This is a genomic window from Kribbella sp. NPDC051586, assembly GCF_044453965.1.
GTDB lineage: Bacteria > Actinomycetota > Actinomycetes > Propionibacteriales > Kribbellaceae > Kribbella.
In genome coordinates, this window is record NZ_JBITDF010000006.1 from 292,117 (window position 1) to 349,255 (window position 57,139).

Consider the following 57,139-nt stretch of genomic DNA (forward strand, 5'->3'; position numbering starts at 1 on the left):
GTGGTGGGTCCAGTTGATGACGGCGGCGGCTCGGCTGCTGTCGAACAGGGACGTGGTGCCTGCCAGCTCGGTGTGAATCCTGGTCTGGGGTGAGTAGCGGGCCAAGAGGGCTGCGGTGGGCTCGTGGCGGCCGGTGTCTTCGGCGGCGATGACCAACGTGGCGAAGCGGTCGTGGGTGCGCGGCTCGAGCGAGAGCACGCAGGCGCGGGCCGCCTCGGCCAGGTCGACGTACCCCCAGAGGTTGCGGCGGTTGTCCTTGGGCGGGGCGTCGGCGATGTACCGACGTACTTCGTCGGGCGTCAGGATCCAGTGGAAGCGAAGGGCGGTGACCTGTACGCCGCGACGCGCGTAGAGCTGGCCCATGCGTTCAAGGACGTCCTTGGTCAGCGCGTACGGATCGACGTACCGCAGGTCGGTGTCCTCGTCGACCGGGACGTCCGGCGTACCGATCTCCTCCGGGGACCATGCCGTGCCGTAGATCGATCCGCTGGAAGCGAGCACGGCGGTGCGGATGCCGAGCTTCCACGCTTCTTCCAGCGCGTTGAACGTCGTCAGCGCGTTGAGCTCGAACAATCGCACCGGCTCGATGTTCTCCGGGCTGGCGATCCCGGCACAGTGCACGATCGCCTCGGCCCCGCGCATCGAACGCGCGACCGCGTCCCGATCCATCAGATCGACCGGACCCGGTCCGCTGAGATCCGCCTCGATCACCTCGTGGCCGCCGGCAACCAACTGCCGGCACACCTCCGCACCCAGCTTGCCCCGAGCCCCACTCACCCAGATCCGCATGTTCGGCATGCTAGCCAGCCGGAAGGCGGAAGCCCGGCTCGGGAGGGGAACCGAGCCCGGCTTCCGTCCGGAGGTCAGCGTGCAGACCTCGCGAGTGTTACGACTTGCGCTTGGTGACTTCCTCGGTGGCGGTCGGGAGGACCTTGTGGAGGTCGCCGACGACGCCGAAGTCGACCAGCTCGAAGATCGGGGCCTCGGGGTCCTTGTTGACCGCGACGATCGTCTTCGAGGTCTGCATGCCGGCGCGGTGCTGGATCGCGCCCGAGATGCCGGCCGCGACGTACAGCTGCGGGGACACGGTCTTGCCGGTCTGGCCGACCTGGTAGGCGTGCGGATACCAACCCGAGTCCACCGCGGCACGCGACGCACCGACGGCCGCACCCAGCGAATCCGCGAACGCCTCGATCGGACCGAAGTCACCACCGGTCCCGCGGCCACCGGACACGATGATCGCGGCCTCGGTCAGCTCCGGACGACCGGTCGCCTCCCGCGGCTTGGACTCCGTGATCCGCGCCGCCTTCGCCGCGTCGGAGATCGACACGTCGAACTCCTCCACCTCCGGCGAGGTCTCAGCGGCTTCCGGGGTTGCGGCGTTCGGCTTGACCGTGATGATCGGCGTCCCGTGGGTGACCTTCGACTTGACCGTGTAGTTGCCCGCAAACACCGACTGCGTGGTGACGGGACCCTCCTGCACGTCGACGGCGTCCGTGATCAGACCCGAGTCGAGCTTGACCGCCAGCCGGGCCGCGATCTCCTTGCCCTCGGCGCTCGACGAGATCAGGATCGCCGACGGCTCGACCTTCGCCGCGACCTGCTGCAACGCCTCGGCCTTCGGCGCCACCAGGAACTGCGACAGCTCGGCGTTGGTCAGCGCGATCACCTTGGTCGCGCCGTACTGCCCCAGGGCGGGCAGGGCGTCGGAAACACCGTCGCCGATGAACACTGCGACCGGCTCACCGAGACGGCGGGCGATCGTGAGGAGCTCGGCGGTCGTCTTGCGGACCTTGCCCGCGGCGTGGTCAACCAGCACCAGAACGTTCGACATAACTGGACCGCCCCTCAGAGGAACTTGTTCGTGGACAGGAACTCGACCAACTCGGCCGCGCCGCTACCGTCTTCGTCGGTGACGATCGTGCCGGCGCTGCGCGGCGGACGAGCGGTCACCTCGACCACCTCGGTCCACGCGCTCGACCCGCCCACCTGCTCGGCCGTGAGCTCCAGATCGGCCAGCGACCAGGTCTCGACCGGCTTCTTCTTCGCGGCCATGATCCCCTTGAACGACGGGTAGCGCGGCTCGTTCGCCTGGTCGGACACGCTCAGCACCAGCGGCAACGTGCCCTCGATGGTCTCGCTCGCGGTGTCGCCGTCGCGGCGGATCCGAACGGTCTGCCCGTCGACGGTCACCTCCGAACCCAGCGTCACGGCCGGGAGCCCGAGCCGCTCCGACACCATCGCCGGCACCACACCCATGCCGCCGTCGGTCGAGCCCATGCCGAACACGACCAGGTCGGCCTCGAGCTTGGCCAGCGCCTTGGACAGGATCAGCGACGTGGCGACCGCGTCCGAACCGTGGATCGCGTCGTCGACCACGTGCACACCCGCGTCGGCGCCCATCTGCAGGCCCTTCTTCACCGCGTCCGCAGCCTGCTCCGGACCGACGGTGAGAATCGTCACCTCACCGTCGCCGGCCTCCTTCACCGTGAGCGCGGTCTCGACGGCGTACTCGTCCAACTCGGACAGCAACCCGTCGACACCGGCACGATCCACCGTGTTGTCCTCGGAGCGGAACCGGCGATCCGCCGTGGCATCCGGCACGAACTTCGCGCAGACGACGATCTTCATAGCGTGTGGGACCCCTTCTGGTTAACGGTCTCTCCCAAGCCTGCCACGGATGTTACCCGCGAGAAACATACGTCGCGTGCGAGTCCCATCACAGTCCCGGCGCGACTAGTCTGACTCAGGTGACCGAGACGTTACCGCTCACCGGCGAGAGGACCGCACCCGGGATCTGGCACGAGAACTACTGGTTCGCGCGCCACGACGCGGCCTATCGCTGGATCACGGCTCGACTGCCGATCGAACGGACCGGCCGGATCCTCGACGCCGGCTGCGGCGAGGGCTACGGCGCGGAGCTGCTCCGCCTGGCGGGCGCGGACTCCGTGACCGGTCTCGACTATGAACATACGACGTTGCGCCACGTCCGCCGGGTTTATCCACAGACCAATGTGGTTCGGGGCAATCTGGTGCAGACGCCGTTCGCGAACGGCACTTTCGGGTTCGTCACCTCGCTGCAGACGATCGAGCACCTCTGGGAGCAGCCGCGCTTCGTCGCCGAGTGCGCGCGCGTCCTGGCGCCGGGCGGGACCGTCGTGCTCAGTACGCCGAACCGCCTGACCTTCCCGAGCGGCAACTGGTACCACACCCGCGAACTGACGGCCGCCGAGTTCATCGAACTGCTCGAGCCGCACTTCGAGGTCACCCAGGCGCTCGGACTCCACCACGGCGAGCGGCTGACGTCCTGGGAGGCGCAGTACGGATCGTGTGTCGACGCCCAGCTCGCCGCCGACCACGACCGGTGGGACGACGGTCTGGCCGCGCTCGTGCGGAGTACGACGTACGAGGACTTCGAGATTCGCCCAGGTCAACTGGACGAATCTCTCGATCTCATCCTGGTGGCTACGGCCGGATGATGCGCTCGACGATCTTGCCGGCGATCAGGTAGACCAGCGCCGCGATCCCCCAGTTGACCAGGAGGGTGTTCTTCGCGGTCTCCAGCCGGAACAGGTCCTTGAACGGGCCGACCAGGTCGTGCCCGCGCTCGAGGATCCAGCGCACGATCTCGTTGCTCTGGTTGGTCTGGTCCAGCGCGGTGAACAGCGCGCCGAGCGCCAGTACGGCGGCCGCGAGCACCGCGATCAGCCAGATCAGCGAGGCGATCAGGTTGCGCAGCTTCCGGACACCGGAGCCGACCGAGGACAGCGCCTGCTTGCCCTTGCCGGACCCCGAGGATCCCGACGCGCCACCCCGGGCCGTCGGCGGTTTGTTGCCAGAGGCACCAGTCGGGCCGGACGTCTTGCCCGCGGCAGCCGCCGAGCCGGTCGCCGCACCTGCTGCGGTGGTCGGGGCCGCGGCCGGTTCCTTCGCGCCCGCGTCCTTGCCGGCGGCAGGCTGATCGGGTGCGGCAACCTCCGAGTCGGCCGCATCCGACGACGCCTCGGCCGCCGCCTTCTCCCGCGCACGCTGCTCCGCGACGATCTCCGCCGCGGTCTTCGGCCGCGCCGTCTTCGTCGCGGTCGCCGTACCCGCAGTACCCGCAGCCGTACCCGAGCCGCGCGACGTGCCCGCGGCCGCGTCGGCACCCGCGTCTGTCGCCGTACCGGCGTCCTTGTCCGGCGTCACGTCCGCCTTCGCGGCCGTCGCCTTGTCGTCCTGCGTACCCACGTCGTCCATCTCCTCAGCCGGGGTCCGTTCCTCGTCCGTGGCCACCGAGCCCACGCTGTCCGCCTTGCCGACCCTGTCGATCTGGTCGACCTTGCCGGCCTCCGCCTCGGTCGCTGCCGCCGGCGGTCTCCTACGCCGACTGACCGGGACCGGGCGCGGCGACAGCCGGCGGCGGGCACCCGCTACCGGGGCCGGCGCCGCCGTGCTGCCGTCTGTTGCCTGTGCTTCAGGGTTCATACGTCCGTTCACGCCCATGTCTGGTTCGTTTGTTTCAAGCACTGGTTCCAACGTAGCGCTACCCACCGCTGCCGGCTCGGCGACGATCGGCACCGGGTCGACGGCGCGTGTGCGCGCCTGGGTGATCGAGTCGTCGGCCGCAGCCTGGTCGAGCATCGACCGGGCAACCTGATCGGACGGACCGATCGCAGCCTGGTCAGCCACGCTACTTCTCCTCTCCGACGCTCAACCGGTCGTGGGCGTCCGACCGGACGTGGGGGCCATAGTGCCCGACTGGTGAGTAACTTGAGAACCCCTCGGGAGTCTCTTTTTCACCATCTGCTTCTACCTCATCACCACCCGCATCCCCCGCCCCGACGCTCCGAGAAGCCGCAGGCGACTTCTCGGGCCCGGCAGGAACAGCTTCCTCAGCCGTCCGCAGGGGCTCGGGCAGCGGCGCCGCGGTGGGAACGGCGCCGGCATGCAGCCGGGCGGTGGTCTTGTCGTTGGCTTCGCTCAGACCGGCCAGGTATTTGCGGCGGTCGGCGTTGCCGGTGTAGCGGGCGGTCCGGTCGGCGAGGACGACCGCGGGCAGGCCGGCGGCCACGGAGTACGCCGGGATGTTGCCTCGGGCAACGCTGTTCGCGCCGATGACCACGCCACGGCCGATGTCGGCGCCGCGGGTGACGGTCACCTTCGTGGCCAGCCAGCAGTCCGGGCCGATCCGGACCGGCGACTTCACCAGGCCCTGATCCTTGATCGGCAGGCCGAGGTCCTCGGTCTTGTGGTCGAAGTCGCAGATGTAGGTCCAGTCCGCGATCAGCGTCGAAGCGCCGATCTCCACGTCCAGGTAGCAGTTCACCGTCACGTCGCGCGCGAAAACGACCTTGTCGCCGATCCGCAGCGTGCCCTCGTGCGCGCGCAACCGGGTCTCGTCACCGAGATGCACCCACTTGCCGAGGATGATCCGGCCGTGCCCGCGCCGCGCCACGATCTCCAGATGCTTGCCCAGGAAAACGAAACCCTCGGTGATCACCTGCGGGTGGCGCAGCTTGAACCAGGCGAACCGCCAGTAGCGCTTCAGGTAGTACGGCGTCCACGCCCGGTGGCGCACCACCCAGCGCAGATTCGCCACGGACAGCAACCGCATCAACACACCCTACTGCTCCTACTGGACGGACGGCGCCAGACCAGTGATCGAGACGTTGTAGTAGAGCTCGTCCGGTACGACGCTCGACAGCACCTTGTCCACCTTCGACAGCTGCAGCCACGACTTGTACGCGAACATCCGCCATCCGAACCCGAGCTTCTGCTCCGGTACGGCGGCCTCGAACGTGCGGATCGGCCATCCGACCCATGCCGCCAGCAACTCCTCGGTGACGGTGCGGACCTGCGACGCACCCGCCCGCGACGCCATCCGCGCCAGCGTGTCCGGGTCGAACGTGTGCAGGTCGACGACAGCCTCCAGCGCAGCGGCCCGAGAGGACTCGTCCAGTTCGGACTGCGGACGCCGCCAGTGCGCCAGCGCCGGCAGCTTGGTGACGTTCGTCGTGGCCCACCAGGTGAACCTGGACAGGCGCCGCGCGACGAAGTCGCCGTACCGCGTGGGCTCGCCGCAGATCACGAACCGCCCGCCCGGCTTGAGCACCCGCAGCATCTCGCGGAACGCCAGCTCGACGTCCGGGATGTGGTGGATGACCGCGTGCCCGATGACGAGGTCGAACGTGTCGTCGTCGTACGGCAGCTTCTCCGCGTCCGCGACCTGGCCCTCGATCGCGAACCCGAGCGTCTGCGCGTTCTTCTTCGCCGCGTCGACCATGCCCGGCGAGAGGTCGGTGACGTGAGCCTCGTCGAGAACGCCGGCCAGCTTCAGGTTCAGCGTGAAGAAGCCCGTACCGGCGCCGATCTCGAGCGACTTCCCGTACGGCCAGCCGCGCGCGCCGGCCACCGCGGTGAAACGGTCCCGGGCGTAGTCGACGCAGCGTTCGTCGTACGAGATCGACCACTTCTCGTCGTAGGTCGACGCTTCCCAGTCGTGGTAGAGCACCTGGGCGAGCTTGTTGTCGTTCCAGGCCGCCTCGACATCTTCAGCAGACGCGGCGGGCTTCGAAGTAGCAGACATCACTTTCCCTTGAATTCAGCTTTGCCCGGACCGTTCTCGACGAACGACGTCATGCCGATCGTGCGGTCCTCGGTGGCGAACAGCGCGGCGAACTGCTGCCGCTCGATCTCCAGCCCGGTGGCCAGGTCGACGCCCAGCCCGGAGTCGATCGATTCCTTCGCGGCCCGTAGCGCCATCGCCGCGCCGCGGGAGAACTGCGAAGCCCACGCGACCGCTTCCTCGTAGACGGAGGCGGCCGGCACGACCTTGTCGACCAGACCGATCGCGAGCGACTCGGCGGCGTCGACGAAACGGCCGGAGTAGATCAGGTCCTTGGCCTTCGACGGGCCGACCAGACGGGACAGCCGCTGCGTGCCGCCGGCGCCCGGGATGATGCCGAGCAAAATCTCCGGCTGGCCGAGCTTGGCGTCCTCGGCGGCGATGCGGTAGTCGGCGCAGAGCGCCAGCTCGCAGCCGCCGCCGAGCGCGTACCCGGTGATCGCGGCAACGGTCGGCTTCGGGATCGCGGCGACCGCGGACAGCGACGACTGCAACGGACCGGAGCGCCTGGCCATGTCGGCGTACGACATGTCGGCCATCTCCTTGATGTCCGCACCGGCCGCGAACACCCGCTCGCCGCCGTAGATCACCACCGCGCGGACGGAGTCGTCCTCGGCGGCCGCCGTGGCGGCGGCCCGGATCTCCTCCTGGACCTGGACGTTCAGTGCGTTCATCTTCGGCCGATCCAGCCGGATCGTCCCGACCCCGTCACTCACGGTCAGATTGACGAACTCGCCCATACTCCAAGCTCCTTCGCTCCGGCACTACCCATGGGTCACATCCCCGGGAACCGTACCGGACACGAGCAAGTCGCAGGTACCCCGGGCGTCAGGAGTAGGTGACGCCCAAGCGTTCCAGGAGCGGCCGCAGGTTGCTGACGTCCAGGCTGAGCTCACCGGCCTGGAACCGGGCCCGGTTGGCGGCTTCCCGCTCCTCCCGCAGCCGAGCGGCCTCGACCACGGCAGCGACCTCAGCCGCCGGGATCACGGTCACACCGTCGTCGTCGGCAACCACCAGGTCGCCCGGGTTCACCAGAGCGCTCCCACAGGTGACCGGGACGTTCACCCAGCCGGGCGTCGCCTTGACCGTCCCAGCCGCACTGATCGCCCGGGACCACACCGGAAACGACATGTCCTGCAGCTCACGCCGATCGCGTACGCCGGCGTCGAGAACGACTCCTGCGATCTCCTGCGCACGGCACTGCGTCGCGAGCAATTCACCGAACATGCCGTGCGTCGACGGACTCAGCGTGGCGACGACCAGCACGTCACCCGGCTCGCACACCTCCACCGCCGCGTGCAGCATCAGGTTGTCGCCTGCGTGGTTCAGCGACGTCACCGCGGGACCGCACACCCGAGTCCCAGCCACGACTGGATGGATGTCGACCATCAGCCCACGACGCCGAGCCGCCTCGTGCAGCGTGGCAACGCCGTACTGCGAAGCCGCCTTGACGAGCTCGGGGTCCGGCCGGTCGATCCGGCGTACGACAGTGGGACTACTGGGCATGTGCCACTCCAAGGTGTGCTGCCGCGCGGGGGAACAGCCGCAGCGCGTTGCCGGACAGGATCTTCGTCAACTCGTCGTCACCCAGGCCGAGGCCCCGGACGTCGTCCAGGATGTCGTCGAAGAACCGGCCGGTCTCCGCGTCCCGCGTCTTCGCCGTGCCGAACATCTCGGAGCCGAACAGCACGTTGTCCGCGCCGATCTTGCGCACCAGCATCGCCAGCGAGTCGGCGTCGTACACGGCCGTGTCGAAGTACAGGTTGCGTACCGCGTCCTCGAACGGCGGCAGGGACTCGGCCACATGCAGCGCCCGGGTCCGGTTGAAGTGGAACGGCACTCCACCGCCCCCGTGCGGGACGATCAGCCGCAGTCCGGGAAAGTCAATGAAGACCGACGACGAGCACAGCTCCACCACCGCGGCGTAGTGTTGTGCGATGTAGTGCGATCCGTTCAGGTGCATGGCTGGGTTCCGGGTCGAGCTGGCGTGGACCATGCCCGGTACGTCGAGCTCGACCATCACCTCCCACAGCGGATACCACCACCGGTCCCCCAGCGACGGCGTGAACGGCTGCAACCCGCCGGCAATGTCCGGGTTGATCAAACAGCCGACGAACCCCAGATCGACAGTACGGCGGAGCTCGGCGATCACACCGTCCAGCGCAGCACCCGGGCTCTGCGGCAACTGCGCCACCGGGACGAACTGCCCCGGGTACAAATCGGCGACGCGAGCGATGAGGTCGTTGTTGATCTCGGTCCAGTGCCGGCTGATCGTCTCGTCGCCGACGTCGTGCCCCATCGCCGACGCCCGCGGCGAGAAGAACACCGCGTCGATGCCGCGCGCCTCCATCTGCTCCAGATGGCCGGCCAGCGAGGACCGGATCTGGTCGTCGGTGACGGTCAGCGAGCCCTTGACCGGCTTGTTCTGCAGCGCCATCTGACGGCCGCGGTAGGCATTCAGCGACGCCGGCGCGGTCGTGTAGTGGCCGTGGACATCGATGATCACCGCTCGGTCTCCTTCCACGGCGCGATCCGGGCCTCTGCCTGGCGGAGCCCTGCGGTCAGCGCCACGCCGAGCACCATCAGCACCAGTACCGGGACGAGCATCGAGGCGGTGTCGAACTGGTTGCCGTACTTCACGACCAGCGCACCCAGACCGGTGATCGCAGTGAAGAACTCCGCGACCACCATGCCGATGATCGCGCGTCCGACTCCGAGCCGCAGACCGGTCATCGTGTACGGCAGCGACGCGGGCAGGATCACCTTGGTGAACACCTGCCACTCGCTCGCCGCGAAGCCGGTGCCGACGTCGATCAGCGCAGCGGGTACGTTGCGCACCCCACTGGCGGTGTTGATCAGGACCGGGAAGATCGCGAGCAGCACGACCACGAACAGCTTCGCGCTGAAGCCCAGTCCGAACCACAGGATCACCAGCGGTACGACGGCCACCAGGGGCGTCGCGTAGAGCGCGTTGACGAGCCAGTCGGTCGCAACCTCGACGGTCTTGTACCGGCCGATCACCAGACCCAGGACAACCCCGAGTACGGCGGCAATCGCGAAGCCCAGGGCCAGCGTGCTCAGACTGCTCAGCAAGGCCTTCGGCAACTCACCGGTCTTGGTCATCTGCACCGCTGCCCGCACCACAGCAGTCGGGTACGACATGAACAGGGGGTTGATCTGCCGCCCGACCAGCTCCCACGCGCCCAGCACCACCAGGATGGAGACAAGCCGGATCAGCCGGTACTTGCGACGTGCCTTGCCCGCCTGGTCGACGGTCGGCTCCTCAGCGGTCACTGCCGCCGCGGCCGCCCGCGGATGTACTTCAGTCCTGGACACGGTCGCTCCCTGCGTTCGTAGAGGGATTCGTCGAGCGGATCAGCTGCCAGACCTGGCTGCGCAGCTCCTGGAACTCCGGCAGTCCGCGGAGCTCTGTCAGCTCGCCACGCGGCCGCTCGAACGGGACATCGATGATCTGTTTCACGCGGCCCGGGTTCGCCGCGAGCACGACCACCCGGTCGCTCAGGTAGAGCGCCTCGTCCAGGTCGTGCGTCACGAACAGCACGGTCTTGCGTGTCTCGGAGTGGACCCGCAGGAGCTCCTTCTGCAGCACCTCACGGGTCTGCGCGTCCAGCGCACTGAACGGCTCGTCCATCAGCAGTACGGCGGGGTCGATCGCCAGCGCACGGGCCAGACCGATGCGCTGCTGCATACCGCCCGACATCTGGTGCGGGTAGTGGTCGGCGAAGCCGCCCAGCCCGACCAGGTCGAGCAGTTCGCCTGCCCGTTCGCCGCGCTGCGCGCGCGTCAGCCCCTGCAGCTCGAGTCCGAACTCCACGTTGCGGCGTGCCGTCCGCCACGGCAGCAGATTGGCCTGCTGGAACACCAGCCCGCGGTCCCGGCCAGGTCCGGACACGGCGTTGCCATCGACAACGACCTGACCGGCGTCGGACTCCAGCAGGCCCTGGATGATCCGCAGTACGGTCGTCTTGCCGCAGCCGCTCTCACCGATCAGGCTGACGAACTCGCCCTCGGCGACTCCGAACGACAGGCCGCGCAGCACGGTGTGCGCCTTGCGGTTGGTCTGGAAGGTCTTGCTCAGTCCTTCGACGCGCAGCTTCTCCGGAGCGTCGATCATGATCCGGCTCCTCTCGGCGAGAACAGGTCGTCCACTGACAGGCGGGTGGGCACCAGCCCTTGTTCGTGGGCGTAGCGGGTGATGAGCTCGAGCGCCGGCCGGTTCGCCTCCAGGCCGATGGGCGTCATGTCGATCCCTTCGGCCGGTTCCTTGGCCTCGACGAACAGCTGGGTCAGGTCCTCCCGCTGCCCGGCGAGCTCCGCACGGATCACCACCATGTGGTTGATCGGGACGGCGCGCGTGCGGTCGTACCAGGCGCGCGCGGCCGCCTTCGCGTCCGGGATCAGCGGCCGCAGCCGCGGGTCGTCGGGCAGGTCGTTGCCCATGATCACGGCATCCAGATCGCCGGCGTGCAGCATCTCGACCAGCTTCGATCCGGCCGGAGCGCGCTCCACCCGCGGCGGGTCGACGTACTCGGCGAGATGCCCGTCCTCGATGCTGACCCACCGCACCTCGTCGAGCGGTACGCCGTACTCGTCGCCGAGGATGCCGCGCAGCCAGACGCCCGTGGTCTGGGCGTAGGTGCGGACGCCGACGCGTTTGCCCGCGAGGTCGTGGACGTCGAGCGGGTCGTCGGCCCGGCAGACGATGTGGTCGTGCTGGAACCGCGAACGCAGTACGACGGGCAGCAGGAGCAGCGGCTTGCCCTCCGCGCGGGCCTGCAGGTACGTGACGATCGCCATCTCGCAGACGTCGTACGCCTGGTCGCGGACCATCGCCGCGAACGCCTTGTGCACCGGGTTCACCTCGACGAAGTCGAAGACAGACCCCTCCTTCAGCGCGCGGACCTGCGGGTAGTCCGCCAGCACGGCTCTCACGAGATCACCGGGTAGAGAGTCGCCGCGGTGCCGTGGAAGATCTGCTCCTGCGCGGCGTCGGGCAGGAACGACAGGATGTCCCGGCTCCGCTTGTGCAGCGTCGGCAGGTCGTCCTCGGCCGCCGGGAAGTTCGAGCCCCACATCAGCCGCTCGGCGCCGAACTCGGTCAGCAGCTTGCGGAGGAACGTAGCCGGGTCGGCCGGCGCCTTGGTCGACGACACCAGCGTGCGCTCGGTCAGCTTGAGGTACACACCGTCGTACTGCGCCAGCTCGAACAGCGAACGAGCTGCGTCGTACGGCACTCCCCCACTGAGGTCGGGCCGCGCAGCGTGGTCCAGCAGCACCTTCACACCTGGGAAACGGTCCAGCAGCTCACGCAGCGCGGGGATGCCTTCGGACCGCATCTGCAGACACAACGAGAGGTTGTTCTCCTCGGCCCACGCCCAGGAGGCGTGCAGGCGTGGGTCGGACAGCCAGGAGGCCTGGCCGGGCATCGTGCTGCCGGTTGTGAACAGCCGGGCGCCCTGCAGACCCCGAGACATCCAGTGCGCCAGCTGGACGGGCGCATCGGAGGCCAGCATGTCCACGGAGAACACTCCGGCGAAGCGGTCCGGGTACTGCTCGACCGAGTCGGCCACGTAGCTGTTGTCGTGTCCGTAGGCGGTGGAGGCCTGCACCACGACGGCTCGGTCGATCCCGGCCTGGTCCATGGCGGCGAGCAGTTCCTTCGCGCCGACAGGTCGCTGCTGCGACCAGGCCGACTCCACGCCACCCAGCGGGTTGCGCGGGTAGCGGTCACGGTCGATCGCGATCACATGGCAGTGCGCGTCGATTGTCATCAGGATTCCTTCAACTCGGGGAAGAACCGGTCCAGGGGAACGTCCGGCGGGACGAGGCCCTGGCGGCGGGAGTAGTCGACAAGTGCGCCGATCGAGGCCCGGTTGGCGTCGAGCCCGTACGGGAGCGGGTCGCCGACGATCTCAGCCAGGCGTTGGTAGCGAAGATCCTCACGCGTGCTTGCGGCCGGACTGCCCAGCCTGTTCAGGTACCTCGATCGGCTGTCCCCGAACGCCTGCACGAGCGCACCGGCAAGCCACGGGTGGTCGGCCAGAAGCTGCTCACGGACCACGACGACGCCGTGGACCGGGTAGATGCCGGTCCGCCGGTACCAGTCCGCGCTGAGACTCTCCGCCTCGTCCAGCAGCTCGCGGTAGCCGGACACCAGCGTCACCTTGGGGTCGCCGATGCCCGCGCCGCGGGTGAACGCCGCGTCCAGCTCGCCCTGCTTGAACAGGTCGAGCAGCTTCGGCCCTGGCCGGTGCACGTTCGGCGGCAGCGTCAACGACTCCACATGCTCGTCGTCGTCGACGATCCACTCGATCTTCGCCGGGTCCACGCCGTACTCGTCCTCGAGCACGCCGCGGGTCCAGACCGCGCTCGTGACGGAGTACGCGCGCACTCCGACGCGCCGGCCCTGCAGATCGGCCGGCTGCGTGATCCCTGAGCCGTTGCGGATCACCAGCCCCTCGTGGTGGAAGCGCCGGCTCAGGAAGACCGGCAGGGCGACGTACGGCGCTCCGAGTGCCCGCGCGATCAGGTACGTCGTCGGCGCCAGCTCGCACACGTCGAACTCGACCGACCGGACCATCCGCCGGTACGCCGTGATCATCGACGCGAACTCGACCGGCCGGAGGCGGCAGCCGTTCACCAGGACGCGGCCGTCCAACAGGTCCTCGGTGTGTCCGTAGCGGCCGAGGGCAACCCGCAGTTCGAGCTCGCTCACAGCATCTTCACCGCGTCCGCTGCCAGCGACATGTCGGCGACCTGGTCGAACGGCAGCACCTTCTTCTGCACACCCTGGGACACGTTCAGCTCCTGCATGTACTGCAGCCGCGCCTCGTCGAGCGTCAGGTCGACCGCGTACGCACCGGGCTGCTGCGCGAAGTTCCACAGCGATCCGGCCTCCTTGGCGTCGCTGCTCGGCACCGCCTTCTGGTAAGCCTTCAGGTACGCGTCCTTGGACTCCGGCGAGGAGATGTAGCGGAACAGCTTCGCGTACGCCGCCAGCGTCTTCACCAGCACGTCACGGCGCTTCGAGATCGCCGTGTCCGACGTGTAGGCGCCCTGGTAGGTGTACTCCGGGAGCTCCTTCCACAGCTCGGCGACCGCGTGTACGCCGTACTTGTCCTGCTCGTCGTACACGTCGACCAGGGACGGACCGGCGTCGACCTTGCCGGCCGAGATCGCCTTGAACACGTCGGCGCTGGACCCGATGTTGACGAACTTCACCTGCTCGGGCTTGATGCCGTTCTTGCCGAGGTACGCGACCATGATCTGGTGCAGCAGCGCACCGACCGGACCGGTGCCGATCGTCTTGCCGACCAGGTCCTGCGCGGACTTGATGCTGTCGGACTTCGCGTAGACGGCGTGTGCCAGCAGGAGGCCGGAGCCGGACACCACCTTGAGCTTGGCGCCCTTCTCGATGGCCGGCAGCACCTGCCCGAAGCCGGAGAGCAGGGTGATGTCGTTGCTGCCGTTCAGCAGGCTGGCGATCAGTTTGGAGCCGTCGGAGACATTCTGGGTCTTGGCGGACAGGTCGACTGCGCCGAAGTAGTTCTGGGACTGCATCAGCTGTTGCAGCACGAGCGTGCTGTTCGAGCCGGTGTTGACGACCGTGACGGACTTGCCGTCACCGGCTGCGGCTGTGCCGCCGTTGGGGCCGCAACCGGTCAGACCGGCCACGGAGGCCAGCGCGCCCAGTTTCAGCACGGTCCGGCGGGAGGGAAGGGCGAGGAGCTCGGACATGGTCGTTCTCTCCGATGGTCTGGAAGAGCCGGGTGAGCCCGGGGCGAAGGGCTGTTGATCCGGGAGCCTAGAATTCTGTTGACAAAAATGTCAACATTTTCGTCTACACTTTCTTCCGGTGGTCGGAATCGATCACACTGGGTGCGGCGAACAGACGGGAGGGATCACCATCAGCGAGGAAAAGACCGGAGCCAGCACGGCAAGCATGGTCCGCAGCGGCATGGCCGGTCAGGAGTACGTGCGGGACGCGGTCCGCGAGGACATCGCGTCCGGCCGGCTGGCTCCCGGCCAGCGGCTGGTCGAGGCGGACCTGGCGGAGCAGTACGGCGTGGTGCGCAGCGGAGTACGCGCGGCCCTGCTGGACCTGTCGGCGGAGGGACTGGTCGAGCGGATCCCGCAGCGGGGTTCCCGGGTGCGGATGCTCTCACTGGAGGAGGCGATCGAGGTCACCGAGGCTCGGATGGTGCTGGAGTCGCTGTGCGCGGCGAAGGCCGCCGAGCGGATCTCCGACCAGAGCATCGTCGACCTGAGGGCGCTGGGCGACCAGATGGCGCGCGCGGTCGCCGAAGCGGACGACCTGGAGTACGCCGAGCTCGACGACGCACTGCACCGGCTGATCCGGGAGCTGAGCGGTCAGCGGACCGCGACGACGATCATCGAGCGGCTGCGGGTGCTGAACATCCGCCACCACTTCCGGATGACGCGGCTGCCCCGGCGTGCGCAGACCTCACTCGAGGCCCACCTGCAGATCATCACCGCGATCGCCGAGCGCGACCCGCAGGCGGCGAGCGCGGCGATGACCAAGCACCTCAGCGACGTGATCGACCACCTGAGCGCCGCAGCACACCGCGCTTGACCGGACCGGCCGCCCTGGCGAGCCAGGGCGGCCGGCAGGTGTCACAGGTCGACGGCCTGCCCCGATGCCGCGGAGCGGCGGGCGGCGTCGACGATGCGGAGGGTGCGGAGACCCACGCCACCGTCGGGCTGCGGCACTACGGCCGGCGCCTGGCCGGCGACAGCCGGGCCGGAGGTGTTGACCGCGTCCAGGAACGTGTCGAGCATCGACTCGTCCAGGTTGCCGCCGATTCCCAGGAAGACCTCGCCGGAGGCATCCGTGCCGCCGACGTGCGGCAGGAACGGCTCGATCTCCACGGAGCCGTTGGTGCCGGTCACCTGCAGCGAGACGCCGCCCCAGGTCGCACCGTTGTCCGGCACGCTCCAGGAGAAGTCGATAGTTGCCAGCAGCCCGTTGTCGTACTTGATCGTGACCAGACCGCCCGTCTCCACCTCCACCCCCTTGTCCTGGTGCAGGATCTTGTTGGAGGCGGCGTATACGTGGGTCGCGGACGCACCACCAGTCAGACCGTCGATCAGGTCCGCACAGTGCACGGTGTGGTCGACCATCGCGCCACCGCCGGCCAGCTTGGCGTCGGTGAACCACTGGCGCGCGGCGTACGGGATCTTGCCGTTGTTCGTCCCCAGGACGGCGAACACGTCGCCGAGCCGGCCGGCCTCGACGTTCGCCCGCAACTGCAGGTACGACGGCGCGAACCGGACCGGGTACGCGATCATCAGGATCACCCCGGCCGCCTCGCACGCAGCGAGCATCGCCTCGCCGTCGGCGACCTCTGTGGCGAGCGGCTTCTCGCACAGCACATGTGCACCGACAGCGGCGGCCCGCTCGACCAGTGCGCGGTGCCCGGCGTTCTCGGACGTCACGATGACGGCGTCGGGTCCCCACTCGAACAGCTCGTCGTACGTGTCGACGTACGGGATGCCGAACGCCTTGGCAAGCTCGGCGCCCCGCGGGCCGTCGTCCGGTGCGGACGCGCCGTCGGGGTCGGCGGACAGTACTTCGACGTCCGGCATCGCAGCCAGCAGATGCGCGTACGAACCGGCGTGAACGTGAGCAAACGAGGCCAGAGCAACCTTGAGGGTCATGCCACTGCTCCACTCGAGACGAAGGTCTTCATGTCGATCGGCTGGCCGGACTCCATTGACGCACGCGCCGCCTCGGCCAGATAGACAGCGGTCGCACCGTCGGACGCGAGCACCCGCGGGTCCGGTCCGCCGCGCAGCCCGACAGCCAGCTCACGCAGCTGCGTCAGGTAGGGGCTCTCCCCCAGCGTCGACGCCGGGATCAGCAGGTCGCCGCCGGCACCGCCGTTCTGCAGCTCCTCCTTGTAGCCGGTGTCGCCCTCGGACGTGAACTTCAGTACGCCGCTCGACCCCGCGACCTGGAACCCGGTCTGGAACGTCGTGCCCGTCGCGCCCCAGGTCGCCCGGCAGTGGCTGATCGCGCCGGACTCGTGCGTGAGGGTGACATGGGCCGCCACGTTGACCGGGCTGATGCCGTCGACGGTAGGCGGGTTCTGGACGGCGTACACGGTGGTGACGTCGCCGCACAGCCAGCGTGCCTGATCCAGGTCGTGCACCATCAGGTCCATGATCACGCCACCGGAGTGGGCCACTTCCCGGTACCAGCCGGCGCCGGCCGGCGAGGACGCCTGCCGGTAGAACCGCGCCACCGCGACCTCACCGATCCGCCCGGCGTGGATCGCGTCGTACGCCGCCTTGTACTCCGGGAAGAACCGGACCACGTGGGCCGGGTACAGCTTGACGCCGGCCGCCCGGGCCGCGTCGATCACCTCGTGCGAGTCGGCCGCCGTGAGCGTCAGCGGCTTCTCGCAGATCACGTTCTTGCCCGCCTCGACCGCGGCCAGCGTGATCTCCTTGTGGGTCGCCGACGGTGTGACGATGTCGACGAAATCCACCTTCGCGGCCAGCAGGCCGTCCAGCGACGGCACGACCTCCAGCCCGTACTGCTCGGCCAGCTCCTCGGCGCCTTCCAGCGAATGCACCAGGACCCGGGCCCCGAGGGCCTTCCACGCGGCCACGTGCACGTGGCTGATGTTGCCCGCGCCGATCAGACCTACGGTCAGACCGGCAAGCTCTTCCGACATGAGATCCCCTACAACCACAGGTGGGTGGGTAAATTAGTAACGGTCCTTGCGTATCACTGCGCACAGGCGTTCGCAACCACCGTCTCACGAACAGAAGTACCTCACTATCGAGAACTCACCCCGAACTGTGCAGAATGTGCCGTTGACGTCCTCCCCGTCGGCCGGACGGGGATTCCAACAACTACGCGGAGGCAGCGTGTTGAGGTTCACGCTTCGATGGGGCCCGGGGCGGCGTCCCTCGGCGTGCGCTGACGGCCCGTCCGGCCGCGATGTTGACTGCCGCGTTCACGTCCGCGTGCGCCTGGTGTCCGCAGGCTACGCACCGGAACGCCGCTTGGTTCTCGCGGTTCTCCGGCGCGCAATGCCCGCAAACGCCGCAGGTCTGCGAGGTGTACGCGGGATCGATCTTCTCCAGCCGTCCGGGCGCCTTGTGCTCGAGACGCCGCACCAATGCGCCCCAGCCGCTGGCCAGGATGCCGCGATTGAGCCCGGCCTTCGCGCGGCGCCGGTTGGGCAGATACCCGCCCGGTCGGTGCGGATCCTGCTTCCGATCGGGTCGCTTGGTCATCTGGGTGATGCGCAGATCTTCGACACGGATGAGGTCGAACCGGCGCGCCAGATCGGTACTGGTCTTCTCCACCCAGTCTTTGCGCCGGTCGGCTACACGGGCGTGCAGCTTGGCGATCGCAGCCTGGGTCCGCCGACGCCGGTTGGATCCGCGGGTGCAGCGAGCCAAGCGGCGTTGCAGGCATGCCAGCCGAGCGTGCTCGGCCTCCGTCAGACCAGGGCAGGTGAGCAACTCTCCAGTCGACAAGGCCGCCGACACCGTCACGCCCCGATCCACGCCGACGATGCTTCCCGCACCCGGTCCAGGGATCGACGGCGGGATGGCGGCGAACGCGATATGCCAGTGGCCCAACCGATCGCGGGTGATGCGGTACGACGTCGCTGCGGGTACGGACCGCGACAGCCGGAACCGGACCCAGCCGATCTTGGGAACCTTGACTGCAGCCACTCTCCGATTCAACTTCGCGACCCTCGACGCCTGGGACCCGACGATGCGGAACCCTTCGTGCCGTCCGGCTCTGCGCCACGTCGGCCGTTTGTGCGTCCCGGCGTGGAAGCTGCTGACCGCCCGATCGAAATCCCGCAGCGCCTGCTGCTGGACAGTCTGCGACCCGGCCCTCAGCCAGCCGAAGACAGCTCGTGCTTCGGTCAGCTGCCGGCACTGAGCGGCGAAGCCCGGAGTCCTCGGCCTGCCGGGAGACCATATCGACCACTGCTCAAGCGCCAAGTTCCACACGTACCGCGCATGCCCGCATTGCTGCAGCAACCCAGCCTGCTGCTCGGGCGTTGGGTACAGCCGGAACCTGGACATGCGACGAACCCAACCAGCCAGGACCGACAGTTCCCGGTTTTCGAAGGGAGGGAGTCGCGATTCTTCCCCGCCGCAGCCGCCAGGGCTCTCCGCGACGCCCTAGTTGACTGAAACGACCAGCTCCCCGACTACGCTCGGCGCATCCCTGGAGACTGGTCCGCGGCCGGGCGCAGTGGTCCAGACCGATGGGACCACTTTCACACTGTGGGCTCCGGCCGCCGAACGGGTCGAACTGGCCCTGGTCGCGGACGACGGCAGCCAGCGGAATCTGGATCTGACCCACACCGGTGAGTTCTGGACCGGGTTCGTCGCGGGTGTCGGCGCCGGCCAGCGGTACGGGTACCGCGTGCACGGTCCGTTCGACCCGTCGCACGGTCTGCGCTTCAACCCGTCCAAGCTGCTGCTCGACCCGTACGCGCGGGCCGTCGACGGCTCGCTCGACTTCTCCAGTCCGTTGATCTACGACTCGTCCGACGGCGACTCGGCCGGCCATGTCCCCGTCGGCGTTGTCGTCGCGGACTCCGCTCCGCCGCCGCCGATCAGCAAGCCGGTGCACTGGGGCGAGACGGTCATCTACGAGCTGCACACGAAGGGCTTCACCAAGCGGCATCCCGACGTACCCGAGCATCAACGCGGTACGTACGCCGGGCTCGCGCATCCGTCGGTGATCAGCTATCTGACCGACCTCGGCGTCACGTCGGTGGAGTTGTTGCCGATCCACCACTTCCTGACCGAGCCGGCGATCGCCGCGCGCGGCCTGCCGAACTACTGGGGTTACAACAGTCTCGGCTTCTTCGCGCCGCACGCGCCGTACTCCTCGGCCGGCTCGCGGGGTGAGCAGGTGGCCGAGTTCAAGGCGATGGTCGCCGCGTTCCATGCCGCGGGCATCGAGGTGATCCTCGACGTGGTCTACAACCACACTGCCGAGGCCGGGTTCGACGGGCCGACGCTGAGCTTCCGTGGTATCGACAACCGGGCGTACTACCGGCTCACCCACGGCGCCGCGATGTACGACGTGACCGGCACGGGCAACTCGGTCGACACCTCGCACCCGCAGGTACGGCGGCTCGTGATGGACTCGCTGCGCTACTGGGTCGAGGAGATGGGCGTCGACGGGTTCCGGTTCGACCTGGCGGTGACGCTGGTGCGCAACGAGCGCCACGAGGTCGACATCCCCGGCCATCCGTTCCTCGCGGAGGTCGCGGCCGACCCGGTGCTCGGCCGGGTGAAGCTGATCGCCGAGCCGTGGGACGTCGGCCCGTTCGGCTACCAGGTCGGCAACTTCGGCCCGCCGTGGTCGGAGTGGAACGGTAAATTCCGCGACAGCGTCCGCGATGTCTGGCGGAACACGTCCGACGGCGTGAAGGATCTCGCGTACCGGTTGTCGGGGTCGAGCGATCTGTACGGCGACGACGGCCGGTACCCGTACGCGTCGATCAACTTCGTCACGGCCCACGACGGGTTCACCCTGCGGGACCTGGTCAGCTACGACCACAAGCACAACGACGCGAACCACGAGGACAACCGCGACGGCACCGACGACAACCGCTCCTGGAACTGCGGCGTCGAGGGCGAGACCGACGACCGTCGAGTCATCGCGCTCCGCAAACGCCAGATGGCGAACCTGATGTCCACGCTGATCCTGTCCACCGGCGTACCGATGATCACCGCCGGCGACGAGTGCGGCCGCACGCAGCACGGCAACAACAACGCCTACTGCCAGGACGACGAGATCTCCTGGTTCGACTGGTCGCTGCCGGCGGCCTGGTCCGGCCAGCTCGACCTCACCAAGAAGCTGATCGCGCTCCGAGCGGCGCACCCGGCACTGCGGCAGTGGCACTACTTCTCCGGCCAACCCGTCGTACCCGGCGGCCGGAAGGACCTGTCGTGGATCGCCCCGCACGGCGGCGAGATGACCGACGCCGACTGGTTCGACGGCAACCTGCGCACCATCGGCATGTTCCTCGCCGGCGACGCCCTGAGAGCAACCGACACCGAGGGCAACGCCCTGACCGACAGCTCCTTCCTCCTCGCCCTCAACGCTACCCCCCAAACCCAGCCGGTCGTAGTCCCCGACGCCTCCTGGGCCCCCGCCTACGAGGTAGTCCTCGACACCAGCAACAGCATGGTCACCGAAGTAGAAGCCGGCGCCACCGTCCCCCTAGCAGCCCGCTGCCTGGTCCTACTGCGCGCCCTCTGAGGTTGTTAACCTTCCGTCGGTACATTCGTCGGTCACCTGCTGTTCACCTCTGGGGGGATCGATGTTCTTGCTGCAGCGAGGGCGTGAGCGGACTACGCCTATTGGGGCTTTGCACCGCGGGATCATGCGGTGGGGGCAGGCCGAGCGGACCAGTTCGCGGTTGGCTATTCAGCGGTGGGTGGATGGTGTGGCGTACGTCGACGTGCAGGCGCGGACGTATGCGGAGTACTGGACGCGGCAGAACTCGACGGCGTTGTCGGGCGAAGGACCGCTGTGGGTTGTGCTGGGTGACTCGACCGCACAGGGGCTGGGGGCTTCGTCGCCGCTGCACGGGTATGTCGGGCAGGTGCTGAATGCACTGCGTCGGAAGGGGACTCCGTGGCGAGTGCTCAACCTGTCGCGGTCCGGTGCGCAGACGCGGCATGTGCTGGACGATCAGCTGCCACTGCTCGACGGATTGGCGCCGACTCTGGTCACTTGTGGCATCGGCAGCAATGACATCCTCGCTACGCCGCCGAAGCGGTTCCGCGACCACCTGCGTCAGGTGATCGATCGGCTGCCCTCATCGTCAGTCGTGATGGACCTGACCGTTCCGGACCGGCTCTGGCGAGTCGGTGGAGCTGTCAGCCCGTACGTCGCCGGCATCAACCAGCTGATCAGCAGCACGGCCACGTCCCGCGGACTGCCCGTCGCCGAGGTCTCCCGGTACGCCCGCCCGCCGTGGCACGGCATGCTCGCACCAGACGCCTTCCACCCGAACAACCTCGGCTACCGCCGCCACGCCGACGCCCTGCTCGCCGCACTACCAGCCGGCGTACTCAAGCCCTGAGCAAGCGCTCCAGACGGTCCAGCGACCTGGCACTCTCCTGACGGACCCGGATCGGCACGATCGCCGCACGGCCCGGTACGCGAATGCCACCGGTCAGGGCGACGCGCGTACCACCGCCCGGCTCGGCCGCGACCGCCATACCCATGATCAGGAACCGGCTCTGCAGCCAGCACCAGCCCGGCCGGAACTGCCCCGTCAGCCGCGCACGCTGGCCGCGCTTACCCTTCGCCCGTACGACGACCCGGTCGCCGACGCGTTCGAGCACAGTTGCCGACACGAGGTCGGCCTGGACCTCGGCAAAGACGGCCAGGTCGGCGAGCATCGCCTTCACCCGATCCGGCTCGGCCGGCAGCACGCGTTCAGTGACTACGGCTCCCGGCACGCCCGCGGCGAGCGCGCGGAAGCGTTCGACGTCGGTCAGTTCGATGGTCGGCCAGTCGGTCATGATCTCCACGCCTTCCGAAAGCTCGCCCGTGCACGATGCAGCCGCGACTTCGCCGTACCCGCCGGGACGTCGAGTACGGCGGCCGCGGCCTGCTCGTCCATTCCTTCGAGGTCCCGCAGTACCAGGACCGCACGATGCTCCGGCGACAGCCGCCGAAGCACGTCCTGTACGTCGACCAGCAACTGCGGATCGTCAGCAGCAGGCAGATCCGCGAGCTCGGCCGGCTGCTGCCGCTGCCCGCGCCGCGCAACGCGGACCGCCTCGCGGACAGCGATCGCGCGCGCCCAGCCGAACAGCGCGGCCGGATTCTCCAGGCCGCGCAGACCGCGGAAGATCGCGATCAACGCCTCCTGCGCCGCGTCGGGGCCGTCGCTGAAGGCTATCGGTCCGCAGATCCTCCCGACGTACGGCGTCAGCGCGTCGAGCACGTCGTTCATCGCGACGGTGTCGCCGCGCTGCGCCGCACGGACAAGCTGTTCCTCGATCATCTGAGGAAAGCGGCTATCAACGGTGTGACCTCGCCGGCGCAGTCGACGGTGAGCGCGTGCCCACAGCCCGGTAGCACCCGGACGGTTGCGTTCGGCAACAACTCGCCGAAGCGGGCGGCCTGAGCGACCGGCAGCACCGTGTCATGGTCGCCCCACAGCACGAGCGTGGACTGTCGCGTCGACGGGAGTTCTTTCTCGGTGACGCTCCAGTCAAGGCCGCGCTCGAGGGCGTACATGGATCGCACGTTGTCACGATACGTTCCGGGGATCCACATCGAGTCGACGAGCTGCGGCGTGACCAGGTTCTGGTGTACGAACAGGCCGCGGACCGCCGACTCGACCACGCTGCGGTTCGCCGCGAGCTTGGCGAACGCCTCGCCGACCAGTGGTTGTTTGAGGACCTCCCAGCTCCAGACATCCGGCTCGTCCAGACCGGACGGGGCCAGCAGGACAAGCTTGCTGACCCTGACCGGGTGCCGTTGGGCGTAGGCGAGTCCCCAGCCGCCACTCCACGAGTTGCCGGCGAGTACGACCTGCGGAAGCTGGAGTGCGTCGAGGAACTGATCGAGTGCCTCGGTCATACCGTCCAGATCGAACGCGAACCGTTCGTCGCGCAACCGGGTCTCACCTTGGCCGGGAAGGTCCACGGCATAGACCCTGTGGTCGTGCGCCAGGACAGTCAGCTCTGCATCCCATGCGGAGGCAGGCGAAGCACCTGGCGCCAGCAGCACCACTGGTGAGCCCGTCCCCCGCTGCAGGTAGTGAAAGCGCGCCACAGCCGTGTCGACGTAGTGCGAGTCGGCTGACGCGGTCGGGTGAACCTGCTCAGACGGCTGGTAGACGTAGGCAACCAGAGCGAACGCTGTCACCACAGCGACTGGTCCTGCGACTACAGCTGGCTTCAGCCACCGAATTCGCAGCAGCCTCACATCCGCAACACACAGCGCGATACACGCCGGTGTGTAGAGCAGCAGATTGAGCCAGAAGAACGCAGTACCTGCGCCGGTGAAGATCCACACCAAGCCGAGAGCGGCTCGGGCGGCCAGTCCTGCTGCGAGGCCGGCTACTACTACACGCGCGACCGCGGACCGGTCAGACCGAAGTACCGCGAAGGCGAGCAGTAGGTGCAGCGCTGCGAGTGGCAGCACCACCTGCGGAGCGAACGAGACTTGAACGCCGAGGACCGCTCGGGAGAGTGATCGCTCGTCGGGCGCGGGCCAGGTGGCGCCTGTCGCCCAGTAGATGTGCAGCGCCGCAAGCAGGACGTGCGCGCCTGCGACGATCTTTCGAGACCCCATCCCGACCCCTCCTCAGATGTACCTGACATCCGCGAAGAGGAGTCGTTCGGTCGAGACGTTCCCTGCGTGACGCAGGTCTCACGCCTCGGGGGTTTTCGGGGGCTCGGGGACGACTGGGGCGTCGGCCAGGAGCAGGTAGAGGGAGCGGCGTGCTTCGGCCAGGATCTTGGCGGCGGCGGTGCGCTGCTCTTCGGAGCCGGTGCGGGCGACCTGGCGAGTGGCTGAGGCCAGCTCGTCGATCAGTCCGCGCAGGTCGGCGGTGGGGCCGGCACTCGCGAAGGCGGCGAACGGGTCGATCGACGTCTCACGACGCCCCTCGACGTACTCGCGACCGGCGTCGGTCAGCGTGACGAGCTTGCGGCCGGCTTCCGCGGTCACGGTGACCAGACCTTCGTCTTCCAGTTGGTTCAAGGTCGGGTAGATCGCGCCGGGGCTGGGGGTCCAGCGCCCGTCGCTGCGGTCGGCGATGGCCTGCATCAACTGGTAGCCGTGCATCGGCTCCTCGGCAAGCAGCATCAGGACGGCCGTTCGGACATCACCGCGCGGGGCTCGGCCACGCCCGGAACCACGGCCTGAGCCGCGTCGGGGTCCGCGTTCGCCACGCTCACCGCGCTCACCACGGCCGCTGCGTTCACCGCGTCCGCCGTGCATCGGCATGCCTTCTCCCATCCGCGGTCCACCGCGACGGGGGTGATGGTGGCCGCCTCGGCGGCGACTTCTGATCTCGTTGGGGGTGTTCATAATATCCTCCTCGATATTCTTCATGACACTAACGATATATCGTTACCGTCTTCAACACAACCCCTCCCCGAAACCCGGTTGCGGGCGACCCGCGGCGAACCGAACGTGGGGAGATGGACACCTTCGAGGAGCTGATGGGTGAAGTGCTGTCGACCGCCGACCGGTTCGGCCACCGCGAGCATGTGCGGCTGACCTGGCTCGCCGTACGACGCTGCGGGACGGCCGGCGCGGTCGATCTGGTCAGCAACGGGATCCAGCAGACGGCGCGGTACGCGGGCGCGCCGCAGAAGTACAACGCCACGGTCAGCAGGGCGTGGGTCGAGCTGACGGCGTACCACATGAACGAGGCGCCCGACGAGAGCTTCGACGACCTGCTGCAGCGCAACCCCGGCCTGCTGAACAAGCGCCTACTGACCCACTTCTACGAACCCCGCACCCTGGCGTCGGCCGAAGCGCGTGCGGGCTGGGTCGAACCCGACGTGAGGCCGTTCCCGGCGTGACCCTTTACCTTGCCCCAAGGGCAGAGGGTTTGATGGACTGGTGTTGACGATCAGTGAGTTCGGGCGACGAACCGGGCTTTCACACAAGGCGTTGCGGTTGTACGACGTATCCGGGCTGCTCGCGCCCGCTCAGGTCGACCCCGCCAACGGTTACCGCTTGTACGACGAAGCGCAGCTGGAGCGGGCGCGACGGATCAGTGTCATGCGCCAACTCGACATGCCACTGGCCACGATCGCCGAAGTACTCACGGGCTCCGACGAGGACGGCCTGATCCGGCTCGACCGCTGGTGGGCCGCCGAGGAGGCGACCACCGAGGCGCGGCGCGCAACGCTGCAGTACTTGCGCGACCGGCTCTCGAGGTCCGGTACGCCGGGACTCGCGCCGCGACCGGTGCTGACCCGCGACGTACCGGCGACCAAGATCGCCTCGATCCGGGACGACACCAACCAGCAGATGCTGGTCGGGGTGATCGTGACGTGCACCGACGAGATCATGTCGTACCTGCGGGCCGCCGGCGCGACCGCGACCACCGGGTCGTGGGTGATCTTTCACGGCGCCGTGACGCCGGAGGGTGAGGCGACGGTCGAGGTGTGCGTGCCGTTCGAGGGCCTGGTGGACCCGGCCGGGCGGATCGGGATCCGGGTCGAGCCCGCGCACCGGGAGGCGTACTGCACGATCACGATGAACGAGTGCGCGTACCCGCGGATCATGCTCGCCTACGACCTCGTCACCGACTGGGTCCGGTCCGCCGGCGTACCAGAAGCAGGTCCGCCCCGGGAGGTCTACCGCCCCGACTGCCACCTGCTCCCCCGCGACGAACCGGCCGTCGACATCGCTCTGCCCATTCTCGAAAGGAACCCCTGATGGACTACGCGATCCAGACCCGGTTCAGCGACCCCGGCGACCACGCCGGCCTGTTCGACGCGCTGCCGGACGACATCCCCGGGATCGCCGCCGTGACGCGCGATCTGGTGATCCACTACCGCGGCGGCGGCATCGAGTTCACCGGCGAACGCCTGGCCGAGATCGACAGCCGCTGGGTGTCGGCGATCCTCGCCACGGATCAGAAGCGCAACGGTACGCCGCTCGCCGTATCGCGGGAGCCGGTCGACCGTGTCGTCGGCTGCTGTCGCGACCACACGCTGCTGTTCGTCTCGGCACTGCGGCACAAGGGGATCCCGGCGCGCAGCCGGGTCGGGTTCGCGGAGTACTTCGCCGAGGGGTTCAACCATGATCATGTCGTCGCGGAGTACTGGAACGGCAACCGCTGGGTGATGATCGACACCGAGCTGGATCAGGCCGGGTACCCCTTTGACGTAGAGGACATGCCGGCCGGTCCGTTCCGGTCGGCGGCCGAGGTCTGGCTGGGGTACCGGGCCGGCGAGTTGGTCGGCGACAAGTACGGCGCCGACCCCAACCCGGACGCTCCGTTGAAGTTGCATGGCGGCTGGTTCATCCGCAACTACGTGCACTACCAACTCGCGCATCTGAACGGCGACGAACTCCTGCTCTGGGACAACTGGGGCGCGATGTCGGACCGGCTCGACGGCGCCGACGTCGAGCTGACCGACCGAATCGCTCGCCTGATGGTTGCCTCCGACAACGGAGACGAGACCGCGACGAAGGAGGTCAACGAGCTCTACCGCACCGACCCCGACCTGACCTTCGCCGGCAGGTCGTTCCACACCTCACCCGCCGGCGCACCGCCGTTCGCGTGGGTCGACATCAGCTGACGAGGCCCTTTCTGGTGATCCAGCGCCGTAGCGAGGAGGTGCTCGGTGCGGTGCATCGGCGCGCGGGGGCGAAGGGGTCGATGCGGAGCATCGTTCCCTTTGCCCCCGTGCGGCGAGGTGCCGTGCCGAGTGCCCCGCAGTAGGCGCTGGATTACCAGACAGGGCCTAGATCTGCGACCACCTGGTCGATGCTGTTCAACAGGGAGAGATGACCTTCGCCCGGCAGGAAATGGAAGGTGCAGCCCGAGACGTGCGCGGCGAGCCAGTGACCGTGGTCCGCAGGGACCATCCGGTCCTGGTCGCCCTGCCAGATCGCCACCGGCGTGGTGATCTGATCCAGGCGGAAGCCCCAGTCCTTCACGAACGCAAGGTCGTCGTCGCGCCAGCCGGCGATGCTCTCGGCAACGGAACGCCGGCACGAGGCCGCGAGCCAGTCCAGGATCGGACCGGTCATCGCCGCCTTGTCGACCTCGGACACCAGGTCGCCGAAGGCAGCCGCCAAGTCGGCCGGGGCGGCCGCGGCCAGCCCGCTCGACGCCGCTTCCAACAGTGGCTCGAGTGCATCGCGGCCCTTGAACGCGGCGCCGAACTCGGCAAGGTTCTCATCGCCCATGCCGACCATGAAATCCAGCCCGTCCGCGTTGGCCGGTCCGACGCCGGCCACCGAGGCCGCCGCGATACAACGCCCTGGGAGCAGGGCCGCGCACGCCAGCGAATGCGGTCCCCCGCCGGACATGCCGATGCTGTAGAACCGTTCGGCACCGATCGCGTCGAGCAGAGCGGCGGTGTCGGCGGCCACATCCGCGATCGACCGTCCGGGGAGCGGCGTCGACGCGCCGTACCCGGGCCTCCCGGGGCTGACCAACCGCAGCCCGTGCCGCGCGGCCGACTCCGCTAGTGGGGCGAACCGCACCGCAGCACCCGGGGTGCCGTGATGGAACACGAGCGGTACGCCGTCCGCCGGTCCCTCGATCAAATACTCCACCTTGCGGCCATCGGCGAGCTGCACGAACTCCATGGCGGAAAGAGTAACCTCAGCCGACGCCGTTCCGGAGGCCGTCGAACAATCGGTCGAGCCGAACGCGATGGTCGGCCGCCACGTCCTTCGCCGCGTCACCCGCGGTCATGCGTCGTGCGGTCCCGACGAGCACGGTCGTGTAGCCGGCGATGAAGAACGCGGACAGGAGCGACGCATCGCCCTCGAAGGCCGCGTCGCGCTCGAGCTCTTCCTCTAGCGTCTGCTGGAGCTCGGACGCGATCTCCCGCGACCGGGCGATCAGCGCCGGCGAGGCCGCAACGGTCCGGTAGAACGGGACCGATCCGTCCTTGACGCCGGCGAGCGCGTGCTCCTCGTCGAGCAGACGGACGGTTGCCTGTTGCAACGACGACAGTACGTCGGCACCTTGGTCGCGAACGGCCGAACGCAGGACCTCGACGGCGTCGTCCGTGCGGTCGAGGAGCAGGTCCTCCTTGCGGGGGAAGTGCTTGAAGACGGTCACGCTCGAGACGCCGGCCTCGCGCGCGACCTCGGCGACAGTGACGCCGTCGAACCCGCGTTCGAGGAACAACCGCGTCGCGACGTCCGAGATCCGGGCCCGCGTCTGCGGCCCGCCCCGCGCATCGGTTCTGGGCATCTTCCCTCACTTTCTTGTGTCACTAAGCTTAGTGAGTTAACTTAGTGGCATGACCTCCACACAGACAACCGTCATAGCAGCTCGCCCGCCCCGCTCGCTGCGGGACGCGTGGGTGGCGCTGGCCGGACTGTCCGCGGTGTTCCTGTTCGAGATGCTCGACAACTCGATCCTGAACGTCGCGCTGCCGACGATCGGGCGCGAGTTGCACGCGTCGACGACCGCGCTGCAGTGGGTGACCGGCGCGTACGCCGTCGTGTTCGGCGGGCTGATGCTGGCGTTCGGCGCGATCGCCGACCGGTTCGGCCGGCGGCGGATCATGCTCGTCGGGCTGGTCCTGCTCGGTCTCGCGAGTCTCGCGACCGCCTTCGTGACCAACGTCGAGCAGTTGATCGCCGTACGGGCCGCGATGGGGGTCGCGGCCGCGATGACGACGCCTGGCTCGCTCGCACTGTCGTTCCGGCTGTTCGAGGACGACGACCTTCGTGTCCGCGCGACGACGCTGATCTCGACCGTGGGTCTGGTCGGACTCGCGGTCGGCCCGACGGCCGGTGGGTTCATGCTCGCGATCGCGCCCTGGCAGGTCCTGCTGCTGGTGAACGTGCCGATCGCCGTACTCGCGATCATCGGCGTGCGCCTCGGCATCGGAGCCGACGTCGCAGCCGAGCTGCACCGGGATCCGATCGACGTCGCGGGCGCGTTGCTGGGCACGACGGCGATCGTGCTCGCGCTCGTCGCGCCGACGCTGTTCGTCAACGAGGGCGCGGGCTCGTGGGCTCCGTGGGCGACGACGGCAGCCGCTCTCGTCGGCGCGGTGCTGTTCTACCTGCGGGAGCGCTCGGCGACGTACCCGCTCCTCGACCCCAAGCTCGTTGCCCATCCGCTGGTTTCAAGTGGGCTCGCCTTCAAGGCCGCGGCCGGCCTCGCGACGGCAGGGCTCGGGTACCTCGTGACGCTGCAACTGCAGCTCGACTGGGGCTGGTCGCCCGCGCTCGCCGCGATCGGCATGCTGCCGCAGGTCGTCGTACTCGTCGCGGGCGGTGCGCTGATCGGCCCGTTCGTACGGCGCGCCGGGCTCGGCCGGGCCGCCTGGATCAGCGCGGCGGCGGTCGTGTTCGGACTCGCTGTGTACGGGTCGCTGAGCAGATTCGGCTACGTCTGGGTCGCTGTCGCCCTCGTGCTCGTCGCCGCCGGCATGCGCGTCGTCGGAGTCGTTGCCGGCGTCAACGTACTGCGCGGACTCCCGAAGAATCGCACCACGATCGGGGCGGCCCTCACCGACACCGCCACCGAGGTCACCTCGGGCGCCGGCATCGCCATCACCGGCACCCTGCTCGCCGTCCTCTTCACCGGCCCGATCACCACGCCCGACTGGACCGCGCGCCAGACCACCGAGTTCCACCAGGCGGTCACCACGGCGGCCCTGACCCTGACCGCTCTCGCCGCCGCACTAGTTGCCTACGGCATCGTCCGGACCCGCGTGAGTTCCAGCTGACACAACAGCCCCGCCTGGTGAGGCAGGCGGGGCTGTGTCTTTTGTGAGCGGGCTCAGAACTCCGAGCCGGCCGGGAGGTCGGGGGTGGACGGGTCGTCCGGGTCGGACGGGCCGGCGGCCAGGCCGAGCTCGGCCACGCTGGCCAGGCCGGCGTGGTTCGGGACGACGCGGACGGTGTAGCCGAACGGGCCGGTGCGGTCGAGCTTCAGCTCACCCTCGTAGCGGTGGCGGTTGCCCTCGTACGTCTCGGCCAGCGACAGCGACGCCCGGACCGGGTCCGTGATCTCGTCGTTGGTGTCGACGCGACCGTGCAGCACCTCGACGCAGATGTCGGCCGGAGCGAGATCGCCCAGCGCCGCAAAAGCGCGGATCCCGACGGTCGTCCCGAGCTGCGGCACGTCGCCGAGCCCCTGCAGTTCGACATGGTCGACGCGGATCTGCGGCCAGGCCGCAACCACCTTCTGCTTCCAGGCGGCCAGCTCACGGGCACCGTCGTACGTCGAGTTCAGCGAACGCGACGACTGCGCGGCCGGCACGTACAGCTGCTCGACGTAGTCGCGCACCATGCGAGTGGCGAGCACCTTCGGGCCGAGATCCTTGATCGTGTTCCGGAGGTTCTGGATCCACCGGGCCGGCACGGCGCCGTCGTAGAAGCGCGGCGCGACCTGCTTCTCGATCAGGTCGTACAGCGCATGCGCCTCGAGGTCGTCACGCCGGTCGGTGTCCTCGACCCCGTCCGCGGACGGAATCGCCCAGCCGAACTCGTCGTCGTACCACTCGTCCCACCAGCCGTCGCGGATGGACAGGTTGAGTGCACCGTTCAGCGCCGCCTTCATGCCGGACGTGCCGCTCGCCTCGTACGGGCGGAGCGGGTTGTTCAGCCAGACGTCGCAGCCCGGGTACATCGGCTGCGCCAGCGCGATGTCGTAGTCCGGCACGAACACGATCCGGTGCCGCACGTCCGGGTCGTCGGCGAACCGGACGACCTCCTGGATCAGCTTCTTGCCGCCCTCGTCGTGCGGATGCGACTTGCCCGCGATGACGATCTGGATCGGCCGCTGCGGGTGCAGCAGCAGCGCCTTCAGCCGCTCCGGGTCACGCAGCATCAACGTGAGCCGCTTGTACGACGGAACCCGCCGCGCGAAGCCGATCGTCAGGGTGTCCGGGTCGAGGATCGAGTCGACCCAGCCGAGCTCGGCCTCGCTCGCGCCGCGGTTGATCCAGGACTGACGGACCCGCGCGCGGGTGTCGTCGATGAACCGCTGCCGCAGCAGCCGCTTGGTCTCCCAGATCTGCTGGTCGGTGGTCTTGTCGAGTCCCTCGAAGATGTCCTCGTCGGCGGTGTAGTTCGCGTAGGTCAGCTCGTGGACCTCGCGCGCCACCCACGTCGGCGCGTGCACGCCGTTGGTGATCGAGGTGATCGGGACGTCACTGGAGTCGAAGCTCGGCCACAGCCCGGAGAACATCCCCCGGCTGACGACGCCGTGCAGCTTCGACACACCGTTGGCCCGCTGCGCCAGCCGCAGGCCCATGATCGCCATGTTGAACAGGGCCGGGTCGCCGCCCTCGAAGTCCTCGGCGCCGAGCTCGAGGATCCGGTCGATCGGGACCTCCGGGCCGAAGACGTCCGCCGAGAAGTGCTGCTGGATCAGCTCGACCGGGAACCGGTCGATACCGGCCGGGACCGGGGTGTGGGTGGTGAAGACGGTGCCGCCGCGGTTGACCTCGAGCGCGGTGTCGAAGTCGAGATCCTTGTCGGCGGCAAGCTCACGGATCCGCTCGATGCCGAGGAAGCCGGCGTGACCCTCGTTGGTGTGGAACACCTCGGGGGCGGCGTGGCCGGTGATCCGGCAGTACGTGCGGACCGCGCGGACACCGCCGACGCCCAGCAGCAGCTCCTGGAGCAGACGGTGCTCGGTGGAACCGCCGTACAGCCGGTCGGTCACCTCGCGCTCGGACGGCTCGTTCTCCTCGATGTCGGAGTCGAGCATCAGCAGCGGGACGCGGCCGACCTGCGCGACCCAGATCTGCGCGTGCAACTGCCGGCTGCCCGGAAGAGTCAGCGTGACGGTCGCGGGTGCGTCACCATCGCGGAGCAGGCTGATCGGCAGCCCGTCCGGGTCCACCAGGGGGTAACGCTCCTGCTGCCAGCCCTCGCGGTTCAGCGACTGCGTGAAGTAGCCGTGCCGGTACAGCAGGCCGACGCCGATCAGCGGCACACCGAGGTCGCTCGCGGCCTTCAGGTGGTCACCGGCAAGGATGCCCAGACCGCCGGAGTACTGCGGGAGCACGTGGGTGATGCCGAACTCCGGGGAGAAGTAGGCAACCGCGTTCAGCGGCGAGCCGGCGCTCTGGAACCACCGGTCTTCGGTCACGTAGCTGTCCAGGTCGGCTACTGCCACCTCGAGCCGGCGCAGGAAAGCGTGGTCGTTGGCCAGCTCGTCGAGCCGGGCCGCCGGGACCTCACCGAGCAGCTTGGCCGGGTCACCGCCGGTGCTCCGCCACAGCTGCGGGTCGACGGCCTCGAAGACGTCCTGCGTCTCCGGGTGCCAGGCCCAGCGGAGGTTGTTCACCAGGGTGCCCAGGCCGGTCAGCGGCGCAGGCAGGACAGGGCGGACGGAGAATCGTCGTATCGCTCGCACCGGGACACCGTACCGGGCGAGGGTTCGCAAAACACCTTCGGAGTGCATCGATCTTGCAACGCAAGCAAGATTTTGCAGACCCGTGTGGCATGGACGGCCACTGGGAACCGATAACGTCAGTCCTGTAGTTCTCGGCCAGTTCTCGATGCCATCGGACCATCAGACCATCCGGACAGGGAGTTCATCTACGCCATGACTGGGCGCATCCCGATCACCGACGTCACCCCGACCGTCGACGCCGGAGCGTATCCGGCCAAGTCCGCGGTCGGCGAGACGTTCACCATCGCGGCCACGGTCTTCCGGGAAGGCCATGACGCGGTGAACGCGAACGTCGTGCTGACCTCGCCGTCGGGACAGACCAGACGGATGCTGATGAGCCCGGTCGGGCAGGGCTCCGACCGCTGGACCGTCGACGTGACGCTGCAGGAGCAGGGCGCGTGGACGTTCGCGGTCGAGGGCTGGAGCGACCCGTACGGGACGTGGCGGCACAACGCCGAGATCAAGGTGCCGGCCGGCCTCGACGTCGACCTGATGTTCGCCGAGGGCGCCGCGTTCTTCGATCGCGCGGCGGCCGGCGTACCGCCCGCGGTACGCGCCGACCGCGGCACGCTGAGCGACGCCGCGCACGCCCTGGCGAACGGCGCCTTGCCGCCGGAAGCACGCCTGGCCGCGGGCATCTCGCCGCAGGTGCGGGCCGCCCTCGGCCGGTACCCGGTGCGTGAGCTGATCACCTCGTCGGAGACGTACCCGGTGTGGGTCGACCGGACCCGTGCGCTGTACGGCAGCTGGTACGAGTTCTTCCCCCGGTCCGAGGGAGCGACGTACGACGAGGAAGCCGACGAGTGGAAGTCGGGCACCTTCCGTACTGCGGCGGACCGGCTCGAGGCCGTCGCGAAGATGGGCTTCGACATCCTGTACGTGCCGCCGATCCACCCGGTCGGCCACTCGTTCCGCAAGGGCCCGAACAACACCCTCGACCCGAAGCCGGGCGACCCGGGCTCGCCCTGGGCGATCGGCTCCGAGGACGGCGGCCACGACGCGATCCACCCGGAGCTCGGCACGTTCGAGGACTTCGAGTACTTCGTCGGCCGGGCCCGCGAGGTCGGCCTGGAAGTGGCGATCGACCTGGCCCTGCAGGCGTCGCCGGACCACCCGTGGGTGAAGGAGCACCCGAAGTGGTTCTCGGTCCGCGCCGACGGCTCGATCGCGTACGCCGAGAACCCGCCGAAGAAGTACCAGGACATCTACCCGATCAACTTCGACAACGACCCCGAGGGCATCTACGCCGAGGTACTGCGGATCGTGCGGCTGTGGATCTCCAAGGGCGTCACCGTGTTCCGGGTCGACAACCCGCACACCAAGCCGGTCAACTTCTGGGAGTACCTGCTCGGCGAGATCCGCAAGTCCGACCCGGACGTGGTGTTCCTGTCCGAGGCGTTCACCCGGCGGCCGATGATGCGTGAGCTGGCCAAGGTCGGCTTCCACCAGTCGTACACATACTTCACCTGGCGCAACGAGAAGTGGGAGCTGGAGGAGTACCTCGAGGAGCTGACCAAGGAGACCGCGCACTACCTGCGGCCGAACTTCTTCGTCAACACCCCCGACATCCTCACGGCGTACCTGCAGTACGGCGGACCGGGCGCGTTCAAGATCCGCGCGGCGATCGCGGCGACGTCGTCACCCGCGTGGGGTGTGTACGCCGGGTACGAGCTGTTCGAGCACGTCGCGCTGCGGCCGGGCTCGGAGGAGTACCTCGACACCGAGAAGTTCCAGCTCCGTCCGCGCGACTGGGCCGCCGCCGAGGCGGAGGGGCGCTCGCTGGCGCCGTACCTGACGTTGCTGAACAACATCCGCCGCCGGCACCCGTCGCTGCAGCAGCTGCGCAACCTGTCGCTGCACACGGTCGACGACGAAGCCATCATGTGCTTCTCGAAGCGCTCGACCGCGCCCGACGGCCACACCGACACCGTCATCGTCGTGGTCAACACCGACCCGCACTCGGTCCGCGAGTCGATGGTCCACCTCGACATGGCCGCCCTCGGCATGCGCCCCGAGGACACCTTCACCGTCTACGACGAGATCAGCGGCGCGACCTGGCGCTGGGGCCAACAGAACTACATCAAACTCGACCCCAACGCCGAGCCCGCCCACATCCTCGCCGTCCGCCGCGGCCAGGCTTAAACCTCGCGCGGACCGCCACCACTCATCAACCTGCCGTCACGCCCGGTTCGGGCGACCGGTTGAGCGTGAAGACGAGCACTGTCGACCGGTTGATGAGTGGTGCAAGTCCGCGGGCTGCTTTCAGAGCGGCACCGTCTCCGGATACTTCAGGCCGGCGCCGGTGTTCAGGGCAACGACCTGGTCGTTCGCGTGGATCCAGCCGGATTCGCGGAGTTGGCGGATGGCGGTGAAGTTGGCGGCGCCTTCGGGGCAGATGAAGGCGCCTTCCAACTGGGCCACGAGGTGTTGTTCGGCGAGGATGTCTTCGTCGTCGACGGCGACCGCGCAGCCGTTGGTTTCTGCGATCGCTTGCAGGACGAGGAAATCGCCGAGGGCCTTGGGGACGGTGATGCCGAAGGCAACGGTCCGGGCGTCGGGCCAGGGCTCGCTCTCGGGCAGGCCCTTCTCCCAGGCGCGGACGATCGGGGCGCAACCGGTGGACTGGACGGCGACCAGGCGCGGCAGCGGGCCGTCGATCCAGCCGAGTTCGCGCAGTTCGGTGAGCGCCTTCCAGATGCCGATGATGCCGACGCCGCCGCCGGTCGGGTAGACGATCACGTCCGGCAGCTGCCAGTTCAGCTGCTCGGCGATCTCCAGCCCCATCGTCTTCTTGCCTTCGATCCGGTACGGCTCCTTCAGCGTCGACGCGTCGAAGTACCCGGGCTGCTCCCGGATGTACGCCGCCGCGTCGCCGATCAGCCCGTCGATCAGCTGCAGGCGCGCGCCGACCACGGTCACCTCGCGGCGGCAGATCTCCGGCGCCGCGATCGGCATCGCGATCAGCGCCTCCATCCCGGCCCGCGCGGCGTACGCGGCCCACGCGGATCCGGCGTTCCCGTTCGTCGGCATCGCGATCTTCCGTACGCCGACCTCGTACGCGCGCGACACCCCGACCGCCGCACCACGCGCCTTGAACGTCCCGGTCGGGATCAGCCCCTCGTCCTTCATCAGCAGGCGATCCACCCCGACCTCGGCGCCGTACCGCGGCAGCGGCAGCAGCGGGGTCATCCCCTCCCCCAGCGTCACCACGTTGTCCGGCGACCGCACCGGCAGCAGCTCGTGGTACCGCCACAGGTCCGGATCACGCCCGGCGAGCTCCTCCTTGGTCAGTGTCACCGCGGGTACGTCGTACCGCGCGAGCAGCGGCGATCCGCACGGGCAGAGGCCGATGATCTGGTCGGCGTCGTGGGTGGCTCCACAACGAGGGCATTCGAGATGACTCAGCGCAGAGAAGGTCACAATCTCAGAAACTACCCCGCGCGGAGATCGGTGATCATCGGGCGTTGGTGATCGGTGAGACGGAAGCCGATGCCGCGGACCGCGTCGATGGTGACCGTCGTGCCGAGTTCGTCGAGTTTGCGGCGCAGGCGCTTCACGACCGAGTGGACGTCGGCGGTTCCACGAACGTTGAGGTCGTCGCGCCAGACGGTCTGGTGCAGGGCGTCGTACGACCAGACACGCAGCGGCGTGGACATCAGCCGGGTGAGCAGGTCGTGCTCGAGCTCGGTCAGCTGGATCTCGCGGCCGCGCCACCGGGCGACCGAGCGGGCCCGGTCGATGGTGAGTACGTCGGCGTCCGGCTCACCTCCCGAAGCCCGGACCGTGGCGGCTCCGACCGCATCGGGCTCCGGGGGTTCGGGGTGCTCGGGAGCGGCCGGCGGGGGCTGCTGGGCGGGAACCAGCAGCCTGCGCAGTTCGTCGAGGCTGGAGACCAGCAGCAACGGTGCGACGTCGTCGACCAGCTCGGCCAGCCGGACGCGTTGCTCAGCAGAGGCCGCGACCGCGATCAGCAGCGGGAACGGCTCTTCATCGGATGCGGTGGTGGTCAGGTCTATACGGGCGGTGACCATCTGATCACGATGTCAAGCGCTGCCTCAGATCGTCAACGAATTGCCAGGCTTTGCCCAGGTTGCCTTGATTCGCGCGACAGCTAGTCACATCTTGCTCACCAGGTGTGCTTGTTACCACGTTGTTCTGACAACTACTGTCCTCGGCAGGCTTGCGGTGTCACATGCCGCGACCTGGGGGGCACACAGCGTTCTCAAGGGGACTTACGCCCTCCTGCAGCAAATGACTCGGGGGAGTCGAGCTCGGGGTCGTTCAAGTGAGGGGCTGCAGAGATGTCACATCCACGAAAGGGCCTCACCAGATCCGTGGTGAGCACCCTGGCGGCGCTGGCCGTCGTAGCGACCGGGATGGCCGCCGCCGGCCAGGCCCAAGCGTCGCCACCGACCAAACCGGAAGCCACGCCATCGCCCGCCGCCAAGATCAAGCCGGAACTGATGGCCAAGCTGGCCGGAAAGGACGCCAAGTCCGCGACGGACTACTGGGTCCGTTTCGGCGCGAAGGCCGACCTGACCGCCGCCGGCAGGATCACCAACTGGAACGAGCGCGGCACGGCTGTGGCCGCCGCGCTGAAGAAGGCCGCCGCGGACAGCCAGGCGAAGATCCGCGCCGAACTGGACACGCAGCACGTGAAGTACCAGGCGTTCTGGGGCACCAACGCGATCCGGATCGAGAGCGGATCACTGGCCCTGGCCGAGAACCTGGCCGCCCACAACGAGGTCGAGGGCCTGTACGCCCCCGTCCAGATCGAGGTACCCAAGGTCACGCCGGGCCAGCAGGAGAAGGCGATCCAGGCCGTCGAGTGGGGTGTCGCCAACATCAAGGCGAACCAGGTCTGGTCGCAGTACGGCGACAAGGGTGAGGGCATCGTCGTCGCCAGCATCGACACCGGGGTGCAGTACGACCACCCGGCGCTGGTGAACCAGTACCGCGGCAACAACGGCGACGGCACCTTCAACCACAACTACAACTGGTTCGACGCGGCCGGCACCTCGCCGAACGCACCGTCCGACGGCAACGGCCACGGCACCCACACGATGGGCACCATGGTCGGCGACGACGGCGCGGGCAACCAGATCGGTGTCGCCCCGGGCGTCAAGTGGATCGCCGCGAACGGCTGCTGCCCCAGCGACGCCGCGCTGATCTCGTCCGGCCAGTGGATGCTGGAGCCGACCGACCTCGCCGGGCAGAACCCGGACGCGAGCAAGCGGCCGAACGTCATCAACAACTCGTGGGGCTCGACGCTGCCGTCGAACGACCCGTTCATGGAGGACATCACCCTGGCCTGGACCGCGTCCGGGATCTTCGGTGCGTTCGCCAACGGCAACAGTGGTGAGGGCGGCTGCAACACCTCCGGTTCGCCGGGCAGCCTGACCAGCAACTACTCGGCCGGCGCCTACGACATCAACAACAACATCGCGTCGTTCTCCGGTCGCGGGGTCGGCCAGGACGGCACGATCAAGCCGAACATCTCGGCTCCCGGTGTCAACGTCCGGTCCAGCCTGCCGGGCAACACCTACGGCGCATTCAACGGTACGTCGATGGCAACACCGCACCTGACGGCCACCGTGGCCCTGTTGTGGTCGGCATCGCCGTCGCTGAAGGGTGACGTCGCGGCCACGCGGGCGCTGCTCAACCAGACCGCGATCGACGCACCGAACAGCCAGTGCGGCGGTACCGACGCGAACAACAACGTCTTCGGTCAGGGTCGCCTCGACGCGCTCGCGCTGCTGAACGCTGCCCCGATCGGCGACACCGGCACGCTGTCCGGGACGGTCACCGCCGCCACCGGTGGCGCTGCTCTCGCCGGCGCCAGCGTGACGGTGCACCAGGACGGTCAGGCCGACAAGTCGCTGACCACCAGCAGCAACGGCACGTTCTCGTCGGTGCTTCCGGCCGGCGACTACACGCTGACGGTCGCCTCGTTCGGGTACAAGACCCAGACCGCGTCGGCCACCATCACCACCGGTCAGACCACCACCAAGAACTTCGCCCTCGAGAGCACTCCGCAGGTGAGTGTCGGCGGCACCGTCACGGACGGCTCCGGCCACGGCTGGCCGCTGTACGCGAAGGTGACGGTGGAAGGCCCCGGTGGCGTGTTCGACTACACCACCCCGAGCAACGGGCGCTACAGCCTGAAGGTCCCGTCCGGTGCGGCGTACTCGCTCAAGGTCGAGTCGAAGTACCCGGGCTACCAGACCGTCAGCCAGCCGATCACGGTCGGCAGCGGCAACCTGACCAAGAACATCTCGGTTCCGGTCACCGCTGACTCGTGCACCACCGCGCCGGGCTACAAGTACGGCTCGGACGGCGTCTACCAGACCTTCGACTCCGGTACGACGCCGGACGGCTGGGGCCTGGTCGACAACAAGGGCAACGGTCAGGTCTGGCAGTTCAACGACCCGGGCCACCGGACCAACCTGTCCGGTGGCAGCGGCAGCTTCGCGATCATCGACAGCGACCACTACGGCGCCGGCGGCTCGCAGGACACCTCCCTGGTCAGCCCGGTGGTCGACCTGAGCGCGGTCACCGCTCCGGTGATCCGGTTCAACCAGGACCTCAACTGGCTCGGCGGCGAGAAGGCCGACGTCGACCTGTCGATCGACGGCGGCGCGACCTGGAGCAATGTGCTCGCGCAGGCCGCGGACGTCCGCGGGGTCAAGGAGATCGCGATCCCGCAGGCGGCCGGCAAGTCCGCCGTACAGGTGCGGTTCCATTACTACGACGCCTCGTACGAATGGTGGTGGGAGGTCGACAGCGTGCTGATCGGCAGCCAGATCACCTGTGAGCCGACCGGCGGCGGCCTCGTCGTCGGCAACGTCAAGGACGCCAACACGAACGGTTTCGTGAACGGCGCGGTCGTCACCCGTGACGGCTCGTCGGACAGCGCGACCACCGTGGCGACACCCGAGGACACCGGCCTGAACGACGGTTTCTACTGGCTGTACTCGTCGGCGGACGGCGACCAGGGCTTCACCGCCAAGGCCGGCAACTACGTCAGCTCGACCGCGACCGTCCCGGTCGAGGCCGACTGGACGACGCAGGCCGACTACACGCTGAAGGCCGGCCAGCTGGCGGTCACGCCGGGCAGCATCACCGGCAACCTGAAGCTGCCGACCGGCACCGTGACCAAGTCGTTCAAGGTCACCAACACCGGCGGTGCGGACGTCGACGTCAAGTTCGGTGAGAAGGACAACGGCTTCGTCCTGGAGAACGCGAACGGCACCAAGACCACCAAGGCACAGGTGGACAGCGGTACCGGCGCTCCGCTGCAGCGGCTCGCCGTCAACACCTCGTTCGCCCGGATGCTGTCGGGCAAGACCGGCGCCGCGCCGGTCGCCGTGAAGCCGCAGGCGGCTCCGTGGGCCGACATCGCCGACTACCCGGCGACCGTGATGGACAACCGGGTCGTCAATCTCGACGGCAAGGTCTACTCGATCGGCGGCGGCAACGGCAGCGCTTCGACCGCGAACAGCTACGCGTACGACCCGGCGACCATGGCCTGGACCGCGATCGCCCCGCTGCCAGGTGCTCGCAACGCCATCACCGTCGGTGTGGTGGGCGGCAAGATCATCGCCAGCTCCGGCTGGGCGGACGCCGGCCCGGCGCCGGAGACCTGGTCGTACGACCCGGCCGCCAACGCCTGGACCGCGGTCGCGGCCAACCCGGCTCCGCGGGCCGCTGCCGGTCAGGCTGTGCTCGACGGCAAGCTGTACGCCGTCGGCGGCTGCACCACGGCGAACTGCACCCCGATGAGCAACACCGTGGTGCGCTACGACGCGGGCAGCAACAGCTGGCAGACGCTGGCGAACTACCCGCAGTCGGTCGCGTTCGCATCCTGCGGCGCCATCGACGGCAAGCTGTACTGCGCCGGCGGCAACGACGGCGTCAACTCGCTGAAGTCGGGCTACGTCTACGACCCGGGAGCAGACTCCTGGACCGCGATCGCGGACGCCCCGGCCGACCACTGGGCGGCGTCGTACGCCGTCGCCGGCGGCAAGCTGCTGATCGTCGGCGGCGTGCAGGCCGGTGCGGTGACCAACGCAGGGTTCTCGTACGACCCGGCGTCGGACAGCTGGACCGCCCTGCCGAACGCCAACCTGCCGCGGTACCGCGGTGGCGCGGCGTGTGGCTTCTACAAGATCGGTGGCTCGTCGGGCAGCTTCAACGCCACCGTGGACAGTGAGGCCCTGCCGGGTCTCGAGGACTGCTCCGAGTCGTCGGCGGACGTGAGCTGGCTGTCGCTCGACAAGACCGAGGTCACGCTGGCCCCGGGACAGTCGACCACGGTCAAGGTCACGCTCACCGCGAACGTCGACCAGCCCGGCGCCTACAGCGGCGCCGTGACGATCGGCGAGAACACGCCGTACACCGTGCCCGCGGTCGGCGTGACGATGAACGTCACCCCGCCGAGCACGTGGAGCAAGCTGCAGGGCACCGTCACGGGCGTCAGCTCGTCCGGCGCCACCGCCGCCCTCCCCGGCGCGATCGTCGAGGTGGACTCGTGGGCGCAGACCTACACGTTCATCACCGACAAGGACGGTAAGTACGCCTACTGGCTCGACCGTCGCAACAACCCGCTCACCCTGATCGCCGCCAAGGACGGCTACAAGCCCCAGACCCGCAGCGTCAAACTGGTCGCCGGTTCGCCGGTCACCGCCGACTTCGCCCTGAAGTCGATCAAGTAACCCCAGCAGTAAGAAGCTCGGCCCCCGGACCTCTGGTCCGGGGGCCGAGCCCTTTGAGGTGGTGGGAGCTCAGGTGGTGGGGAGGAGGTGGAAGCCGACGCCGCGGACGGCGTGGATGGTGACGGTGGCGCCGAGGTTGGTGAGTTTCTGGCGGAGGCGCTTGACGACGGAGTGGATGTGCGAGCCGTGGCCGAGGTGCTCGTTGCCCCAGACGGCGTGGTGCAGGCGCTGGTAGGTCCAGACCCGGCCGGGCTCTGCCACCAGGCAGTGCAGGAAGTCGTGCTCGAGCCGGGTCAGCGGCATCTCCCGGTCCTTCCAGCGGACCACGCGGCGGTCGACGTCCAGGCGCAGTTCGGCGACCGGCTCCGGCACCGCCCTGATCGGCTTGGCGACCGGCGTCTCGGCGCGGGCCAGTACGGCGGAACTCGGCGCGAGCGTGACTCCGGTGAGCTCCAGGAACGCGCGGGCCTGGTCCGCACTCGACACCAGGAGCAGTGCGTCGGTCTCACCGAGCAGACGCGCCAGGTGCACCCGTTCGGCCGTGGACGCGGCCACACCGATGATCAAAGACGAATCGGACGACCTCTCCAACGACCTCACGGCAAGCCCCTCCCAGTCGAACCAGCCCGCCACAAGTACGGTTCACGGCGCGAACTAAGTCAAGGGATTCCTGGCGCACCGAGCTGGCACATATGCGTCCTGTCCGAGACTGGACATCTTCCGGGCCCGCGGTCGAGACCGTTGCTGCAGAAGGAAATGCGCCGACGCTCCCTCCCGGAGTGTGCGCGGGGCGGGCGAGGCGGAGTAGTCTCCTCGCGCACGGTCACTCTGACCGCATCCACGGAGGAACAGTGCCCGGTCTCGTTCGACGGCCGCTCGTCATCTGGTTGCTCGCGGCCCTCGCAGTCCCTGTACTGCTGACGGCTGTGCTGATTCCCGCCAAGGCCGGCACCACCGAGGACGACCTCCACGACCGTACGGTCGCCGCGCTGAAGGCCCGCGGGATCGAGACCGCGTCGGTGGATTTCGACGGCCGGGACGCGAAGATCGTCGTACCGGACAGCGTCGATCCGGCCGCCGCGCGGGAGGTCGCCGCGGGAGTCGAAGGGGTTCGCTCGGTTCGTATCGAGGGCGGGTCCACGCCGACGCCGACGCCGACCGCGACGAGTGCGCCGGCGGAGGAGACCGGCGTACCGGCGTTCGAGGTCGGGCGGACGGACCAGTCGATCCGGGTGCAGGCGCCGGTGAAGAGCCAGGCGGTCAAGGACGCAATCTCCGCCGAGGTGCAGCAGGTGCTCGGCCCGGACCGTGAGTACGACGACCGCACCACGATCGACCCGGCCGGCGGACTCGCCGATGCGGCCGCGGTGTCCGCGCTGCTGCGGGCGATCGCGATCGGGACGGGCGACGCCTCGGTGCGGTACGACGGGGACACGGTGACGCTGACCGGTCAGGTGCCGGACCAGGCGACCAAGGCGACCGTCGGCCGGGCTGCCGCGAAGGCAGTGCCCGGCGCGGTCGTGGCCGACCAGTTGCAGCTGCCGGCGCCAACGAAGTCCGCGGTGAGCGAGCCGTGCCGCACGTTCCAGAGCCGGCTGGCCGAGTTCAGCCGGCAGTACAAGATCAACTTCCTGTCCGGCACGTCGATCGTGAACGACGCGTCGAAACCGTCGGTCGTGCGCGCTGCCGCCGTGCTGAAGTCGTGTACGACGGTGCGCGTCGAGGTGGCCGGTCACACCGACAACCTCGGCTCGCCCGCGACCAGCCTGCCGCTGTCCGAGCGCCGCGCCGCCGCGGTGAAGGCGGAGCTGGTGCGGCTCGGGGTCAACGCGGACCGCATCCTCGCGAACGGGTACGGACAGGCCTTCCCGATCGCTTCCAACGCCACCGGCGCCGGGCGGATCGCGAACCGCCGCGCCGAGCTCCGAGTAGTGCAGGGGAACTGAATGAGTTGGCTGATCGCCCAGACCTGGATCCTGCTGCTGGTCGCCTTCGTGCTGGGCAGTGCGGCCGCGTGGCTCGTCCACCGACTCGTACACGGGGTGGTCAGGGAGGGACGCGGATGAGCTGGCTGCTGCGGCACAACTGGTTGTGGTCCGTGCTCGCGTTCCTGCTCGGCGCGGCGATCACGTGGGTCCTACTCGATCGGCGCCGGCCGGCTCCCGCGCTCGTGGACGAGCCGGCGGAGGAAGAAGCCGTGCTGGTCGGAGCAGCGGTGGCTCCGAGTGCCCCTGCCACACCTCCGCAGGCCCCTGCTGGTCAGCAGGCCCCTGCTGTTCAAGAAGTGCCGCAGCCTGTCTTCTCCCGGGTGATGGAGGCCGAGCCGACGCTGTTCGACGTCGACATGGCAGCGCCTGAGCCGCAGGCGACCTCCGACGTGTTGCCCGGACGGTACGGCGAGGGCTCGGCGGACGCCGTACCGCATCAGGGGCCGCCGGACGGCTTCACGATCAAGGGCAATGTGCAGTCGATGCTGTTCCATACGCCGGACTCGCCGTACTACGGGCGGACCAAGCCGGAGGTCTGGTTCCGCACCGAGGCCGATGCCGAGCGCGCCGGCTTCACCAAGTACACCCGCCGCCCCCGCAAGTCCGCCGACCCCCGCGACTGAGGATCCCCGTGCCCCGACTGCATGTCCCGTACATCGTCGAACAAGACGAAGACGGCACCTGGCTGGCCGAAGCAGCCCTCACCCCCGACATCTTCCTCCAGGGCGAAGGCGAAACCCGCGAAGCCGCCCTGGAGGACCTCCGCACCTCGATAACCCAAGCCACAGCCGATTCCGGCATCCCCGACCAACTGGTCATCGACCTCCCCTGACTGACCCGCCCCGGTCCTACGATCGCGCCAACACCGAGTAGCCGGAGGCGGAGTTGCAGCGCGACATCACTGTGTCCTTCCTCGTCGAACAGGACGAGAACGGCGACTGGAGCGCCCAGGCGGCGCTCGACCCCAACTCGTTCGCGAACGGCCAGGGTGCGACCCGCGAAGCCGCGATCGAGGATCTGAAGAAGGCGATCGCGCTGCTTGCCGAAACCGTCGGTGTGCCCGAGCAGTTGGTCGTCACCGTCGACACCGGCCGCTGATCCGGCTCGAAGGAGGTCGCGATGGAAGGTGGAACCTCGGAGCCGATGGAGCCGGATCGGGTGTTCACGGCTGAGGAGTTGCTGGCGGAGAAGGATCCGCGGATCGGGGTCGCGGATGCCAACGGGGCGGTGAAGCGGCGGCCTCGGTTGCGGCGTGGGGGTGGGCGGCGGAGTACGGCGCAGACGTCCGAGCGGCAGAACGAAGGCCGTCGTCGCTGACTGTGCGCGAGCCCATTTGCTTGTACTGGCAAAGGGCCGTCAGACTGTGCGGAACGCCTTGCGGAACCGTCCGGCCGACGGCGTCACCATCACCGCAGTAGTCCCGCAGTAGTCCCGCAGCACCCCCGGAGTACCCCCGAGTCGTCCGGGTTCAACGCACTGCCCTCCCCTTTTAGGTGCGCCCGAACGGGGTACGGGATCTAGGTTTGGAGACACCCGATGGAGGTGAGCGTGACCGACATGCTGCCGGAGCAGCACCACGGACTGACGAAGAGTGACCCGCTGTGGTTCAAGCGGGCCGTCTTCTACGAGGTCCTCGTGCGGTCCTTCAAGGACTCGAACGCCGACGGCATCGGCGACCTGCAGGGCCTGACCGAGAAACTCGACTATCTCGAGTGGCTCGGCGTGGACTGTCTCTGGTTACCGCCCTTCTACCCGTCGCCCCTGCGCGACGGCGGCTACGACATCTCGCACTACACCGAGGTCATGCCGGAGATCGGCACGGTCGCCGACTTCGCCGCGTTCCTGCAACAGTCCCACGCCCGCGGCATCCGGGTGATCGTCGACTTCGTGATGAACCACACCTCCGACCAGCACCCCTGGTTCCAGGCGTCGCGGGAGGACCCCGAAGGCCCGTACGGCGACTTCTACGTCTGGTCCGACACCGACGACAAGTACGCCGACGCGCGCATCATCTTCGTCGACACCGAGCAGTCGAACTGGACCTGGGACCCGGTCCGCGGCCAGTACTTCTGGCACCGGTTCTACTCCAACCAGCCGGACCTGAACTTCGAGAACCCGGCCGTCGGCGACGCGATGATCGAGGCGCTGAAGTTCTGGCTCGACCTCGGCGTGGACGGCTTCCGGCTGGACGCGGTGCCGTACCTGTTCGAGACCGACGGCACCAACTGCGAGAACCTCCCCCGCACCCACGAGTTCCTCAAGCGGGTCCGCAAGGAGGTGGACGCGAACTACGAGGACCGCGTCCTGCTCTGCGAGGCCAACCAGTGGCCGGCCGACGTGGTCGAGTACTTCGGCGACCGCGACTCCGGCGGCGACGAGTGCCAGATGGCGTTCCACTTCCCGGTGATGCCGCGCATCTTCATGGGCGTCCGCCGGGAGTCGCGGTTCCCGATCTCGGAGATCCTGGCCCAGACGCCGGAGATCCCGGACACCTGCCAATGGGGCATCTTCCTGCGCAATCACGACGAGCTGACGCTCGAGATGGTCACCGACGAGGACCGCGACTACATGTGGTCGGAGTACGCGCAGGACCCGCGGATGAAGGCGAACATCGGCATCCGCCGCCGCCTCGCGCCGCTGCTGGACAACGACACCAACAAGATGGAGTTGTTCACCGCGCTGCTGCTCAGCCTGCCCGGCTCCCCGATCCTGTACTACGGCGACGAGATCGGCATGGGCGACAACATCTGGCTGGGCGACCGCGACGGCGTCCGCACCCCGATGCAGTGGTCCCCGGACCGCAACGCGTCGTTCTCCACCGCGACACCGGGCAAGCTCACGCTGCCGGTGATCATGGACCCGGTCTACGGCTTCCAGGCGGTGAACGTCGAGGCCGAGATGGAGAACGCCTCGTCGCTGCTGCACTGGACCCGCCGGATGATCCAGACCCGCAAGCAGCATCCGTGTTTCGGCATGGGTACTTTTACGGATCTGGGTGGTTCCAACCCGAGCGTGCTGTCCTACGTTCGCGAGTTCGGCGACGACGTCGTGCTGTGCGTCAACAACCTGTCGCGCTTCCCGCAGCCGATCGAGCTGGACCTGCGGCAGTGGCAAGGGGTGGAGCCGATCGAGTTGCTCGGCGGTGTGCACTTCCCGACCATCGGGGAGTTGCCCTACCTTCTGACGCTGGGCGCCCACGGTTTCTACTGGTTCCGGCTGGCGAAGCCGGCTGACCACGAGGAGAGCATGTAGTGAGTTCGCATCTGGACCAGGTCCAGTCCTTCTGCGCGAGCCAGCGGTGGTTCGGCGAGAAGGGACACGACGTCCGCGTCGAAGCGATGGCCACCTCGGTGTGGCTGTCGGACGAGGGCGCCTGGCCGGCGGTCCGGATCGGGTTCGTCTACTGTGCGGGCCCGCCTGGAGTGGAGATCCCGATCCGGGTGTACCAGCTCCCGCTCAGCTACCACCGCGCACCGGTCGACAACCTCGGCCACGCGCTGGTCGGTGAGTGGGCGGAGCCGGACCTCGACGACGCCGACGTCTGGGTGTACGACGCCCTGCACGACAAGGAAGCGACGCCGTACTGGCTGGACGGGATCACGCACGGACGCCGGCTGGACGGGCTGGAGTTCCATCCCGTCCAGGCGCCGGACCGGACCATCGAGGTGCCGGAGGACGCGCAGTCGCTGGTCCTCACCGTCGAGCAGAGCAACACGTCGCTGGTGTTCGGCGACGTCGCGCTGCTGAAGGTGTTCCGCCGGCTCGAGCCCGGGAGCAATCCCGGCGTCGAGATCGAGTCGGCGCTCACCGAGTACGGGTCCGAACTCGTCCCCGAGGTGCTGGGGTCCGCGCGCGGTAGGTGGCCGCGCGCCGGCGGCGGCACCGACTCGGGCGAGCTGGCGATGATGACGGCGTTCCAGAAGAGCGCGACCGACGGCTGGTCGTTCGCGACCTCGTCGGTGCGCGACCTGTACGCCGAGGCCGACCTGCACGCCGAGGAGGTCGGCGGTGACTTCGCGGGCGAGTCGCACCGGCTCGGCGCGAGCACCGCGCAGGTGCACTCCGAGCTGGCCAAGGCCCTCGGCACGGACATCTGGGAGCCGGCCAAGCTGGTCGAGCACGCGGACGCGATGCGTCGCCGGCTCGAGAAGGCGGCGACCGCGATCCCGGACCTCGCGCCGTACGCCGACGGCCTGACCCGGGCGTTCGACGCGCTGGCGGCGTACAACCAGCCCGTCACCGTGCAGCGGATCCACGGCGATTTCCATCTCGGCCAGGTGCTGCGGACCATCGACGGCTGGAAGCTGATCGACTTCGAGGGCGAGCCGGCCAAGTCGCTGATCGAGCGGCGCGCGCTGGACACCCCGGTGAAGGACATCGCCGGGATGCTGCGCTCGTTCGACTACGCGGCCCGGTCGCTGCTGCAGGACCACGAGGGCGACCAGCAGATCGCGTACCGCGCCGCCGAGTGGGCCACGCGGAACCAGCAGGCCTTCTGTGACGGGTACGCCGAAGTGGCAGGCACCGATCCGCGCGAGCAGACCGTCCTGCTGAACTCGTTCCTCGCCGACAAGGTGATCTACGAGGTGCTGTACGAGGCCCGCAACCGCCCGACCTGGTTGCAGATCCCACTGTCCGCAGCGGCCCATCTGGCCGAGCAGTAGTCTCCCGAATCTCCGGCGGTCGAAGGCCGGATGACGATTGTGTACGTCGTGACTCCGCGGGTACGGGGTGCAGTGAAGACGGTGCTGATCGGGCAGGATGGGATTCATGGGAGAGCGCGAAGCTTTTGAGGAGCCTGTGGTGGCGGTTGAGGAGCCTGTGGTGACAGCGGTTCGGGTCGATCGGACCGATCTGGAGCGACTGGTGGCCGGCACGTATCACGATCCTCATCAGGTGCTCGGCCCGCATCTCGGCGAGCACGGCGTGACGGTGCGCGCACTGCGGCCGTTCGCGAAGAGCGTCACGGTGCTCTACGACGAGCACCGCCTCGATCTGCGGCACGAGCACGACGGCATCTGGGTCGGCGTGCTCGACGTCGAGAAGGTGCCGGACTACCGCCTCGAGGTGACCTACACCGACGGTCCCGCGACCGTGGTCGACGACCCGTACCGCTATCTCCCGTCGCTGGGCGAGGTCGACCTGCACCTGATCGGCGAGGGCCGGCACGAGCAGCTGTGGACCGTGCTCGGCGCCCACGTCCGCCGCTACGACGGGCCGACCGGCACCATCACCGGCACGTCGTTCGCTGTCTGGGCCCCGAACGCGCAAGGGATCCGGCTGACCGCGGACTTCAACTTCTGGGACGGCCGGGCGCACCCGATGCGCTCGCTCGGCTCGTCCGGCGTGTGGGAGCTGTTCGTGCCCGGCGTCGGCTCGGGCACGCGGTACAAGTTCGACATCTGCGGCCGCGACGGTGTCTGGCGGCAGAAGGCCGACCCGATGGCCAACCTGGCCGAGACTCCCCCGGCGAACGCGTCGGTCGTGCACGAGTCGTCGTACGAGTGGAGCGACGCGGCCTGGCTGGACCGTCGCGCGCAGGTCGAGGCGTACGCCGAGCCGATGAGCGTCTACGAGGTACATCTCGGGTCCTGGCGCAAGGGCCGGTCGTACCGCGAGCTGTCCGACGAACTCGTTGCCTATGTCAACGAGATGGGCTTCACCCACGTCGAGCTGATGCCGGTGATGGAGCACCCGTTCGGCGGCTCCTGGGGGTACCAGGTCACCTCGTACTTCGCCCCGACCTCGCGTTTCGGCGACCCGGACGACTTCCGGCTGCTGGTCGACCGGCTGCACCAGGCCGGGATCGGCGTGATCGTCGACTGGGTGCCGGCGCACTTCCCGAAGGACGCCTGGGCGCTGGCCCGCTTCGACGGGACACCGCTGTACGAGCACCCCGACCCGCGCCGCGGCGAGCAGCCGGACTGGGGCACGCTGGTCTTCGACTTCGGCCGCCCCCAGGTGCGGAACTTCCTGGTGGCGAACGCGATCTACTGGGCCGAGGAGTTCCACATCGACGGCCTGCGCGTGGACGCGGTCGCCTCGATGCTCTACCTGGACTACTCGCGCCAGGACGGCCAGTGGGTCCCGAACCAGTACGGCGGCCGCGAGAACCTGGAGGCCGTGTCGTTCCTGCAGGAGATGAACGCGACCCTCTACAAGCGGGTCCCCGGCGTCATCACCGTCGCCGAGGAGTCGACGTCGTGGCCGGGCGTCACCCGCGACACCCATCTGGGCGGCCTCGGCTTCGGTTTCAAGTGGAACATGGGCTGGATGAACGACTCCCTCCGCTATCTGGAGCACGAGCCGGTCCACCGGCAGTTCCACCACCACGAGCTGACGTTCTCGATGATGTACGCGTACTCCGAGAACTTCGTCCTCCCGCTCTCCCACGACGAGGTCGTGCACGGCAAGGGCTCGCTGCTGCGCAAGATGCCGGGCGACCGCTGGCAGCAGCTGGCGAACCTGCGCGCCTACCTGGCGATGATGTGGGCGCACCCGGGCAAGCAGCTGCTGTTCATGGGCTGCGAGTTCGGCCAGGAGTCGGAGTGGTCGGAGAAGGGCGAGCTGGACTGGTGGCTGCTGGACCACAGCGACCACCAGGGTCTGCAGCAGCTCGTGCGCGATCTGAACCGGGTCTACAAGGACACGCCGGCGTTCTGGCGGACCGACCATGAGGCCGAGAAGTTCAGCTGGATCGACGCGAACGACGCCAGCAACAACATCTTCTCCTTCGTCCGGTACGGCGACGACGGCGAACCGACGGTGGCGTGTATCGCGAACTTCTCCGCGATCCCCCACCACGGCTACCGCCTCGGCCTCCCGTACGCCGGACGCTGGGAAGAGGTCGTCAACACCGACGCCGGCACGTACGGCGGCTCCGGTGTCGGCAACTTCGGCGCCGTCGAGGCCGACGGACCGGAGTGGCACGGGATGAGCACCAGCACCGAGCTGTCCGTGCCACCCCTGGCGACCGTGTACCTGCGCTTCACCGGGTAGCGTTCAGGGGTGACCGAACCCCTGTCAGATGGTGAGCTGACGCTGCGACCTTCGCAGCCGAACGGGCAGGTGACGACGTTCACCGTCGAGCACAGCGGCCCAGGCATCACCGGCGACACCATGGGCACGGTCGAGGTGCGCCGGATCACGCCGGGAGTCGCTCTGGTCGTTTGGTCGCTCGAAGGCGGCCCTGGAGTGGCGGAGCAGGCTGTGCGGCTGGTGACGGAGTATGCGTTCGGTGAGCTCGGGTTCGAACGGCTTCAGGTCGAGGTGGACCCGGAGCTGCACTCGTCCGCCCGGATCGCGATCCGCTCCGGTTTCCGGCGCGAAGGCGTACTGCGCGGCGCCGCGCTGGTGGAGGGCGAGCGCCGGGACGTCGCCGTCTACGGCATGCGCATCGACGATCCGCGCCCGAACACCGTGACCGGCTGGACAGCCTTGATGGACTCCACGCTGCCCAAGAAGCGGGTGATCGCCCACGTCGTCGTACGAGACACGGGTGGCCGCGTGCTGCTGTGTCAGGTCAGCTACAAGAAGGACCTGGAGCTGCCCGGTGGCGTGGTCGAGCCGGACGAGGACCCGGCGACCGGTGCGTCCCGGGAGATGCAGGAAGAGATCGGTACGGCGCTGCCGCTGCTCGGCGTACTGGCCATCGACTGGCTGCCGCGCTGGGAGGGCTGGGGCGACGCCGTCGAGATCCTGTACGACGGCGGCGTCCACGACCCGTCGCTGATCGACGAACTGCAGCCGGACGGGTTCGAGATCCGCGGCCTGTCGTGGCACGCGCCCGAGGAGCTGGAGGGCCTGGTCTCGCCGCTCAACGCCCGGCGCCTCCCGATGCTGCTGGCCGCGCCGGATCAGCTCCACAACCTGCGCGCCGGCGTACCGATCACCTCGTGAGCTGGTTGACACACCAGGCGTAGTGACCGTCGCCGGCGTTCTCGTCGTAGATGGTCGCGGTGATGATCGCGTACGCGTGCCGGTACAGCCGCATCCGCTCGCGGTCGTGCCCGAGCCCCTCGAACCGATCCAGCAGCAGGTTGTCGAGCCGTCGCGCGTCCGGCCCGTACATGTCGAAGAACCCGGCCGCCAGGGACGCTTCGAAGGTGTTGTCGCCGGCGGTGGACAAGAAGCCCCAGTCCAGCACCGCCGCCACCCGCTCCCCCTCCATCAGCACGTTCGGCGGGCAAACATCCCCGTGCACCACGCTCAACTCGTCAGCTTGAAGTCCCCTGAGCCCGCCCAGCACCGTCTCCAGCAGCCCAGGGAAATCAGGCACGTCGCGCTCGAGATGGACCTTCGAGACCCCAGCCCGGCGCCGTACCAAATCAGCCAGACTCCGGCCCCAGGACTCACCCCAGAACGGCTGATTGACGACCGGCAGCGCCCGGCTCGCCGGCCCGGGCCGCGCGCCACGCAGCGCCTCGACCACGAACACGAAGGCGTCCAGCGCCTGCGACTCCGGCAGGCCCGCCTCGTGCAGCGGCACCCCGGTCAGCTTGTCCTCCACGCTGACCGCCATCCCGTTCGCGCCGGCGCCGATCTCCCGGATCCGCGGCGTCCGGAACGGCAGCTCCGGCAACTCGTCGAGGAACGCCTGCAGCGGCCGCACCTCCTCCGGCCGCCGATCGAACCAGACCTTTCGAACGGTCCCGTCCCCGGCGTCGTAGACCGCGCCTTCCATTCCCTGGCCGATGAGCTCCACCGGCCCGACCTTAACGGATAGCAGCGAAGCACCGATTCCTTTTCCTGACCTCCCCGGTCAATACCGATGTCAGACCAGGCAAAGGAAGGAACCACCATGGCCAGCAAGGAGTCGGAGGCGGTACGGCGACATTGGGCCGCCGCGAGGGTCTCCGCCGAACAGGACACCCACGACGCGGATCAGGAGCTGAGCGACCACCGCTGGGCCGAGCTCACCACCGAGCCCGCCGACGTCGACTACCTCTCGGTCGACGGTCGCGCGGCGCTCTGGATCGTCCCGCACGGCGCCGTCGCGGACCGGGTGCTGCTGTGCTTCCACGGCGGCGGCTACGTCGGCGGATCCCGCTATTCACATCGCAAGCTCTTCGCCCACCTCGCCCGGGCCGTCGGCGCCCGGGCGCTCGTTTTCGACTACCCGATGGCGCCGGAGCACATCCATCCGGCCCAGCTCGACGATGCGGTCGACACCTACCGCTGGCTGCTGGACCAGGGCATCGCCCCCGAGCACATCCTGTTCACCGGCGACTCGGTGGGAGGCGGGATGGCCGTCACCACCCAGCTCCGCGCCCGCTCGATCGGCCTGCCGCTCCCCGCCGGCGCGATGCCGTTCTCGCCGGCGGTCGACTTCGAGGCGACCGGCGCGTCGTACGACGCCAATCGGGACAGCGACGCGTTCTTCCACCGGGACCTGGTCCGCGGGCTCGCGTGGATCTTCCTGGGCCCCGACGGCTCACCACGCGACCCGTTCGTGAACCCGCTGAACGGCGATCTCACCGGGCTCGGACCGATCTACATCCAGGTCGGCGGCGACGAAGTACTGCTGGACGACGCGAACACGCTGGCCGCGGCGGCGGAGAAGGCCGGGGTCGACGTGCGGCTGGACGTGTTCCCGCAGATGCAGCACACGTTCCAGATGGCGGCCGGCCGCGCGCCGGAGGCCGACGATGCCATCCAGCGGATGGCACGCTGGGCACGGCCGGTGCTCGGCCTATGACGACGGAGTCTGTGACGACGAGGAGCGAAGTGAGCGATTTCGGCAGCGACACCGAGCCGTTCCGCAAGGAGTTGCTGGCGCATTGCTACCGGATGCTCGCGTCCGTGCACGAGGCCGAGGACGCCGTACAGGAGACGTACCTGCGGGCGTGGCGCTCGTGGTCGGCGTTCGAAGGACGCTCGTCGGTGCGGGTCTGGCTGTACCGGATCGCGACCAACGTGTGCCTCACCGCGCGCGAGCAACGCGGCCGCCGCGCGCTGCCGTCCGGGCTGGGCGCGCCGGCTACGGACCTGTCGCCCGGGACACCGCCCGACGACCCGAGCGTGCGCTTCATCGAGCCGATCGAGGACTCGATGGTGCTCGAGGGGTCAGCCGATCCAGCCACGATCGTCGCCACCCGGGAGAGCCTGCGGCTCGCGCTCATCGCGGCACTGCAGTACCTGCCGGCGAAGCAGCGCGCGGTGCTGATCCTGCGTGAGGTGCTCGCGTTCCCGGCGGCCGAGGTCGCGACCATGCTCGACACGTCCGTCGCAGCGGTGAAGAGCACGCTGCAACGCGCCCGCGCCCGCCTCGACGAGAACCCGGCCGACGCGGCTGTCGAGCCGGACGACCCCCAGGCGCAGGCCCTCCTCGCGGACTACGTCAGCGGCTTCGAGAACGCGGACCTGGCTGCCCTCGAGCGGGCGTTGCGCGCGGACGCGGCGATCGAGATGGTCGGTACGACCGCCTGGTTCAACGGCCGGGTGATGTGTCTGCAACTGCTCGCCTCCGCGCTGGGCGCGCCGGGCGACTGGCGGATGCTCCCGATCGTCGCGAACGGTCAGCCCGCGGTCGGCGCCTATTTCAAGGGCGAGGCGTACGGCATCGCCGTACTCACGCCGACAGCCACCGGACTCACCCACATCCACGTCTTCAGCACACCCAGCCTGGTCACGCACTTCGGTCTGCCGCTCACACCGCCCGCGCCGTAAGCAGCGCCCAGCGGCTCGTGCTGACCAACGCCAGGGCGAGTACGACGAGCCCCATCCCGACGATCGGCCACCACACGAGGTGCGCGGCGTGGACGAACGCCTGCGGATCGGTCGTCGCCTTGGCGCCGACGATCGATCCGGCGATCGCGACGCCGAGCGACGTACCGGTCTGCCGGCCGACCGACGCGAGCGACGCCGCGAGACCGGTCATCGACGCGGGCATCCCGGAGACCGCCGAGTTCGCGATCGGCGGGTTGATGGTGCCGAGGAAGACGCCGAAGAACAGGAAGATCGCGAGGATCACCGGGAGCGGGGTGGCGATGCCGATCGTCATCGATGTGGCCGCTCCGAGGGTCAGCGCCGTACTCGCGACCACCAGCGGCAGGCGTGGGCCGCGTGAGCCGACCACACGGCCGGTGAGCGGCGACAGAACGCAGATCAGCAGACCGACGGGCAACAGCGACAGCCCGGCATCGAGGGCGGACAGGTCCCGCACGCTCTGCAGGTACAGGGTCGTGACGAAGAGGAACACGCCGAAGCCGGTGTAGGCGAACATCGCGATCAGTACGGCGGAGCTGAACGGAATGCTGCGGAACAGGCGAAGCTCGAGCAGCGGCTCCTCGCGACGGCGTTCGTACGCGATCAGCGCGACAGCCGAGACAGCCGCGATCACGAGCAGTCCGACGATCAGCGGCGTACCCCAGCCGTGCTTCTCGGACTCGATGATCGCCGACACGACACCGCCGAGCACCAGTACGACGAGGAGCTGGCCGACCGGATCGAAGCGGCGACCGTGCGCCGCGCGCGACTCCGGGACGAACAGGCTGGTGGAGACCACCGCGAGGACGACGATCGGCAGGTTGACCCAGAAGATCGACCGCCAGCCGAGGCCGTCGACGAGCGCGCCGCCGAGGATCGGACCGAGGACCAGCGACAGGCCGGCGGTCGCGCCGAAGATCCCGATCGCCCGCGCCCGCTCGGCCCGGTCGGGGAACACGGTCACCACGATCGCCATCGCGACCGGGTTCAGCATCGTGCCGCCGACGGCCTGCACGGCCCGCGCGGCGATCAGCCAGCCGATGCCGGGCGCCAGGCTGCACAGCAGCGAACCGATCCCGAACACGATCAGTCCGAGGCGGAACATCCGCCGGCGGCCGAACCGGTCGGCGGTCGATCCGGACAGCAACAGGAAGCTCGCGAGCACGAGCGTGTAGGCGTCGACGGTCCACTGCAGCCCGGCCGTCGAGGCGCCGAGATCGTCACGGATCGCCGGCAGCGCGACATTGACGATCGAGATGTCCATCACCGAGATCAGCAGACTCGCGCAGCAGATCACGAGGACGGCGTACCGGCGGGCACTGGTCAGACCAGTGTCCTCGAGCGTTGGAAGGGTCATACCAACCACGGTAGGATTTAGAGCGTGCTCGAAGTCAACGAACGCGGGATCAGCATCGCCGAGGCCGCCGAACGCACCGGCGTCAGCGTCCACACACTGCGGTACTACGAACGCGCGGGCCTGGTCGTCACCACCGTCGACCGCACCGCCGGCGGGCGTCGTCGCTACCGCCAGATCGACCTGGACTGGATCAGGATCTGCACCAAGTTCCGCGCCACCGGGATGCCGATCCGCACCATCCGCCGGTACGCCGAGCTCGTCATCGCCGGGCGTGGCAACGAGAAGGATCGCCTCGAGCTACTCGAGGTGCACCGCTCCGACGTGCTCACCCAGCTGGCCGAGCTGCAGGAGAGCCTGGAGCTCATCGACCACAAGATCGACGTGTACCGGGGCCGGATGGAAGCCGGCGACGCCGATCAGCTCTGGGCCCCGCGCGACTGAAGCCTGGCCGTCAGGAAGCGACGTTCGGTCTCGTTGGCGGTGAGGGCGATCGCCTGTCGATAGGCCTCGCCCGCTTCCTCCGCGCGACCGAGGCGGGTGAGCACGTCGGCCCGGGTCGCGGGCAGATAGGCGTACGTCGCCAGCGCGGGCTCCTTGCTCAAGGCATCCAACTCGTCGAGGACCGCGGCCAGGTCCGCCTGCGGGACGAGGCTGTGGGCGGCGGCCCGGTTGAGCGCGACGATGGGCGTCGGCCAGCTGACCATCATCGCGTCGTACATCCGGACCACCTGGGCCCAGTTCGTCCTCGACCACGACGGCGCGGTCACGTGCAGCCCTGCAACCGCCGCCTGCAACGCGAACCGCCCGTGGCCGCGCTCCAGCGCGGCTGTCGCACGCGAGACTCCCTCCGCAAGCATCTGCGCGTCCCACCGCGATCGATCCTGATCCGCGAGCAGCACCAGCTCGCCGTCCGCGCTCACTCGCGCGTCACCCCGCGCCTCGGTCATCAGCAGCAGACCGAGCAACGCCTGCGGTTCCGGCTCGTCCGGCATCAGCCGCTCGAGCATCCGCGCCAGCCCCACCGCGCGACCGGTGAGATCGGTCCGAGTCAGCTCGGACCCGGCCGCCACATGCCCTGCCGTGTACACCAGATGTACGACGGTGAGCACCACCTCCAGCCGCGCCGGCAACTCGTGATCCGCCGGGATCCGGTACGGAATGCCCGCCGCCGCGATCTTCTTCTTCGCCCGGGTGATCCGCGCCGCCGCCGTCGACTCGCTGATCAACAGGACCGCCGCGACCTCGCGGGTCGTCAATCCACAGATCAGCCTGAGCGTCAGCGCGACCTGCGACTCCCGCGCGAGCGCCGGGTGGCAGCAGGTGAACACCAGCCGCAGCGGATCCGTCGGCTGTTCGACCTCGCCGGGCTCCTCGACCAGCAGCGGGAGCTTCCGCCACAGGTTCGTCTCCCGGCGCAGGCGATCCAGCGCCAGCCGGCGCGCGACCGTCGTCAGCCAGCCGCCCGGATTCGCCGGGATGCCGTCCGGCCAGGTCCGCAACGCCCGCACGAACGCGTCCTGCGTACAGTCCTCGGCCAGGTCGAGGTCCCGCGTCAGCCGCACGACCGACGCGAGCACCGTGGACCAGCTCTCGCGATGCGCCCGGTCGACGACCCGGGTCACCTC

53 protein-coding genes (2 of these 53 running past the window's edge) are annotated in these 57,139 nt (G+C 68.7%); 22 read left to right on the forward strand and 31 right to left on the reverse strand.

Going from position 1 to position 57,139, the window contains the following annotated elements; translation table 11 throughout:
- The 3 genes from ACIA58_RS39390 to ACIA58_RS39400 all read right to left on the reverse strand — a co-directional run.
- A protein-coding gene (locus ACIA58_RS39390; RefSeq protein WP_396408972.1) for an NAD-dependent epimerase/dehydratase family protein crosses the window boundary here: on the reverse strand, positions 1-789 show its 5' portion. It extends 21 nt beyond the left edge of the window; 789 of the gene's 810 nt are visible here — the first part of the coding sequence; it begins with the start codon at positions 787-789; the stop codon falls past the left edge of the window.
- Between the two features lie 97 nt (positions 790-886).
- Positions 887-1,834 (reverse strand): electron transfer flavoprotein subunit alpha/FixB family protein, encoded by a 948-nt coding sequence (locus ACIA58_RS39395; RefSeq protein WP_396408973.1) that lies wholly within the window; start codon positions 1,832-1,834, stop codon positions 887-889.
- A 14-nt stretch (positions 1,835-1,848) separates the two neighbouring features.
- Positions 1,849-2,631 (reverse strand): electron transfer flavoprotein subunit beta/FixA family protein, encoded by a 783-nt coding sequence (locus tag ACIA58_RS39400; RefSeq protein WP_396408974.1) that lies wholly within the window; start codon positions 2,629-2,631, stop codon positions 1,849-1,851.
- Positions 2,632-2,750: 119 nt separating this feature from the next.
- Between ACIA58_RS39400 and ACIA58_RS39405 the strand changes: the two genes are divergently transcribed.
- A complete protein-coding gene (locus ACIA58_RS39405) occupies positions 2,751-3,479 on the forward strand; it encodes a class I SAM-dependent methyltransferase (RefSeq protein WP_396408975.1) in 729 nt (242 codons plus the stop codon).
- Here the strand turns inward: ACIA58_RS39405 and ACIA58_RS39410 are convergent.
- The 12 genes from ACIA58_RS39410 to ACIA58_RS39465 all read right to left on the reverse strand — a co-directional run bounded on the left by ACIA58_RS39410 (position 3,466) and on the right by ACIA58_RS39465 (position 14,365).
- On the reverse strand, positions 3,466-4,671 hold the full coding sequence (locus ACIA58_RS39410) for a hypothetical protein (protein WP_396408976.1): 1,206 nt from the start codon (positions 4,669-4,671) through the stop codon (positions 3,466-3,468). The two genes, ACIA58_RS39405 and ACIA58_RS39410, sit on opposite strands and share 14 nt — an antisense overlap.
- 1 nt (position 4,672) lies before the next feature.
- Positions 4,673-5,596, reverse strand: a complete 924-nt coding sequence (locus ACIA58_RS39415; protein ID WP_396408977.1) for an acyltransferase — start codon at positions 5,594-5,596, stop codon at positions 4,673-4,675.
- Between the two features lie 18 nt (positions 5,597-5,614).
- On the reverse strand, positions 5,615-6,568 hold the full coding sequence (locus tag ACIA58_RS39420; protein ID WP_396408978.1) for a class I SAM-dependent methyltransferase: 954 nt from the start codon (positions 6,566-6,568) through the stop codon (positions 5,615-5,617).
- Entirely contained in the window at positions 6,568-7,347 is a 780-nt protein-coding gene (locus ACIA58_RS39425; RefSeq protein WP_396408979.1) for an enoyl-CoA hydratase/isomerase family protein, read from the reverse strand. Before ACIA58_RS39425 ends, ACIA58_RS39420 begins: the two co-directional genes overlap by 1 nt.
- An 88-nt stretch (positions 7,348-7,435) precedes the next feature.
- Positions 7,436-8,113: a 4-carboxy-4-hydroxy-2-oxoadipate aldolase/oxaloacetate decarboxylase gene (locus tag ACIA58_RS39430; RefSeq protein ID WP_396408980.1), complete on the reverse strand. Its 678-nt coding sequence runs from the start codon at positions 8,111-8,113 to the stop codon at positions 7,436-7,438.
- Positions 8,103-9,113 carry an amidohydrolase family protein gene (locus ACIA58_RS39435; protein ID WP_396408981.1) on the reverse strand — a complete coding sequence of 337 codons (1,011 nt, stop codon included), beginning with the start codon at positions 9,111-9,113 and terminating at the stop codon, positions 8,103-8,105. Before ACIA58_RS39435 ends, ACIA58_RS39430 begins: the two co-directional genes overlap by 11 nt.
- Positions 9,110-9,943, reverse strand: coding sequence for an ABC transporter permease (locus ACIA58_RS39440; RefSeq protein ID WP_396408982.1), 834 nt, complete (start codon positions 9,941-9,943; stop codon positions 9,110-9,112). The genes ACIA58_RS39435 and ACIA58_RS39440 overlap by 4 nt, the downstream gene beginning before the upstream one ends.
- On the reverse strand, positions 9,930-10,742 hold the full coding sequence (locus ACIA58_RS39445) for an ABC transporter ATP-binding protein (protein WP_396408983.1): 813 nt from the start codon (positions 10,740-10,742) through the stop codon (positions 9,930-9,932). Before ACIA58_RS39445 ends, ACIA58_RS39440 begins: the two co-directional genes overlap by 14 nt.
- Positions 10,739-11,560: a hypothetical protein gene (locus ACIA58_RS39450; protein WP_396408984.1), complete on the reverse strand. Its 822-nt coding sequence runs from the start codon at positions 11,558-11,560 to the stop codon at positions 10,739-10,741. The genes ACIA58_RS39445 and ACIA58_RS39450 overlap by 4 nt, the downstream gene beginning before the upstream one ends.
- Positions 11,557-12,399, reverse strand: coding sequence for an amidohydrolase family protein (locus ACIA58_RS39455; RefSeq protein WP_396408985.1), 843 nt, complete (start codon positions 12,397-12,399; stop codon positions 11,557-11,559). Before ACIA58_RS39455 ends, ACIA58_RS39450 begins: the two co-directional genes overlap by 4 nt.
- Positions 12,399-13,343: an ABC transporter substrate-binding protein gene (locus ACIA58_RS39460; RefSeq protein ID WP_396408986.1), complete on the reverse strand. Its 945-nt coding sequence runs from the start codon at positions 13,341-13,343 to the stop codon at positions 12,399-12,401. The genes ACIA58_RS39455 and ACIA58_RS39460 overlap by 1 nt, the downstream gene beginning before the upstream one ends.
- A complete protein-coding gene (locus tag ACIA58_RS39465; protein ID WP_396408987.1) occupies positions 13,340-14,365 on the reverse strand; it encodes an ABC transporter substrate-binding protein in 1,026 nt (341 codons plus the stop codon). The genes ACIA58_RS39460 and ACIA58_RS39465 overlap by 4 nt, the downstream gene beginning before the upstream one ends.
- Positions 14,366-14,483: 118 nt before the next feature.
- Here ACIA58_RS39465 and ACIA58_RS39470 point away from each other — a divergent pair, with 118 nt between their 5' ends.
- Positions 14,484-15,221, forward strand: coding sequence for a GntR family transcriptional regulator (locus ACIA58_RS39470; RefSeq protein WP_396408988.1), 738 nt, complete (start codon positions 14,484-14,486; stop codon positions 15,219-15,221).
- A 41-nt stretch (positions 15,222-15,262) separates the two neighbouring features.
- On the opposite strand, the gene ACIA58_RS39475 is transcribed toward ACIA58_RS39470, so the two are convergent.
- From ACIA58_RS39475 to ACIA58_RS39485, 3 genes are all read right to left on the reverse strand, one after another.
- Complete coding sequence (locus ACIA58_RS39475) at positions 15,263-16,306, reverse strand: Gfo/Idh/MocA family protein (protein ID WP_396408989.1); 1,044 nt, start codon at positions 16,304-16,306, stop codon at positions 15,263-15,265.
- The gene (locus tag ACIA58_RS39480) at positions 16,303-17,328 is read right to left on the reverse strand and encodes a Gfo/Idh/MocA family protein (protein ID WP_396408990.1); all 1,026 of its coding nucleotides are present in this window, start codon (positions 17,326-17,328) and stop codon (positions 16,303-16,305) included. The genes ACIA58_RS39475 and ACIA58_RS39480 overlap by 4 nt, the downstream gene beginning before the upstream one ends.
- Positions 17,329-17,509: 181 nt before the next feature.
- A complete protein-coding gene (locus tag ACIA58_RS39485; protein WP_396408991.1) occupies positions 17,510-18,706 on the reverse strand; it encodes an RNA-guided endonuclease InsQ/TnpB family protein in 1,197 nt (398 codons plus the stop codon).
- Positions 18,707-18,851: 145 nt separating this feature from the next.
- Between ACIA58_RS39485 and glgX the strand changes: the two genes are divergently transcribed.
- Together glgX and ACIA58_RS39495 are read left to right on the forward strand one after the other, a co-directional pair.
- Positions 18,852-20,906 (forward strand): glycogen debranching protein GlgX, encoded by a 2,055-nt coding sequence (gene glgX / locus ACIA58_RS39490; RefSeq protein WP_396409297.1) that lies wholly within the window; start codon positions 18,852-18,854, stop codon positions 20,904-20,906.
- Positions 20,907-21,030: 124 nt separating this feature from the next.
- Entirely contained in the window at positions 21,031-21,735 is a 705-nt protein-coding gene (locus ACIA58_RS39495; RefSeq protein ID WP_396408992.1) for an SGNH/GDSL hydrolase family protein, read from the forward strand.
- Here the strand turns inward: ACIA58_RS39495 and ACIA58_RS39500 are convergent.
- The 4 genes from ACIA58_RS39500 to ACIA58_RS39515 all read right to left on the reverse strand — a co-directional run bounded on the left by ACIA58_RS39500 (position 21,725) and on the right by ACIA58_RS39515 (position 24,482).
- Positions 21,725-22,180, reverse strand: coding sequence for a hypothetical protein (locus ACIA58_RS39500; RefSeq protein WP_396408993.1), 456 nt, complete (start codon positions 22,178-22,180; stop codon positions 21,725-21,727). The genes ACIA58_RS39495 and ACIA58_RS39500 overlap by 11 nt on opposite strands.
- Positions 22,177-22,668 (reverse strand): RNA polymerase sigma factor, encoded by a 492-nt coding sequence (locus ACIA58_RS39505; protein WP_396408994.1) that lies wholly within the window; start codon positions 22,666-22,668, stop codon positions 22,177-22,179. The genes ACIA58_RS39500 and ACIA58_RS39505 overlap by 4 nt, the downstream gene beginning before the upstream one ends.
- Complete coding sequence (locus ACIA58_RS39510; protein WP_396408995.1) at positions 22,665-23,966, reverse strand: alpha/beta fold hydrolase; 1,302 nt, start codon at positions 23,964-23,966, stop codon at positions 22,665-22,667. The genes ACIA58_RS39505 and ACIA58_RS39510 overlap by 4 nt, the downstream gene beginning before the upstream one ends.
- Before the next feature lie 78 nt (positions 23,967-24,044).
- Positions 24,045-24,482: a PadR family transcriptional regulator gene (locus tag ACIA58_RS39515; protein ID WP_206751464.1), complete on the reverse strand. Its 438-nt coding sequence runs from the start codon at positions 24,480-24,482 to the stop codon at positions 24,045-24,047.
- 338 nt (positions 24,483-24,820) lie between these two features.
- Between ACIA58_RS39515 and ACIA58_RS39520 the strand changes: the two genes are divergently transcribed.
- Genes ACIA58_RS39520 through ACIA58_RS39530 form a run of 3 tightly spaced genes read left to right on the forward strand, consistent with a single transcriptional unit; the run spans position 24,821 to position 26,941 of the window.
- Positions 24,821-25,207 carry a hypothetical protein gene (locus ACIA58_RS39520; RefSeq protein WP_396408996.1) on the forward strand — a complete coding sequence of 129 codons (387 nt, stop codon included), beginning with the start codon at positions 24,821-24,823 and terminating at the stop codon, positions 25,205-25,207.
- 40 nt (positions 25,208-25,247) lie between these two features.
- Entirely contained in the window at positions 25,248-26,072 is an 825-nt protein-coding gene (locus tag ACIA58_RS39525; protein WP_396408997.1) for a MerR family transcriptional regulator, read from the forward strand.
- Positions 26,072-26,941 (forward strand): transglutaminase domain-containing protein, encoded by an 870-nt coding sequence (locus ACIA58_RS39530; RefSeq protein ID WP_396408998.1) that lies wholly within the window; start codon positions 26,072-26,074, stop codon positions 26,939-26,941. The genes ACIA58_RS39525 and ACIA58_RS39530 overlap by 1 nt, the downstream gene beginning before the upstream one ends.
- Positions 26,942-27,092: 151 nt before the next feature.
- On the opposite strand, the gene ACIA58_RS39535 is transcribed toward ACIA58_RS39530, so the two are convergent.
- Positions 27,093-27,959, reverse strand: coding sequence for an alpha/beta fold hydrolase (locus tag ACIA58_RS39535; protein WP_396408999.1), 867 nt, complete (start codon positions 27,957-27,959; stop codon positions 27,093-27,095).
- A gap of 16 nt (positions 27,960-27,975) precedes the next feature.
- Positions 27,976-28,575: a TetR/AcrR family transcriptional regulator gene (locus ACIA58_RS39540; protein ID WP_396409000.1), complete on the reverse strand. Its 600-nt coding sequence runs from the start codon at positions 28,573-28,575 to the stop codon at positions 27,976-27,978.
- A gap of 49 nt (positions 28,576-28,624) precedes the next feature.
- On the opposite strand from ACIA58_RS39540, the gene ACIA58_RS39545 reads away from it, so the two are divergent.
- On the forward strand, positions 28,625-30,067 hold the full coding sequence (locus tag ACIA58_RS39545) for an MFS transporter (protein WP_396409001.1): 1,443 nt from the start codon (positions 28,625-28,627) through the stop codon (positions 30,065-30,067).
- 53 nt (positions 30,068-30,120) lie between these two features.
- On the opposite strand, the gene glgP is transcribed toward ACIA58_RS39545, so the two are convergent.
- Positions 30,121-32,709 carry an alpha-glucan family phosphorylase gene (glgP, locus tag ACIA58_RS39550; RefSeq protein ID WP_396409002.1) on the reverse strand — a complete coding sequence of 863 codons (2,589 nt, stop codon included), beginning with the start codon at positions 32,707-32,709 and terminating at the stop codon, positions 30,121-30,123.
- Positions 32,710-32,901: 192 nt separating this feature from the next.
- On the opposite strand from glgP, the gene ACIA58_RS39555 reads away from it, so the two are divergent.
- Positions 32,902-34,890, forward strand: coding sequence for a maltotransferase domain-containing protein (locus ACIA58_RS39555; RefSeq protein WP_396409003.1), 1,989 nt, complete (start codon positions 32,902-32,904; stop codon positions 34,888-34,890).
- 120 nt (positions 34,891-35,010) lie between these two features.
- Here ACIA58_RS39555 and ACIA58_RS39560 read toward each other — a convergent pair whose 3' ends face one another.
- The gene (locus ACIA58_RS39560) at positions 35,011-36,168 is read right to left on the reverse strand and encodes a threonine synthase (RefSeq protein WP_396409004.1); all 1,158 of its coding nucleotides are present in this window, start codon (positions 36,166-36,168) and stop codon (positions 35,011-35,013) included.
- 11 nt (positions 36,169-36,179) lie between these two features.
- Positions 36,180-36,779 (reverse strand): winged helix-turn-helix domain-containing protein, encoded by a 600-nt coding sequence (locus tag ACIA58_RS39565; protein WP_396409005.1) that lies wholly within the window; start codon positions 36,777-36,779, stop codon positions 36,180-36,182.
- 270 nt (positions 36,780-37,049) lie between these two features.
- Between ACIA58_RS39565 and ACIA58_RS39570 the strand changes: the two genes are divergently transcribed.
- Positions 37,050-41,462: a S8 family serine peptidase gene (locus ACIA58_RS39570; RefSeq protein ID WP_396409006.1), complete on the forward strand. Its 4,413-nt coding sequence runs from the start codon at positions 37,050-37,052 to the stop codon at positions 41,460-41,462.
- A 69-nt stretch (positions 41,463-41,531) separates the two neighbouring features.
- On the opposite strand, the gene ACIA58_RS39575 is transcribed toward ACIA58_RS39570, so the two are convergent.
- Positions 41,532-42,029 (reverse strand): winged helix-turn-helix domain-containing protein, encoded by a 498-nt coding sequence (locus tag ACIA58_RS39575; RefSeq protein ID WP_396409007.1) that lies wholly within the window; start codon positions 42,027-42,029, stop codon positions 41,532-41,534.
- 284 nt (positions 42,030-42,313) lie between these two features.
- On the opposite strand from ACIA58_RS39575, the gene ACIA58_RS39580 reads away from it, so the two are divergent.
- The 9 genes from ACIA58_RS39580 (at position 42,314) to ACIA58_RS39620 (ending at position 51,349) form a co-directional block, all read left to right on the forward strand.
- Positions 42,314-43,408, forward strand: a complete 1,095-nt coding sequence (locus ACIA58_RS39580) for an OmpA family protein (protein WP_396409008.1) — start codon at positions 42,314-42,316, stop codon at positions 43,406-43,408.
- A 116-nt stretch (positions 43,409-43,524) separates the two neighbouring features.
- Positions 43,525-44,073 (forward strand): hypothetical protein, encoded by a 549-nt coding sequence (locus tag ACIA58_RS39585; RefSeq protein WP_396409009.1) that lies wholly within the window; start codon positions 43,525-43,527, stop codon positions 44,071-44,073.
- Positions 44,074-44,081: 8 nt separating this feature from the next.
- Entirely contained in the window at positions 44,082-44,282 is a 201-nt protein-coding gene (locus tag ACIA58_RS39590; protein ID WP_396409010.1) for a hypothetical protein, read from the forward strand.
- Between the two features lie 53 nt (positions 44,283-44,335).
- Positions 44,336-44,548: a hypothetical protein gene (locus ACIA58_RS39595; RefSeq protein ID WP_396409011.1), complete on the forward strand. Its 213-nt coding sequence runs from the start codon at positions 44,336-44,338 to the stop codon at positions 44,546-44,548.
- A gap of 21 nt (positions 44,549-44,569) precedes the next feature.
- A complete protein-coding gene (locus ACIA58_RS39600; protein WP_396409012.1) occupies positions 44,570-44,767 on the forward strand; it encodes a hypothetical protein in 198 nt (65 codons plus the stop codon).
- A gap of 219 nt (positions 44,768-44,986) precedes the next feature.
- On the forward strand, positions 44,987-46,702 hold the full coding sequence (treS, locus tag ACIA58_RS39605; protein ID WP_396409013.1) for a maltose alpha-D-glucosyltransferase: 1,716 nt from the start codon (positions 44,987-44,989) through the stop codon (positions 46,700-46,702).
- On the forward strand, positions 46,702-48,114 hold the full coding sequence (locus ACIA58_RS39610) for an aminoglycoside phosphotransferase (protein ID WP_396409014.1): 1,413 nt from the start codon (positions 46,702-46,704) through the stop codon (positions 48,112-48,114). The genes treS and ACIA58_RS39610 overlap by 1 nt, the downstream gene beginning before the upstream one ends.
- 160 nt (positions 48,115-48,274) lie before the next feature.
- Positions 48,275-50,449, forward strand: a complete 2,175-nt coding sequence (glgB, locus tag ACIA58_RS39615) for a 1,4-alpha-glucan branching protein GlgB (protein ID WP_396409015.1) — start codon at positions 48,275-48,277, stop codon at positions 50,447-50,449.
- Positions 50,450-50,458: 9 nt separating this feature from the next.
- Positions 50,459-51,349: an NUDIX hydrolase gene (locus tag ACIA58_RS39620; RefSeq protein ID WP_396409016.1), complete on the forward strand. Its 891-nt coding sequence runs from the start codon at positions 50,459-50,461 to the stop codon at positions 51,347-51,349.
- On the opposite strand, the gene ACIA58_RS39625 is transcribed toward ACIA58_RS39620, so the two are convergent.
- The gene (locus tag ACIA58_RS39625) at positions 51,339-52,154 is read right to left on the reverse strand and encodes a phosphotransferase (RefSeq protein WP_396409017.1); all 816 of its coding nucleotides are present in this window, start codon (positions 52,152-52,154) and stop codon (positions 51,339-51,341) included. The two genes, ACIA58_RS39620 and ACIA58_RS39625, sit on opposite strands and share 11 nt — an antisense overlap.
- Positions 52,155-52,250: 96 nt before the next feature.
- On the opposite strand from ACIA58_RS39625, the gene ACIA58_RS39630 reads away from it, so the two are divergent.
- Positions 52,251-53,147 carry an alpha/beta hydrolase gene (locus ACIA58_RS39630; RefSeq protein WP_396409018.1) on the forward strand — a complete coding sequence of 299 codons (897 nt, stop codon included), beginning with the start codon at positions 52,251-52,253 and terminating at the stop codon, positions 53,145-53,147.
- A 29-nt stretch (positions 53,148-53,176) separates the two neighbouring features.
- Positions 53,177-54,118, forward strand: coding sequence for a sigma-70 family RNA polymerase sigma factor (locus tag ACIA58_RS39635; RefSeq protein ID WP_396409019.1), 942 nt, complete (start codon positions 53,177-53,179; stop codon positions 54,116-54,118).
- Here the strand turns inward: ACIA58_RS39635 and ACIA58_RS39640 are convergent.
- Positions 54,099-55,514, reverse strand: coding sequence for an MFS transporter (locus ACIA58_RS39640; protein WP_396409020.1), 1,416 nt, complete (start codon positions 55,512-55,514; stop codon positions 54,099-54,101). The two genes, ACIA58_RS39635 and ACIA58_RS39640, sit on opposite strands and share 20 nt — an antisense overlap.
- Positions 55,515-55,538: 24 nt before the next feature.
- Between ACIA58_RS39640 and ACIA58_RS39645 the strand changes: the two genes are divergently transcribed.
- Positions 55,539-55,955: a MerR family transcriptional regulator gene (locus ACIA58_RS39645; protein ID WP_396409021.1), complete on the forward strand. Its 417-nt coding sequence runs from the start codon at positions 55,539-55,541 to the stop codon at positions 55,953-55,955.
- On the opposite strand, the gene ACIA58_RS39650 is transcribed toward ACIA58_RS39645, so the two are convergent.
- Positions 55,931-57,139, reverse strand: partial view of an RNA polymerase sigma factor gene (locus ACIA58_RS39650; RefSeq protein WP_396409022.1) — the 3' portion only. The gene runs 18 nt beyond the window's last position; the window shows 1,209 of its 1,227 coding nt (coding positions 19-1,227); the start codon falls outside the window, past its right edge — the gene reads right to left on this strand; its stop codon occupies positions 55,931-55,933. The genes ACIA58_RS39645 and ACIA58_RS39650 overlap by 25 nt on opposite strands.

Excerpts from the sequence above, each read along its gene's own strand:
- ACIA58_RS39495 (WP_396408992.1), top strand. The coding sequence starts at position 21,031 with ATGCGGTGGGGGCAGGCCGAGCGGACCAGTTCGCGGTTGGCTATTCAG.
- ACIA58_RS39530 (WP_396408998.1), top strand. The coding sequence starts at position 26,072 with ATGGACTACGCGATCCAGACCCGGTTCAGCGACCCCGGCGACCACGCC.
- ACIA58_RS39640 (WP_396409020.1), bottom strand. The coding sequence starts at position 55,514 with ATGACCCTTCCAACGCTCGAGGACACTGGTCTGACCAGTGCCCGCCGG.
- treS (WP_396409013.1), top strand. The coding sequence starts at position 44,987 with ATGGAGGTGAGCGTGACCGACATGCTGCCGGAGCAGCACCACGGACTG.
- ACIA58_RS39420 (WP_396408978.1), bottom strand. The coding sequence starts at position 6,568 with ATGTCTGCTACTTCGAAGCCCGCCGCGTCTGCTGAAGATGTCGAGGCG.
- ACIA58_RS39520 (WP_396408996.1), top strand. The coding sequence starts at position 24,821 with ATGGACACCTTCGAGGAGCTGATGGGTGAAGTGCTGTCGACCGCCGAC.
- ACIA58_RS39600 (WP_396409012.1), top strand. The coding sequence starts at position 44,570 with ATGGAAGGTGGAACCTCGGAGCCGATGGAGCCGGATCGGGTGTTCACG.
- ACIA58_RS39505 (WP_396408994.1), bottom strand. The coding sequence starts at position 22,668 with ATGATCGAGGAACAGCTTGTCCGTGCGGCGCAGCGCGGCGACACCGTC.
- ACIA58_RS39395 (WP_396408973.1), bottom strand. The coding sequence starts at position 1,834 with ATGTCGAACGTTCTGGTGCTGGTTGACCACGCCGCGGGCAAGGTCCGC.
- ACIA58_RS39415 (WP_396408977.1), bottom strand. The coding sequence starts at position 5,596 with ATGCGGTTGCTGTCCGTGGCGAATCTGCGCTGGGTGGTGCGCCACCGG.
- ACIA58_RS39510 (WP_396408995.1), bottom strand. The coding sequence starts at position 23,966 with ATGGGGTCTCGAAAGATCGTCGCAGGCGCGCACGTCCTGCTTGCGGCG.
- ACIA58_RS39555 (WP_396409003.1), top strand. The coding sequence starts at position 32,902 with ATGACTGGGCGCATCCCGATCACCGACGTCACCCCGACCGTCGACGCC.
- ACIA58_RS39425 (WP_396408979.1), bottom strand. The coding sequence starts at position 7,347 with ATGGGCGAGTTCGTCAATCTGACCGTGAGTGACGGGGTCGGGACGATC.
- ACIA58_RS39515 (WP_206751464.1), bottom strand. The coding sequence starts at position 24,482 with ATGCTGCTTGCCGAGGAGCCGATGCACGGCTACCAGTTGATGCAGGCC.
- ACIA58_RS39570 (WP_396409006.1), top strand. The coding sequence starts at position 37,050 with ATGTCACATCCACGAAAGGGCCTCACCAGATCCGTGGTGAGCACCCTG.
- ACIA58_RS39445 (WP_396408983.1), bottom strand. The coding sequence starts at position 10,742 with ATGATCGACGCTCCGGAGAAGCTGCGCGTCGAAGGACTGAGCAAGACC.
- ACIA58_RS39400 (WP_396408974.1), bottom strand. The coding sequence starts at position 2,631 with ATGAAGATCGTCGTCTGCGCGAAGTTCGTGCCGGATGCCACGGCGGAT.
- ACIA58_RS39485 (WP_396408991.1), bottom strand. The coding sequence starts at position 18,706 with ATGTCCAGGTTCCGGCTGTACCCAACGCCCGAGCAGCAGGCTGGGTTG.
- ACIA58_RS39630 (WP_396409018.1), top strand. The coding sequence starts at position 52,251 with ATGGCCAGCAAGGAGTCGGAGGCGGTACGGCGACATTGGGCCGCCGCG.
- ACIA58_RS39535 (WP_396408999.1), bottom strand. The coding sequence starts at position 27,959 with ATGGAGTTCGTGCAGCTCGCCGATGGCCGCAAGGTGGAGTATTTGATC.
- ACIA58_RS39585 (WP_396409009.1), top strand. The coding sequence starts at position 43,525 with ATGAGCTGGCTGCTGCGGCACAACTGGTTGTGGTCCGTGCTCGCGTTC.
- ACIA58_RS39500 (WP_396408993.1), bottom strand. The coding sequence starts at position 22,180 with ATGACCGACTGGCCGACCATCGAACTGACCGACGTCGAACGCTTCCGC.
- ACIA58_RS39480 (WP_396408990.1), bottom strand. The coding sequence starts at position 17,328 with ATGTCGGAAGAGCTTGCCGGTCTGACCGTAGGTCTGATCGGCGCGGGC.
- ACIA58_RS39430 (WP_396408980.1), bottom strand. The coding sequence starts at position 8,113 with ATGCCCAGTAGTCCCACTGTCGTACGCCGGATCGACCGGCCGGACCCC.
- ACIA58_RS39565 (WP_396409005.1), bottom strand. The coding sequence starts at position 36,779 with ATGGTCACCGCCCGTATAGACCTGACCACCACCGCATCCGATGAAGAG.
- ACIA58_RS39465 (WP_396408987.1), bottom strand. The coding sequence starts at position 14,365 with ATGTCCGAGCTCCTCGCCCTTCCCTCCCGCCGGACCGTGCTGAAACTG.
- ACIA58_RS39455 (WP_396408985.1), bottom strand. The coding sequence starts at position 12,399 with ATGACAATCGACGCGCACTGCCATGTGATCGCGATCGACCGTGACCGC.
- ACIA58_RS39475 (WP_396408989.1), bottom strand. The coding sequence starts at position 16,306 with ATGACCCTCAAGGTTGCTCTGGCCTCGTTTGCTCACGTTCACGCCGGT.
- ACIA58_RS39545 (WP_396409001.1), top strand. The coding sequence starts at position 28,625 with ATGACCTCCACACAGACAACCGTCATAGCAGCTCGCCCGCCCCGCTCG.
- ACIA58_RS39540 (WP_396409000.1), bottom strand. The coding sequence starts at position 28,575 with ATGCCCAGAACCGATGCGCGGGGCGGGCCGCAGACGCGGGCCCGGATC.